The 57,162-nt window shown below is 32.3% G+C and carries 57 protein-coding genes and 1 riboswitch (1 of these 58 cut by a window edge); of the genes, 35 read left to right on the top strand and 22 right to left on the bottom strand.

The features are described from left to right. Positions 1–69: 69 nt before the first annotated feature. Together XJ44_RS01190 and dnaA are read right to left on the bottom strand one after the other, a co-directional pair. The gene (locus XJ44_RS01190; protein ID WP_075665260.1) at positions 70–252 is read right to left on the bottom strand and encodes a ferredoxin; all 183 of its coding nucleotides are present in this window, start codon (positions 250–252) and stop codon (positions 70–72) included. Positions 253–293: 41 nt separating this feature from the next. After that, on the bottom strand, positions 294–1,604 hold the full coding sequence (gene dnaA / locus XJ44_RS01185; protein ID WP_077197798.1) for a chromosomal replication initiator protein DnaA: 1,311 nt from the start codon (positions 1,602–1,604) through the stop codon (positions 294–296). A 281-nt stretch (positions 1,605–1,885) separates the two neighbouring features. Here dnaA and XJ44_RS01180 point away from each other — a divergent pair, with 281 nt between their 5' ends. From XJ44_RS01180 to XJ44_RS01015, 35 genes are all read left to right on the top strand, one after another. Next, on the top strand, positions 1,886–2,704 hold the full coding sequence (locus XJ44_RS01180; protein ID WP_077197797.1) for a M55 family metallopeptidase: 819 nt from the start codon (positions 1,886–1,888) through the stop codon (positions 2,702–2,704). A 4-nt stretch (positions 2,705–2,708) separates the two neighbouring features. Next, on the top strand, positions 2,709–3,608 hold the full coding sequence (locus XJ44_RS01175; RefSeq protein WP_077197796.1) for a bifunctional enoyl-CoA hydratase/phosphate acetyltransferase: 900 nt from the start codon (positions 2,709–2,711) through the stop codon (positions 3,606–3,608). Continuing rightward, the gene (arcC, locus tag XJ44_RS01170) at positions 3,608–4,546 is read left to right on the top strand and encodes a carbamate kinase (RefSeq protein WP_077197795.1); all 939 of its coding nucleotides are present in this window, start codon (positions 3,608–3,610) and stop codon (positions 4,544–4,546) included. The genes XJ44_RS01175 and arcC overlap by 1 nt, the downstream gene beginning before the upstream one ends. A gap of 1 nt (position 4,547) precedes the next feature. Next, on the top strand, positions 4,548–5,411 hold the full coding sequence (locus XJ44_RS01165) for a helix-turn-helix domain-containing protein (protein WP_369799918.1): 864 nt from the start codon (positions 4,548–4,550) through the stop codon (positions 5,409–5,411). Between the two features lie 5 nt (positions 5,412–5,416). Further along, complete coding sequence (gene ispD, locus XJ44_RS01160; protein ID WP_077197794.1) at positions 5,417–6,097, top strand: 2-C-methyl-D-erythritol 4-phosphate cytidylyltransferase; 681 nt, start codon at positions 5,417–5,419, stop codon at positions 6,095–6,097. Next, positions 6,081–7,052, top strand: a complete 972-nt coding sequence (locus tag XJ44_RS01155) for a lysylphosphatidylglycerol synthase transmembrane domain-containing protein (protein ID WP_077197793.1) — start codon at positions 6,081–6,083, stop codon at positions 7,050–7,052. Before ispD ends, XJ44_RS01155 begins: the two co-directional genes overlap by 17 nt. 1 nt (position 7,053) lies before the next feature. After that, positions 7,054–7,725: a DUF47 domain-containing protein gene (locus XJ44_RS01150; RefSeq protein ID WP_075665253.1), complete on the top strand. Its 672-nt coding sequence runs from the start codon at positions 7,054–7,056 to the stop codon at positions 7,723–7,725. Positions 7,726–7,773: 48 nt separating this feature from the next. Then, entirely contained in the window at positions 7,774–8,928 is a 1,155-nt protein-coding gene (locus tag XJ44_RS01145; RefSeq protein ID WP_077197802.1) for an inorganic phosphate transporter, read from the top strand. A 35-nt stretch (positions 8,929–8,963) separates the two neighbouring features. Beyond that, the gene (locus XJ44_RS01140; RefSeq protein ID WP_077197792.1) at positions 8,964–9,602 is read left to right on the top strand and encodes a hypothetical protein; all 639 of its coding nucleotides are present in this window, start codon (positions 8,964–8,966) and stop codon (positions 9,600–9,602) included. A gap of 11 nt (positions 9,603–9,613) precedes the next feature. After that, positions 9,614–11,896, top strand: a complete 2,283-nt coding sequence (locus XJ44_RS01135) for an endonuclease MutS2 (RefSeq protein ID WP_077197791.1) — start codon at positions 9,614–9,616, stop codon at positions 11,894–11,896. Positions 11,897–11,899: 3 nt separating this feature from the next. Then, positions 11,900–13,990 carry a cell division FtsA domain-containing protein gene (locus tag XJ44_RS01130; RefSeq protein WP_077197790.1) on the top strand — a complete coding sequence of 697 codons (2,091 nt, stop codon included), beginning with the start codon at positions 11,900–11,902 and terminating at the stop codon, positions 13,988–13,990. A gap of 1 nt (position 13,991) precedes the next feature. Continuing rightward, entirely contained in the window at positions 13,992–14,357 is a 366-nt protein-coding gene (locus tag XJ44_RS01125) for a carboxymuconolactone decarboxylase family protein (RefSeq protein WP_075665249.1), read from the top strand. Beyond that, on the top strand, positions 14,335–17,001 hold the full coding sequence (polA, locus tag XJ44_RS01120) for a DNA polymerase I (protein WP_077197789.1): 2,667 nt from the start codon (positions 14,335–14,337) through the stop codon (positions 16,999–17,001). Before XJ44_RS01125 ends, polA begins: the two co-directional genes overlap by 23 nt. Next, positions 16,992–18,437 carry an exodeoxyribonuclease VII large subunit gene (gene xseA / locus XJ44_RS01115; protein WP_088368829.1) on the top strand — a complete coding sequence of 482 codons (1,446 nt, stop codon included), beginning with the start codon at positions 16,992–16,994 and terminating at the stop codon, positions 18,435–18,437. Before polA ends, xseA begins: the two co-directional genes overlap by 10 nt. After that, the gene (locus XJ44_RS01110; protein WP_075665247.1) at positions 18,409–18,678 is read left to right on the top strand and encodes an exodeoxyribonuclease VII; all 270 of its coding nucleotides are present in this window, start codon (positions 18,409–18,411) and stop codon (positions 18,676–18,678) included. The genes xseA and XJ44_RS01110 overlap by 29 nt, the downstream gene beginning before the upstream one ends. Then, positions 18,653–19,183 carry a chromate transporter gene (locus XJ44_RS01105; RefSeq protein WP_332881307.1) on the top strand — a complete coding sequence of 177 codons (531 nt, stop codon included), beginning with the start codon at positions 18,653–18,655 and terminating at the stop codon, positions 19,181–19,183. Before XJ44_RS01110 ends, XJ44_RS01105 begins: the two co-directional genes overlap by 26 nt. Further along, the gene (locus tag XJ44_RS09350; RefSeq protein WP_233119492.1) at positions 19,164–19,442 is read left to right on the top strand and encodes an SIR2 family NAD-dependent protein deacylase; all 279 of its coding nucleotides are present in this window, start codon (positions 19,164–19,166) and stop codon (positions 19,440–19,442) included. Before XJ44_RS01105 ends, XJ44_RS09350 begins: the two co-directional genes overlap by 20 nt. A 5-nt stretch (positions 19,443–19,447) precedes the next feature. Then, the gene (locus tag XJ44_RS09345) at positions 19,448–19,888 is read left to right on the top strand and encodes a Sir2 family NAD-dependent protein deacetylase (RefSeq protein WP_233119491.1); all 441 of its coding nucleotides are present in this window, start codon (positions 19,448–19,450) and stop codon (positions 19,886–19,888) included. A gap of 1 nt (position 19,889) precedes the next feature. Beyond that, the gene (locus tag XJ44_RS01095) at positions 19,890–20,876 is read left to right on the top strand and encodes a lipase family alpha/beta hydrolase (RefSeq protein WP_077197788.1); all 987 of its coding nucleotides are present in this window, start codon (positions 19,890–19,892) and stop codon (positions 20,874–20,876) included. A 3-nt stretch (positions 20,877–20,879) separates the two neighbouring features. Further along, positions 20,880–21,356, top strand: coding sequence for a DUF3242 domain-containing protein (locus XJ44_RS01090; protein ID WP_077197787.1), 477 nt, complete (start codon positions 20,880–20,882; stop codon positions 21,354–21,356). After that, the gene (locus XJ44_RS01085; RefSeq protein WP_075665242.1) at positions 21,353–22,003 is read left to right on the top strand and encodes a ribonuclease HII; all 651 of its coding nucleotides are present in this window, start codon (positions 21,353–21,355) and stop codon (positions 22,001–22,003) included. Before XJ44_RS01090 ends, XJ44_RS01085 begins: the two co-directional genes overlap by 4 nt. After that, positions 21,993–22,682, top strand: coding sequence for an FAD-dependent thymidylate synthase (thyX, locus tag XJ44_RS01080; protein WP_075665241.1), 690 nt, complete (start codon positions 21,993–21,995; stop codon positions 22,680–22,682). Before XJ44_RS01085 ends, thyX begins: the two co-directional genes overlap by 11 nt. Further along, positions 22,679–23,026 carry a hypothetical protein gene (locus XJ44_RS01075; RefSeq protein ID WP_077197786.1) on the top strand — a complete coding sequence of 116 codons (348 nt, stop codon included), beginning with the start codon at positions 22,679–22,681 and terminating at the stop codon, positions 23,024–23,026. Before thyX ends, XJ44_RS01075 begins: the two co-directional genes overlap by 4 nt. A 13-nt stretch (positions 23,027–23,039) precedes the next feature. Next, on the top strand, positions 23,040–23,855 hold the full coding sequence (locus XJ44_RS01070) for a bifunctional 5,10-methylenetetrahydrofolate dehydrogenase/5,10-methenyltetrahydrofolate cyclohydrolase (RefSeq protein WP_075665239.1): 816 nt from the start codon (positions 23,040–23,042) through the stop codon (positions 23,853–23,855). A gap of 18 nt (positions 23,856–23,873) precedes the next feature. Beyond that, positions 23,874–24,227 carry a preprotein translocase subunit YajC gene (gene yajC, locus XJ44_RS01065; RefSeq protein WP_075665238.1) on the top strand — a complete coding sequence of 118 codons (354 nt, stop codon included), beginning with the start codon at positions 23,874–23,876 and terminating at the stop codon, positions 24,225–24,227. Between the two features lie 22 nt (positions 24,228–24,249). Continuing rightward, positions 24,250–25,683, top strand: coding sequence for a protein translocase subunit SecD (secD, locus tag XJ44_RS01060; protein ID WP_075665237.1), 1,434 nt, complete (start codon positions 24,250–24,252; stop codon positions 25,681–25,683). Continuing rightward, a complete protein-coding gene (gene secF / locus XJ44_RS01055; protein ID WP_075665236.1) occupies positions 25,680–26,588 on the top strand; it encodes a protein translocase subunit SecF in 909 nt (302 codons plus the stop codon). The genes secD and secF overlap by 4 nt, the downstream gene beginning before the upstream one ends. Positions 26,589–26,633: 45 nt before the next feature. Continuing rightward, on the top strand, positions 26,634–28,583 hold the full coding sequence (locus XJ44_RS01050; protein WP_077197785.1) for a sodium-translocating pyrophosphatase: 1,950 nt from the start codon (positions 26,634–26,636) through the stop codon (positions 28,581–28,583). 1 nt (position 28,584) lies between these two features. Then, complete coding sequence (locus tag XJ44_RS01045) at positions 28,585–29,592, top strand: 6-phosphofructokinase (RefSeq protein ID WP_075665234.1); 1,008 nt, start codon at positions 28,585–28,587, stop codon at positions 29,590–29,592. Between the two features lie 10 nt (positions 29,593–29,602). Continuing rightward, positions 29,603–30,361, top strand: coding sequence for an SAM hydrolase/SAM-dependent halogenase family protein (locus XJ44_RS01040; protein WP_077197784.1), 759 nt, complete (start codon positions 29,603–29,605; stop codon positions 30,359–30,361). A 41-nt stretch (positions 30,362–30,402) separates the two neighbouring features. Beyond that, positions 30,403–31,029, top strand: coding sequence for an energy-coupling factor ABC transporter ATP-binding protein (locus XJ44_RS01035; RefSeq protein WP_088368824.1), 627 nt, complete (start codon positions 30,403–30,405; stop codon positions 31,027–31,029). Beyond that, positions 31,026–31,823, top strand: coding sequence for a DNA polymerase III subunit delta' (locus tag XJ44_RS01030; RefSeq protein ID WP_077197783.1), 798 nt, complete (start codon positions 31,026–31,028; stop codon positions 31,821–31,823). Before XJ44_RS01035 ends, XJ44_RS01030 begins: the two co-directional genes overlap by 4 nt. A gap of 89 nt (positions 31,824–31,912) precedes the next feature. After that, positions 31,913–33,049 (top strand): sodium ion-translocating decarboxylase subunit beta, encoded by a 1,137-nt coding sequence (locus XJ44_RS01025; protein ID WP_075665230.1) that lies wholly within the window; start codon positions 31,913–31,915, stop codon positions 33,047–33,049. A 9-nt stretch (positions 33,050–33,058) separates the two neighbouring features. Then, complete coding sequence (locus XJ44_RS01020; protein WP_075665229.1) at positions 33,059–33,286, top strand: 4Fe-4S dicluster domain-containing protein; 228 nt, start codon at positions 33,059–33,061, stop codon at positions 33,284–33,286. Then, complete coding sequence (locus tag XJ44_RS01015) at positions 33,279–34,439, top strand: 2-oxoacid:acceptor oxidoreductase subunit alpha (protein WP_077197782.1); 1,161 nt, start codon at positions 33,279–33,281, stop codon at positions 34,437–34,439. The genes XJ44_RS01020 and XJ44_RS01015 overlap by 8 nt, the downstream gene beginning before the upstream one ends. Before the next feature lie 238 nt (positions 34,440–34,677). Here XJ44_RS01015 and hutU read toward each other — a convergent pair whose 3' ends face one another. The 20 genes from hutU to XJ44_RS00910 form a co-directional block, all read right to left on the bottom strand. Continuing rightward, entirely contained in the window at positions 34,678–36,330 is a 1,653-nt protein-coding gene (gene hutU / locus XJ44_RS01010; RefSeq protein ID WP_075665227.1) for a urocanate hydratase, read from the bottom strand. Between the two features lie 18 nt (positions 36,331–36,348). Continuing rightward, entirely contained in the window at positions 36,349–37,572 is a 1,224-nt protein-coding gene (locus tag XJ44_RS01005; protein WP_077197781.1) for a M20 family metallo-hydrolase, read from the bottom strand. Further along, complete coding sequence (locus tag XJ44_RS01000; RefSeq protein ID WP_077197780.1) at positions 37,569–38,111, bottom strand: NUDIX hydrolase; 543 nt, start codon at positions 38,109–38,111, stop codon at positions 37,569–37,571. The genes XJ44_RS01005 and XJ44_RS01000 overlap by 4 nt, the downstream gene beginning before the upstream one ends. Position 38,112: 1 nt before the next feature. After that, complete coding sequence (locus tag XJ44_RS00995; RefSeq protein ID WP_077197779.1) at positions 38,113–39,768, bottom strand: outer membrane protein assembly factor BamB family protein; 1,656 nt, start codon at positions 39,766–39,768, stop codon at positions 38,113–38,115. Positions 39,769–39,772: 4 nt separating this feature from the next. Continuing rightward, positions 39,773–40,939: a class I SAM-dependent rRNA methyltransferase gene (locus tag XJ44_RS00990; RefSeq protein ID WP_077197778.1), complete on the bottom strand. Its 1,167-nt coding sequence runs from the start codon at positions 40,937–40,939 to the stop codon at positions 39,773–39,775. Continuing rightward, complete coding sequence (locus XJ44_RS00985; protein WP_075665222.1) at positions 40,936–42,015, bottom strand: iron-containing alcohol dehydrogenase family protein; 1,080 nt, start codon at positions 42,013–42,015, stop codon at positions 40,936–40,938. The genes XJ44_RS00990 and XJ44_RS00985 overlap by 4 nt, the downstream gene beginning before the upstream one ends. A gap of 1 nt (position 42,016) precedes the next feature. Next, positions 42,017–43,465, bottom strand: a complete 1,449-nt coding sequence (gene gcvPB, locus XJ44_RS00980) for an aminomethyl-transferring glycine dehydrogenase subunit GcvPB (protein ID WP_077197777.1) — start codon at positions 43,463–43,465, stop codon at positions 42,017–42,019. A gap of 15 nt (positions 43,466–43,480) precedes the next feature. Continuing rightward, complete coding sequence (gene gcvPA / locus XJ44_RS00975; protein WP_075665220.1) at positions 43,481–44,800, bottom strand: aminomethyl-transferring glycine dehydrogenase subunit GcvPA; 1,320 nt, start codon at positions 44,798–44,800, stop codon at positions 43,481–43,483. 6 nt (positions 44,801–44,806) lie between these two features. Then, positions 44,807–46,117: a glycine cleavage system aminomethyltransferase GcvT gene (gene gcvT / locus XJ44_RS00970; RefSeq protein ID WP_077197776.1), complete on the bottom strand. Its 1,311-nt coding sequence runs from the start codon at positions 46,115–46,117 to the stop codon at positions 44,807–44,809. A 101-nt stretch (positions 46,118–46,218) separates the two neighbouring features. Then, entirely contained in the window at positions 46,219–47,517 is a 1,299-nt protein-coding gene (locus XJ44_RS00965; RefSeq protein ID WP_075665218.1) for a nicotinate phosphoribosyltransferase, read from the bottom strand. After that, positions 47,514–48,971, bottom strand: a complete 1,458-nt coding sequence (lnt, locus tag XJ44_RS00960) for an apolipoprotein N-acyltransferase (RefSeq protein ID WP_077197775.1) — start codon at positions 48,969–48,971, stop codon at positions 47,514–47,516. The genes XJ44_RS00965 and lnt overlap by 4 nt, the downstream gene beginning before the upstream one ends. 13 nt (positions 48,972–48,984) lie before the next feature. After that, positions 48,985–50,103, bottom strand: coding sequence for a DegT/DnrJ/EryC1/StrS family aminotransferase (locus tag XJ44_RS00955; protein ID WP_077197774.1), 1,119 nt, complete (start codon positions 50,101–50,103; stop codon positions 48,985–48,987). Positions 50,104–50,200: 97 nt separating this feature from the next. Beyond that, entirely contained in the window at positions 50,201–51,325 is a 1,125-nt protein-coding gene (locus XJ44_RS00950) for an aspartate aminotransferase family protein (RefSeq protein ID WP_077197773.1), read from the bottom strand. Between the two features lie 4 nt (positions 51,326–51,329). Beyond that, the gene (locus XJ44_RS00945) at positions 51,330–52,529 is read right to left on the bottom strand and encodes an aspartate kinase (protein ID WP_075665214.1); all 1,200 of its coding nucleotides are present in this window, start codon (positions 52,527–52,529) and stop codon (positions 51,330–51,332) included. 4 nt (positions 52,530–52,533) lie between these two features. After that, positions 52,534–53,229 (bottom strand): 2,3,4,5-tetrahydropyridine-2,6-dicarboxylate N-acetyltransferase, encoded by a 696-nt coding sequence (dapD, locus tag XJ44_RS00940; RefSeq protein WP_077197772.1) that lies wholly within the window; start codon positions 53,227–53,229, stop codon positions 52,534–52,536. Then, the gene (locus XJ44_RS00935) at positions 53,226–53,879 is read right to left on the bottom strand and encodes a 4-hydroxy-tetrahydrodipicolinate reductase (RefSeq protein ID WP_077197771.1); all 654 of its coding nucleotides are present in this window, start codon (positions 53,877–53,879) and stop codon (positions 53,226–53,228) included. Before XJ44_RS00935 ends, dapD begins: the two co-directional genes overlap by 4 nt. After that, a complete protein-coding gene (gene dapA / locus XJ44_RS00930; protein ID WP_077197770.1) occupies positions 53,876–54,742 on the bottom strand; it encodes a 4-hydroxy-tetrahydrodipicolinate synthase in 867 nt (288 codons plus the stop codon). The genes XJ44_RS00935 and dapA overlap by 4 nt, the downstream gene beginning before the upstream one ends. After that, on the bottom strand, positions 54,735–55,427 hold the full coding sequence (gene dapF / locus XJ44_RS00925; RefSeq protein WP_075665210.1) for a diaminopimelate epimerase: 693 nt from the start codon (positions 55,425–55,427) through the stop codon (positions 54,735–54,737). Before dapF ends, dapA begins: the two co-directional genes overlap by 8 nt. Continuing rightward, positions 55,424–56,383 carry an aspartate-semialdehyde dehydrogenase gene (locus tag XJ44_RS00920; RefSeq protein ID WP_077197769.1) on the bottom strand — a complete coding sequence of 320 codons (960 nt, stop codon included), beginning with the start codon at positions 56,381–56,383 and terminating at the stop codon, positions 55,424–55,426. Before XJ44_RS00920 ends, dapF begins: the two co-directional genes overlap by 4 nt. Positions 56,384–56,449: 66 nt before the next feature. Continuing rightward, a riboswitch (Lysine riboswitch) is annotated at positions 56,450–56,627 on the bottom strand. Positions 56,628–56,666: 39 nt separating this feature from the next. Beyond that, on the bottom strand, positions 56,667–57,162 hold the end of the coding sequence (locus XJ44_RS00910) for an aspartate-alanine antiporter-like transporter (RefSeq protein WP_077197768.1). 626 nt of this gene lie beyond the right edge of the window; the window shows 496 of its 1,122 coding nt (coding positions 627–1,122); its start codon lies beyond the right edge, outside the window — the gene reads right to left on this strand; its stop codon occupies positions 56,667–56,669.

Genomic DNA, 57,162 nt, shown 5'->3' with positions numbered 1-57,162 from the left:
TGATTTTTTTATTTGTCCCACTTTCGGGGGTAAGTCCAAGTTGAGGGTGTTTTTTCTTTGTTTTTCTAATTACTCTTCAACTGTAATTGCAGATGTTGGACAGCTATCTGCTGCATCTTTTGCGCATTCGAGATCTGTTTCTGGTTGAAGAACTTTTGCTTTCATATCGTCGCCTATTTTGAAAACATCTGGACAAAGATTTTCACATACACCACAACCGATACATGTTGCTTCGTCTACTCTAACTTTCATCCTAGACACCTCCTGATATTAAAGTTACTATTAAGATTATATCACATGCTTTCACCATGTGCAAAGGTTTTTGATGTTTTATCTATTTGTTTTAAGTAATTTTTTACTATAATATTTCCATCATTTATCAATTTTTCCACTTGTTTTACGTTTTGTACTACAGATGAATGTGACTTTTTAAAGATAGTTCCAACATCTCTAGTTGAAAGATTTAATTTTTTGACGGCGTAGTACATTCCTACTTTTCTTGCGTATGAAATATTTTTTGTCCTTTTAGATGATATTATATCCTCTGGTGAACAATCAAAAATATCTGCTAAGATTTCAAGGAGTCTTTGTTCAAATGATTTTGGAGGTTTGGAGACATTTGTTAGTATACTTTCGGCAATAGAAAGGTTTAGTTTTCCGTATAGATTTTTATATGCGATTAATTTTAGAATTGCCCCGTGTATGAGTCTGGGATTATCGTATACATTACTGATATAATCAATAATTTTGTCTTCAATTTCTATGTGTTTCATTTGACAGATTTTTTTGCCGATTTTAAATAAATCCTCTTTGTTTGGTTTTTCGATCTTTACTAGCAACCCCATTTGAAATCTAGAAATCATTCTTGAATGAAAATCTTTTAATTCTTGAGGGGTTCTATCTGAACAGATTATAATTTGTTTTCCAGCTTCGTGTATAGTATTGAATGTATGAAAGAGTTCTGTTTGAGCCGATTTTATTCCTATTAAAAATTGGATATCGTCTATTATTAGGATATCCGCTTTTTTTCTGTATTTTTCCCTAAAATCTTCAATATTTCCGTTTTTTATGGCCGAAAACATTTCGTTCATAAATTCTTCGCTTGTAAGATAAGCAACTTTCATATCTGGGTTACTTTCAAGTAGATAATTTCCAAGTGCTTGAGCAAGGTGTGTTTTACCAAGCCCAACACCACTGTATAGAAATATTGGGTTGTAAAAGCCTGGTTTTTTGCTTGCTTCAATAAATACGTTGTATGCAAACTTATTAAATTCACCTACAACTAAATTTTCGAAAGTATATTTTGGGTTAAGTGGTGTGATTAAAAGAGGTCTTTTTTTGATTAATGGACCAGCTTCGCTTTTAACGTTTTTGACCTCTTTGTATGTGATTTCAAATGTACTATCTTTTCCCAAAATATCTTTGACTACTTTTGAAATAATTTTATTAAACTTTTTTTCTAGCCTATCTTTTATAAAAATATTTCCAACTTCGAAAATGACATGTTTATCTTTAATTTCCCTAATATCAAAATCCAAGAACCAACTTTCCCAATTTTGGCGGCTAATTTTTTCTTTTAGTGCAACTATTATCTCTTTTTTCATAGGAAACACCTCAAGGATTATTTTTGAATATTTTTTGGTGGGGCAGAATCTATTATCTCATACCTCAATGTAAAAATTCAAGGGAAAAATGTGTCAATGTTCTGAATAAATTCCCAATAATGTGAAACAATGTGGCAGGGTTATTAAATTTCTTTTTTAAGAACAAAGAAAATTAAGTATTGATGAGAATTTTTGATTTTCTAATTTTTACACAAGTATGCGAAGCTTAGATTTTTTGGGGATTTAAGATAAAATAAATTTGTAACATGGAGGTGAAAAATATGAAAATTTATGTCTCATTAGATTTTGAAGGATTAGGTGGGATAACGCAGTGGTCTGATGTGGAATATGGTATTAAATTCAAACAACATCTGCTTATGGAACAACTAGAAAAATTTTTGGAAGCTGTTGGAAATAATTATGTGTTAATTTCCGATTCTCACGCCATGGGAGATAACGTGTTGTGGGAAATTACAAAGAAATTTGATAATGTGGAAATAATATCCGGTGGGTTGAGAAAGGATTACATGATGACAGGTCTTGATGAAACTTTTGATAGAGTTGTGTTTTTTGGTTATCATGCTGGAATTGGCACAAGATATGCAGTAATGGATCATACATATTCTTCATCTTCTATACATAATATTTGGATAAATGGAAAGATAATGAATGAAGCAATCATTAACGCTGCTTATGCGGGACTTTACAATGTACCTGTTGCAATGATTATAGGGGATGATAAACTAAAAACACAGGTTAATTTTAAAAATTTGTTTTATGTGGAGACAAAAACTTCTTTGGGAAGATTTTCTGCAAAGCACAAATCTATGAAAAAAGTTCTTTTGGATATTGAGAATAAGACAAAGCAAATGATAGAGGTACCAAGAGAGGAATTTGAAATTGTAAAATTTGAGAAACCTATAGAATTAGTCGTTGAACTTTCAGATACAGCTCGTGCTGATTTGGTGGAAATGTTGCCACTTGTTAAAAGAATTGATGGAAGGAAAGTTAAATTAGTGCATGATGACTATAGGGTGGTTTTTGATACAATACTCAGTATGACATTTATGGCATCAATTGTCAAATATCTTGGGAGGTGAAGGAATGCTAAAGAGTTTTGAAGAAATTGTAGATATTGCAAAGACCAAAGATGCGGTTGTTTCATTAGCCGGTGCAGAGGATATAGAGGCTTTAAAAGCTATAAAAGATGTCAAAGATTATGGAATAAAAGCTATTTTGGTTGGAAATGAGGAAATTGTGAGAAGAAATTTAAATGAATTAGGCATGGATTTGCCAGTTGTTGATGCAAAATCTGAAAATGAGATAGCGGAAAAAGCAGTGAAATTAGTTTCATCTGGTGATGCCAATATTCTAATGAAAGGCCTTATTAAAACTTCCACTTTATTAAAAGCAGTTTTAAACAAAGAATGGGGATTGAGAGGAAATGGTTTGTTATCTCACGTTGCATTATTAGAGACACCGGGCATGGATAGGATTGTGTTTGTTACAGATGGCGGAATGGTAATAAAGCCAACATTGGAACAAAAGGTTCAAATTATTAAAAATGCCGTTGAACTTGCACATAAATTGGGATATAAAGAACCGAAGGTAGGCCTTATTGCAGCAGTTGAGGTTGTAAATCCAGATATGCCTGAAACTATGGAAGCGGCAATTATTGCAAAGATGGCGCAGAGAGGTCAAATAAAAGGTTGTGTAGTAGATGGACCGTTGGGATTGGATAATGCTTTAAGTGAATTTGCGGCTAAAATAAAAAAAGTTTCAGGTGATGTAGCGGGAAAGGCAGATATATTGGTTGTGCCAGATATACATAGCGGAAATTTTTTAGGAAAATCTGCAATTTATCTTGCCAATGGTAAGATTGCCGGTATAGTGATGGGGGCAAAGGCACCTATTGTTATAGTTTCACGTGCTGATACAAGTGAATCAAAGAAAAATTCACTTGCTATTGCAGCGGCTATTAGTGTACAAAAGGAGGGAAAATAATGAAAAAATTAGCTGTTGTTGCAATTGGTGGGAATGCAGTTAATAGGCCAGGAGAAAAACCCACTGCACAAAATATGATAAAAAATCTTTCTGAAACTGCAAGTTATATAGTTAATATGCTTGATGAGTATGATATTGCGATTACTCACGGAAATGGACCACAAGTTGGAAATTTGCTAATCCAACAGGAAATTGCAAAAAATAAAGTTCCACCTTTTCCTATTGATGTTAATGATGCACAAACTCAAGGTAGTTTAGGATATATGATTGCTCAAACCTTGAATAATTGTTTGAAAGAGAAAGGAAGGAAGAGGGAAATTTCCGCTTTGATTACACAAATAATAGTGGATAAAAATGATCCCGCTTTTGAAAACCCAACTAAACCTGTCGGACCTTTTTATACAAAAGAAGAGGCAGAAGAATTGGAACGTGAAAAAGGTTGGAAAATAGTTGAAGATGCGGGTAGAGGTTGGAGGAGAGTTGTTCCATCTCCAAAACCTCTGGACATTATTGAAAAAGATGTGATAAAATTGCTTATGAAAAATGATGTGATTGTTATAGCAGCAGGTGGTGGGGGAATTCCTGTAGTCCTTGAAGATGGAAGATTAAAGGGCGTGGAAGCCGTAATTGATAAAGATAGGGCAAGTGCGTTACTTGCCAAGGAAATTGGTGCGGATGTTTTAATTATTTTAACAGGTGTTGAGAAAGTTTACTTAAATTATGGAAAAGAAGATCAAAAAGCGTTGGATAGATTAACTGTTTCTGATGCAAAAAAATACCTAAAAGAAGGTCATTTTCCAAAAGGAAGTATGGGACCTAAAATAGAAGCTGCAATAGATTTTGTTGAAGCGACTGGTAAAGAATGTTTGATAACAGATATGAGTGTATTGGATAAAGCCTTGAGGGGTGAAACTGGAACACGAATTATTAAGGGGTGAAATGTTGATTAGAATTCTTATCCCTCAGGCTCTCGTGGAGGACCTGAGGGGATTTTTATATAACCATCAGAATGTTGTTTTTGATATTTATGATTTAAACTTAGAAGAAAAATTAAAAGAAAATTATTGGGATGTTGTATATTTAACTGAAAAAAAGAATGTTCCGGGTAAGTTTGTGGTGTATTCCATAAGGGAATTGGAGCTTGCAGTTTTGTATCTTGAAGAAAGACAGAGATATGATGATTTGAAAAGAGAATTTGATATGTTGTATTCTTTTCCAGAACTCCAAGGTCCTGTAATACATGAGTTTTTAAACAAATTAATATCAATGTATAAGGATAAAGAAAAAGCGACTTTAAAATACGAAGATGGCATGTATTTAAATGAATATGTATCATATATTCGCTTAAAACTCCCAGGAGTAAAGGTTACTTTTTCAAAAACAAAGGGGGAAAAGATACCACCACTTCGGGATAGAAAGGAAGACATTGTTTTTATGTTTGATAAAGTTTTATCTTCTATCTATTTTAAATACAATAATATCGAAAAGAGAATACCGGATGATGAAGAATATGAATTATTAAAACTTTATAATTGGCCTGGAAATACAAAAGAACTTGTGAAAGTTGCAAGTGAATATGCGACAAATGGTATGTTAAATATACCAAAATTTAAAAAGTCTACATTTTCCGGTATTGATTTAATTAATTTTACGAGTAAATTGGTGAAACATGTGGAGAAAAGATATATTTCACTTGCATTAAAGAAATCAGGGAATAGGATGAAAGCTGCAAAAATGTTGAATATTAATTATAAAACACTTTCTTATAAGATTAAAATATATAAGTTGGATAAGAATAGGTGATTTTTATGAATGTTGGAGTAATACTCTTTGGAGGTAGTGGAAAAAGGTTTTCACAAGAAATTCCAAAGCAATTTTTAAAATTTAACGGTAAGACTTTAATGGAGCATACTCTGGAAAAATTTTTTGAAGATTTTATACATTTAATTGTTGTAGTTGTAAATAAGGATTACTTAGAGAAATCAAGGAAAATTTTGAAAAAATACGGTCAAAAAGTAAAAATAATAACAGGAGGTTTTGCGAGGGAGTATTCTACGTTAAGTGCTATAAATTATTTAAAAGATAAAATTTCAAAAGAAGATAATGTTATTATACACGATGGTGCAAGACCATTTGTAAATAAAGAAATTTTGTTGAAAAATATTGAATTTGTTGATAATTATGGTGCAGTAGTAACAGCTTTACCTGTTGAAAATACCATTGCTTTTGTTGAAAATGATAGAGTGAAGACCGTCCCACCTAGAAAGAAATTATTTTCCATTCAAACCCCACAAACTTTTAAATTTTCTGTCCTTTTAGAAGCATTCGAGAAAGTAAAAGATTTAGAAAATTACACAGATGATTCGTCTGTAGTTTTAAAAGCAGGTTTTGATGTATATGTTGTTATGGGTGAAAAATCAAATATAAAGATAACTACCAAAGAAGATTTGTTTTTGGCAGGGGTTGAGAACTTTGAATGGGATATATAAAAAGGTATTTATATCGATAGCTATTAGTTTTTCGGTTATTATCCTCTTTCAATTTTTTTATTCATTTAGTGTTGGGATAGATGTATTTTTATCAAAGAAATTCATATTGGGAATTTTTATTCTAATATTGATATATTTGATTGATTCTTTGAGATTAAAGCTATTATTATGCTTTTTTGGTTATAAAATACCATTTTTTGAAACAGTAAGGAACGTATTTTTCGGTAAATTTTTTTCGTTTATTACACCTATGTCCATAGGTGGTCAACCGTATCAAATTTATCATCTTTCAAAAATTGGGGTGAAAACAGAAGATGCAACAAATATAATAATTTCTAGAACTTTAGAAATTTCAATAGTAATTCTTGCACTTGATTTAATTTTTGTAAAACCAATATTAAATGCATATCCAAAAAGTATTGGGTTTACATTAATAGTTGTGGGATTTTTGGTAAGTTTGGGGGTTTCTATACTTATATTTTTAGGATTTGTCAACAGGAAATTTTTGGAAAAGATATTGTTGTTTTTTGGAAGAATATTTAAGAAAAGGATGGAAAAGGATAAGATTTTAAAGTGGATAGATTCGTTGCATGAAAGTATAAATATACTTTGGGTGAAAAACCCGTGGATGTTATTTTTTGATATAATTCTTTATTTTTTAACTATATGTATGTATGGGTTTATACTTTATATGTTTGTTGTTAATATAAATTTTTGGTACATAATTGGGGTATTGGCTTTGTTAAATTCGGTGGCATATTATATACCTACCCCTGGATCAAGTGGTGGTATTGAAGGAACATACCAATTAGTGTTTTCACAAATATTTGGTGGAAATAAAGCTATTGAGTTAATAACTATATATAGAATTATAACTTTTTATTTTCCGTTGATATTGGGAACTTTGTTATTTCCAAAGTTTGGGTTTAATTATCAAAATAAAGAGGAGGGTTAACATGAAAAGATTTATTGATAGACTTTTTCCTGAAATTTCCCCAACTAAACTTTTGAGTGAACATGCGCAATATTGTCTAAATGCAGGAGAATTAGTTCCTAAAATATTAAAAGATTATTTTAATGCAAAAGAAATTTTGGAATATTCAAAAAAAATTGATGAATATGAATCAAAAGCTGATGAAATTAAGACAAAATTGAGAGAAGTTTACACAAAATTAAGGTGGAGTTATTTTGATAGAATAGATGCATTGGAAATAGTGCATAATCAAGATTCAATTATTGACGCAGTAGATGATTTTGTGAAAGTAATGACGATGAATAGAGTGGAAAATTGTCCTAATGAGATAATTGAAGAGATAGAGAAGATGGGAAACTACGTATATGAAGTGATAAAGTACATGAAACTTACTGTTGATGAATTAAGAACGGTAGTTGAATCTGATTTTTCCCCAAACGAAGTTGAAAAAGAAGATAATTTAACATTTGATGTGGAAAAAGATGAAAGTTCAACTGATAAATTAGGAATAGAAATCGGGAAACTGTTATATGCTCAAAAAAGTATTATGAATCCCGTAGATGTGATTTTTCTAAATAGTATAGTGGTTTTAATGATGAAAATAGCAGATAGAGCTGAAAATGTTGTGGAAAGAATAAGAATGATAATTAGGTAGGAGGTGTTAGTTTTGTTAGTTTTTGCTGCATTTTTAGTTGGGTTTGGAATGGCATTTTCTATTGGAGCAAATGATGTTGCAAATAGTATGGCAACAGCTGTTGGAGCGCGTGCAATTACTCCTAAACAAGCAGTTTTTATAGCAGCTATTTTGGAATTTTTAGGCGCGCTTTTATTTGGTGCACATGTTACTAAAACCATTGCAAAAGGTATAGTTGATTTAAATATAATATCTGATCCAAATAAAATTTTAGTGGGAGCTTTTTCCGCACTTATTGCGGCTACAATTTGGGTTTTAATTGCAACTTACTGGGGAATGCCCGTTTCAACTACCCACTCAATTGTTGGGGGAATGATTGGTTTTGGACTTGCTGCCGGAGGGGTAGGTTATGTTAATTGGATTACCTTACTAAAAATAGTAACAACCTGGGTGATTTCACCACTTATTGGTGGTGCTTTAGCATTTGTGATATTTAAATTTATATCATGGAGCATTTTACACAGAAAAAATCCATTAAAGGCCGCTAAAATTGTTGCACCAGTACTTTTAGGTGGAGCGTTTTATACAATAGCTTTTCTTTTTGTAGTGAAAACTTTGAAAAAAGATGCTATATTTGGAAATTACGTGGGTATTTTTATTGGAATGTTGGTGTTTTTTGTTTCTTTTCTATATATAAGAAAATTTGGTGGGGAAGGCAGAGAATATGATTTAGTTGAAAAAGTCTTTAAAAAAGCACAGGTTGTAACTTCTTGCTATGTGAGTTTTGCACATGGTGCAAATGATGTTGCAAATGCTGTAGGACCTTTGGCATTGATTTATATAATTTTGACAACGGGAAATGCAACTGGAGTTATAGAAATTCCAAAGTATATACTCGCATTAGGTGGTATTGGTATATCATTTGGTGTAGCAATTTTGGGTTATAAAGTTATGAAGACAGTGGGTAAAGATATAACAGAGTTGAATAATACACGTGGTTTTTCCATTGATTTTGCAACTGCTACTACAGTTTTACTTGCGTCCACATTTGGTATGCCTATATCCACCACTCATACAGTGGTAGGTGCAGTTTCAGGAGTTGGATTTGCAAGAGGAATTGAAGTTGTTAATGTTGGAATATTGAAAAATATTATAATTTCTTGGTTTGTTACTGTTCCATTTGCAGCAGCTGTTAGTGCGCTTTTGTACGTTATTATAGTTTAGTTTTTGTGATATAATATTAATTGGAGGTGAGTTGCATGAAAAGAGTGGTTATGATATTTGCATTGTTATTGTCTTTAAGTATTTTTTCTTTTACATTAAATCAATCGACTTGGTTAGGATTGAGATATTTAAAGCCAGCTGATACTAATTTAATGAATAATTATTCTTTATTACAAAATTTTGTTATGTTTTTTGGATATGAAAAAAATGTTGATCCTCAACACAATTCTCCAGTGGCATATGGTTTTAGCCTGTTTGCAAATTTTGATCCAGATAAAGAATATTTGGTTAGAGGATTGGGATTTGACTTTAATGTAAAGATATTTGGTGTTACTTTGTTTAATGTTGGGGAAAAATTACAGCTTGGTTTTCAGGGAGAAGTTTTATTGCAAAAAGAGATATTCCAAAAAATTTCTGGGAGTAGTACATCTTTAAGTGATTTTGAAAGTGTGAACTTTGAGCATTACAATAAAATTGTGATATCTTCGATTGCTTTAAAACCTGGAATTAGATGTGATTTTGTTTTAAGTAAGAATATATATTTAAGCGGAAGGTTATATTATAGTATCCAATTCTATACAGGGTCGAAAACTGAAACGGGGAAGGACGTTTCAATTGAGCTTGAACCTGAAAATTCTTTGAATTTAGACTTTGCACTCAGTATACCATTTTAAAGGAGTTTGATATGGAGCGGTTTTTGGATTGGGAAGATGTTTTTAAGCAGTTTTTGGAATATACTTTTTCTGTGTATGGTAGAGAACACTTGGAAAAAATTTCAAAAGAATGTGTGAATGGTGAAGAGTATGAGTATCTTCAAGAAGTGTTTGATATACAGGTAACCCAAGGGTTACCTGTTTTTCAAAAAATTGAAGATATTAGACCTTTGTTGCAAAAAACAAAAAATTATCCCATTCTTGAGCCGTATGAAATATTTAAGATAAAGGAATTTATGTTACTTGTGCATAGCTTGAAAGAAGCTATAAGTAGTACAAGGTATAAAGTTAGTTTCTATATATCAAAGTTAGGAAATTATGATGCATTGATTAATGAAATTGAATCTGTGTTTGAACCTGATGGAAATGTTAAGGATAAGGCATCTAAAAACTTGTCCGTTATTAGAAAAGAGCAAAAAAGGTTATCTTTAGAAATAAAAGAAAAGATTGAAAAATTTATTTCAAAAAATAGTAGATATTTACAGGAGCAGTTGTATACGATTAGGAATGGAAGATATGTGTTTATAATTAAATCAGGAGCACGTGGACATTTGAAAGGAATTGTTCATGGAGTTTCAAATACTGGAGTTTCATTGTTTTTTGAACCTCAGGAGTTCATACATTTAAATGATAAAATTGAAATATTAAGAAGTGAAGAAAAGATAGAAATCAATAAAATATTGAGAGGAATAACTAGTAAAATTCACGATAGATATGCACATTTAATTAACGATATAAAGATAGTTGGGCATATTGATTCACTTTTCGCTCGTGCAAAGTATGCGTATAAAAATAATGGGATTGTGGTAAAGCCAGAAGGTACGTATTTAAAGTTAGTAAACGCAAGGCATCCATTAATTTCAAGGGATAAAGTTGTTCCAATTTCTATAGATATTCCTAAAGATAAAAAAGGATTGATAATTACAGGTCCAAACACCGGTGGTAAAACTGTTACTTTGAAGACTATTTCTCTGTTTATATTCATGTCCCAACATGGTTTTCCCGTTCTTTCAGATGTAGGTACAAGAATTCCAAATTTCAAGTTGTTTGTAGATATAGGTGATTCTCAAAATGTTGTGGAAAATCTCAGCACTTTTTCTTCTCATATGGTAAGAATAATAGAAGCCTTGAAAGATGCCGATGAAAATTCTTTGGTGGTTATAGATGAATTAGGTTCGGGAACTGATCCATTTGAAGGTAGTGCTCTTGCAATTGCAATTATAGAGCATTTGCTTGAAAAAAATATTAAATTTATTGTTACTACTCACCTTACGAATGTAAAGTTATTTGCGATGGAACGTGATGATATTATGACTGCGTCAATGGAATTTGATATAAATACTTTATCTCCGACTTACAGGTTACTTTTAAATACTCCAGGTGCATCACATGCGTTTGAAATTTCAGAAAGGTTGGGATTGAATAAAAATATTATTGATAGAGCAAAGAGATATATATCTGAGGATCATTTAAAAATTGAAAATATAATTAAACATTTGAATTTAAAAGTGAGTGAACTAGAAGAAAAGAAGAAGCTTCTTGAAAAGACGTTAAAAGAATATGAGAGATTAAAATCGGAGTATGAAAAAAAATATAGTATTTTGAAGTTAAAGAAAATAGAGGAACTTGATAAAGAATTGAGGAATATTTATAGGGAATTTAGAACGGCAAAAAGAGAGATCCAGTCTGCATTGTTTTCTACCAAAACAAATAGCGAAGAATTAATAAAGAAAAAATTAAAAAGGCTTGAACAAAGGGAAAAGGATATTACCCAGGTGGATAAAACTTTGGAAAGTTTAAAGTATCCAAATATAGCCCAGGAAATAAACAAAGGGGATTACGTTAAATTGGTAGATGGAACGGCTGTTGGTAGGATAATTGAAAAAAGGCAAAACGGGAAAATTCTTGTAGATTTTAATGGATTAAAAATAGAGATAAAAAAGTCAAAATTGAGAAAGGTTGAGCCACCTAAAAAAGATGAAGAACCTGTTTTATATCAAAGTGTTTCTGTGCTTTCTTCAAATGAAATTGATTTAAGGGGAAAGACTGTGGAAGAAGCTATTGAACTTGTGGATAAGTTTATTGATGATCTTATATACTCTGATTATTCGACTGGATATATAGTGCATGGAAAAGGTACTGGAAGCTTGGCTTCGAATATATGGAATTTTTTAAGAGAAGACAAGAGGATAAAAAGTTATCGTTTTGGAAGGCCAAGTGAAGGTGGAGTTGGAGTTACCGTTGTGGAGGTGTGAGGCTTGGTTTTTGCTCTGGACGTAGGCACAAGAAAAATTGCAGGTGTGTTAGCTTCATTGGAAGATGAGAAAGTTATAGTCCATGATATAGTATTAAAAGAACACGAACATCGTGCAATGTTGGATGGACAAATTCACGATGTGGAAAAAGTTGCAAGGGTGGTTAAGAAGGTAAAGGAAGAGCTTGAAAGTAGAAACAATGTGACTTTGGATAAAGTAGCTGTTGCACTTGCAGGAAGATTTTTGACCACGGCTATTGGTGAATATGAAGAGGATATTTCACACGTTAATGAGATAGATGATGAGCTTATAACGCGATTAGAACTTTCTGCGGTTGATAGCGCGGTGCAAAAGATTGATGCGGAAAATATGTATTGTGTGGGTTATTCCGTAATAAAATATGAATTAGACGGAAATTGGTTGAAAAAAATAAAGGGGTTAAAAGGCAAGAATGCAAAAGTAGAAGTTGTAACGGCCTTTTTGCCGATACAAGTAGTGGATGCAATGGTGTCAGTTTTAAGAAAAGTAGATCTTACAATGACGCACATGACTTTGGAGCCAATTGCTGCGATAAATATAACTGTACCGGAAGATTTAAGAATTTTAAATATAGCTTTGGTTGATGTTGGAGCGGGTACTAGTGATATTGCCATATCCAAGGAAGGAACCATTATAGCATATGGAATGGTGCCACTTGCTGGAGATGAAATGACAGAATCAATAACAAAGGCTTTACTTGTAGATTTTTCCACAGCGGAAAATTTAAAGCGTTGGTTAAATACTCCAGAAGAAAATAAAAAAGTTTATAGAAATATCTTAGATAAAGAAAAAGAAATTACAAAAGAAAAACTTAACGAAATAATTGGACCGGTAGTTGATAATATTACAACAAAGATTACTGAAGAGATTTTAACCTTAAATGGTGACAAGCCGCAAGTGGTAATGGTTGTTGGTGGTGGGGCAAAAGTTCCAGGATTCGTGGAAAGACTTGCAGAAAAGTTGGATATAGAAATTGATAATATATCTTTAAAAGATGCAAAAAACTTGAATATTTTAGATAATACGGGAATTGTTGTTGGTAGTGAATTTGTAACTCCGCTAGGAATTGCGTATACTGCACTTACAAAGAGTGGTACTATTTTTGAACAGGTATTTGTAAATGATGAACCGATACAATTAGTTGGTTTTTCTGGTGGGCATATGTTAAGCGAAGTACTTCTACAATGTGGATATTCGATGATTGATCTTTTGGGAAAACCAAGTGAATCTATTGTTCTTGAAATTAATGGAAAGATGAAAATATTAAAAGGTGAATTACCAAAACCCGCACCCATTTATATTAATGGGAAACGTGCTACATTAAGAGATAAAGTAAAACATGGTGATAGAATAGTTATTGGTAAACCATCACAAACAGGTGAAAAATCCTATAGTCTTTATGATGTAGTTTTACCTATAATTTTGGATTTTGGTGATAAAAAAAGGAAATACTTTCCATCTGTTTCATTAAATGGCGAAATTATAAAGGAGAATGTTATTTTAAAAGATGGAGATAAGATTGAGTATAATCCAGTTTTTGTCAAGGATATAAGGGCTGAACTTGAAAGGGAACTTGCAACAGTAGAGTTTTTTTATAATGATATTTATCAAGAGAAAAAAGTTGGTAAAGTGAAGATTTTTAAAAACGAATTGGAATTATCGGACAAAAATCAGGTAGATCCTGGGGAAACACTTAAAGTTGTTTTTGAAATAACTCCTTTGAAGATAAAGGATGTTGCCCAGAGTGAAACGAAGAGTGTAAAGATAGTTTTGAATGGAAAAGAGGAGGTAATTGAAAAGGATACGCTTTTGTATGAAGTAAATGGTGTTTTGGTAAGTAAAGAATATGAGATAAAAAATGGTGATAAAATATATACAACTTATTCTGAAGATGGCGGGGGGATAATTTTAGCCGATATATTTAGCAAGTTTAAGATTGATTTAAAGAAAATAAAAAATTATAAATTGTTAAAAAATGGAAAAAGCGCTTATTTTACAGAACCACTTTCCAATGGAGATGAAGTTATTTTCACTTATGAATTAAAGGAGGAATAATATGAATCTTGAAGAATTTAAAAAATTCAGAGAGAAGATGAATGAGAAAATACTTGAAAATGGTACTTTGAATACAAAAAGGTTTTTTAATCTGGATACAAATGTTTACAAAAAAGGTGTGTTAGATGAAAAAACTAAGGAGTTATTGGGATTAGTTGCTTCTATGGTGTTAAGATGTGATGATTGTATAACATATCATATGATTAGGTGTGTAGAGCATGGAGTGAGCGATGAGGAATTTTTTGAGGTGTTTGATGTGGCTTTAATTGTAGGTGGATCAATCGTTATACCACATTTGAGACGTGCTGTAAATACGTTGCATGAGATCAGGGAGATGCAAAAAGATGGCAAATCTGTTTCTCTTTGATGGTACAGGTTTAGTTTATAGGGCGTTTTATGCAATAGATCAATCTTTAAAGACTTCTACAGGAAAGCATACAAATGCAGTATACGGAATTGCAAAGATGTTAATAAAGTTTTTTAAAGAGCATATCAATATTAATAAAGATGCTTGTGCTTTTGTTTTAGATTCAAAAGGAGGAAGTCAGAAAAGAAAAGAACTTTTGATTGAATACAAAGCAAATAGGCCTGAAACCCCCAAGCTTATAATTGAACAACTTCCGTATATAGAGGAATTTGTGGAAAGTTTTGGGTTAAGAGTGTTAAAATTAATGGGATACGAAGCGGATGATATTATCGCAACACTTGCAAAAAAATTTTACGATGATTTTGAACAGATAAATATAATAACAGGTGACAAAGATTTATTGCAGCTTGTTGATGATAAGATCTTTGTTTGGCGGATAGAAAGGGGAATTACAGATTTAGTTTTATACGATAAAAGCAAAGTGTATGAAAAGTACGGGATTTATCCGTATCAATTTGCAGATTATCTTTCTCTTGTTGGAGATCAAATTGATAATATTCCAGGTGTTAAGGGAATAGGAAAAAAGACTGCCACATCTTTGTTGAAAAAATATGGTTCTTTGGACAATGTTATAAAAAATAAAAAGTTACTTACCAATAAGCTACAAAAATTACTTGAAAACTCAAAGGAAAATTTAACATTAAGTAGAGAATTGGTTGAACTAATATACGACGTGCCCTTGAATTTAAAAGCAGAGGATTTGATATATAAGGGGTATAATCAAAAAAAACTTTTACAAGTTTTGAAAAATTTTGAATTTTCTTCGATAATTAAAGAACTTAATTTGCAAGAGGAATTTGAAAAGGAATATATTGTAGTGGATAATTTAAAAAAACTTGAAAAACTACAAGATGAGATAAAGAAAATGAAAGTTTTTTCCATTGATACAGAAACAACTTCACTTGAACCATATAGTGCAAAACTTGTAGGGATATCTGTTGCTACAAAGGAAGGTAAAGCATACTATATCCCCGTTTCACATGTCAATGGAAAAAATTTTGAAAAAAAGTATGTATTAAAGTTTTTAAAGGAAATTTTGGAAAGTGGAGAGTTTAATATAGTGGGTCAGAATTTAAAGTTTGATTATAAGATTTTTAAACTTTTTGGAATTGATCCCCATCCCCCATATTTTGATACAATGGTTGCTGCGTATCTTTTAAATCCTGATGAAAGAAAGTACAATCTTGAAGAGTTATCTTTAAAGTTTTTGGGGTATAAAATGATAAGCTTTGACGAATTAGTGGATGGTAGTGTTCCCTTATTTGGGAATGATTTTTCATTTGTTCCAATTGAAAAAGCTGCAGAGTATTCTTGCGAAGATGCAGATATTACATTTAGATTGTTTCATATATTGAGTAAACATATATCAGAAGTAAAAGATTTGTTCTACAACATAGAAATGCCACTTATAAATGTACTTGCTCAAATGGAATTAAATGGAGTGTATTTTGATTTGGATTATTTGAAAATATTATCCGAAAAATATGAACAGAGGATGAGAAGATTAGAAGAAAAAATCTATGAGATTTCCGGTGAGCGTTTTAATATTAATTCTTCTAAGCAAGTTGCAGAAGTGTTGTTTAATAAACTTAAACTTCCATCTATTAAAAAGACCTCAACGGGTAGAGATTCAACAAATGCAGAGGTTTTAGAAGAACTTGCCAAGGAATATGAAATTGCGCAATTGTTATTGGAACATAGAAAATATCAAAAGCTTAAGAGTACCTATATTGATTCAATACCAAATTCTGTTAATGATATTACAAAGAGAGTACATAGTAGCTTTCATCAAACGGGAACTGCAACAGGTAGATTGAGCAGTTCGGAGCCTAATCTTCAAAATTTACCCACAAGGACTGAAGAAGGCAGAGAAATTAGGAAAGCTGTTAAGCCTCAATTTGAAGACTGGTATATAGTCGGAGCGGATTATTCACAAATTGAATTGAGAATTTTAGCCCACATGAGTGGGGATGAAAAATTACTTGAAGCATTTAAAAATAATTATGATATCCATACCATTACCGCTGCAAATATCTTTAATATATCTGAATTAATGGTTACAGAAGATATGAGAAGAATTGGAAAAATGGTAAATTTTGCGATAATATACGGTATTTCACCGTATGGTTTGTCAAAGAGAATAGGATTGAATGTAAATGAGACAAAAAAGATAATAGATAGTTATTTTAAATATTACAATGGTGTTTTTGATTTTATTAAACAGACAGTGGAATTTGCAAAAAAGAATGGGTTTGTAAAGACTTTGTTTGGAAGAAAAAGATATATTCCACAGCTAAGGTCAAAAAATGTTCGCCAAGAAGGTGAAAGAATAGCGATAAATACACCGATTCAAGGCACAGCAGCAGATATCATAAAGATTGCAATGATTAATATACATAATGAACTTTTGAGGAGAAAATTAAAAACAAAGATGATTTTGCAAGTTCACGACGAATTAGTTTTTGAAGTTCCAAAGGAGGAATTGGAAATAGTAAAAGAAATAATAGTAGACAAAATGGAGAATTCTGTTAAGTTAAAAGTCCCATTAAAAGTAGACTTATACGAAGGAAAAGAGTGGGAATAGTGAAAGAATTTAAAGATTTGATAGAATTAAACGAGTACGTTGTAAATAAGATAGAATCTACTGGTATTACACAGGAAACATTTAGGTTCTATGCGGATGTTGTAAGGGCAAATGTACATAACACGGGATTGTACATTGATGTTTCTCAGACCTATCCCGGAAAAAAAGGAACGAGAAACATTGAGATTACGGTTTTTGTTTTAAAATTTTTGTATCCGCGTATGTTAAAAGTTTTGGGGATAGAAAGTGAAAAAGATCTAGTGGGGAAAAAGTGGATTTTTCAAGGTAAATTATCTTTTTATAGAGATAGAATGAGTTTTACATTTTTTGCAGATACTATTGCACCTGTTGGAGAATCTGAAATAGAGAAAAGAAGGAAAGAAATATTAAAAGAACTTAAAATGAGAAATTTACTTATGCTCGAAAAACACGATTTATCAGAACTTCCGCCTATAAAGAAAATAGCAATTATTTCTTCAAGTACTGCCGCAGGCTATGAGGATTTTTTGAAAAATTTAAAAGTTAGCTATCTTTATCAACCAATCGTTCATTTGTATGAATCACCAATGCAAGGTGCGCGAACAGCAACGGGAATAATTTTAGCTTTAAATAGAATAAAAAGATCTAATATTGATTATGATGTAGTTGTAATTGCAAGGGGTGGAGGGGCAAAGAGTGACTTAATGTATTTTGATGATTTAATATTAGGCGTTGAGATTGCAAAGTTTAATGAATATTGCCCCGTGTTATCTGGAATAGGACATGAAAGGGATTTTACTATTCCAGATTATGTTGCATGGAAAAGGTTTGCAACGCCTACAGAAGTTGCAAGGGCAATTTCTAAGCAGATAGATGATAATATTAAGAAAGTTGATAATAATTGGAATGATTTGAGATTGTTGGTAATGAGTTTATTCAAAAATGTTAATAACATATTGAACTTCCAACTTATAGATTACATAAATAAAACAATTACAGTTAGATTTGAAAACATTAATTATTTGTTGGATAATTATTATGAAAATTTAGAAAATCATCTAGAGTATAAAATAGATTTTTCAAAGCGTAGGATTTCAGAGGATGTTCTCAATTTTATTTCTGAGAAAATGAATGGTAAGTTTAAAAATGAAGAAAGTAATATGCTCAATTATGCAAAATTACTTGAAAAAGATTTTGAATTAAAGATTTCCCGTGCAGAATCTAGCATAAATGTAATTTTTCAAGAATTGTTAAAAAAAGAAGAACTTGCCCCGCTACTTTTTGGTGGAGCAGTCATTTTGAAAAACGGAAAGAAAGTAAGTAGTATAAGGCAAATAAAGATAGGTGAAAAATTGGGACTTTATCTTAAGGATGGAAAAATCAATGTAAAGGTGTTTAATGAGAGAAAGAATAAAAAGGAGGAATTGTATGGAGGACATACTCTCTTTAAAAATTGAAGATATGGAACGATTGGAATTCAATGATCTTATCGAAAAAATAGAAAGAATAAAAGATTATTTTCATCAAAATGATGTTGATATAGAGCTTGCTTTAAAGTTATATGGTAAGGCCGTTGATTTACTTTCCATAGCTAGAAAAAAGCTTATTAATTTTAAACATGAAAAAGAACAGATAGACAAAAAATATAGAGAGTTTTTAGAAAGTTTGGAGAATGAAAATGAAGAAGGATTATTCTAAACTTTGGGAAATCTTTACAAAATTTTTTGTTACTTCCGCTTTAACATTGGGCGGAGGTTATGCTATGGTTCCAATTTTTAAGAGAAAATTTTCAAATTATATGGATGATGAAAAATTTGGGAAAATTTTATCTCTTGCACAATCTATGCCAGGCCCTATAGCAATTAATATGGCAATTTTAATAGGTGAAGAAGTTTTTGGGATTTGGGGAATCGTATTTGCAGTATTTGGTGTTTTGATTCCACCGGTTTTGGTTATAGTATTAGCCGGTACGTTAGTAGGAAAATATTCAAATGAACTTTCTCCCCTTTTTAACGGGATTTATGCTTCAATTTTAGGGCTTGTTTTAGGAGTTTTGTATTCTATAGTAAGATTACAAAAATGGGATAAACAAAAGATTATTGTTTTAGGGTTAGCCTTGTTAGTGGTTTTTTTCTTTAAATCAATGGTTATACCTGTTTTTATTTTGATTGTGTGGTGGGAATATGCTCGAAGAATTAGTTGAAATTATAAAAGCGGGGAATGTGCTTGCGTTAACTGGAGCTGGAATAAGTACAAATAGTGGTATTCCGGATTTTAGGGGAAAAAATGGATTGTACGAAAGATACGGTCATGAAATTTTTGATTATGGATTTTTTAAAAGATATCCTGAAAAGTTCTATGACTTCGTAAAGAAAGAATTTAGTAAAATGTATAAAGCAAAGTGTAATATTTCACACAGATTACTTGCAAGGTTAGAAGATTTGGGATATTTAAAAGGTTAGAAGATTTGGGATATTTAATAGGTATTATTACTCAAAATATAGATAATTTACATTTTAAGGCAGGATCAAAAAATGTAGTTGAAATCCATGGAAATGCAAGCAGATTTTATTGTGAAAGGTGTGGAAGAAAATATTCTTTTCCTGAAAAGTATTACTGTAAATGTGGTGGAATAATAAGACCTGATATTGTATTTTTTGGAGAAAACGTAAAAAACCTCGATTATGCGTATAGTCTTTTAAAAGAAGCAAATACATTACTTGTAATGGGAAGTTCTTTGCAGGTATATCCTGCTGCTTCTTTTCCTTTATTGATAAAAGAAAATCAAGGGAATTTGGTTATAATTAATATGGATAGTACCTCATATGATGAGTTTGCTGATCTTGTATATCACATGGATTTAAATGAATTTTCAAAGATACTTTTTAGATATTTTGAGGAGGAATAAATTGAAAAGATTATCTGTTTTATTAGTTTTAATTTCGTGTTTTTTGTTTTCGTCTACTTTGTATGAGTATAAGTTTAAAGGTGTAGTTGTTTTTAGAAGTTTGGATATAAAAATAAAACCATTTTTTGAATACGATAAAGTTGAGGAAAAAGATTGGAATCCTTTTAAACCTGAGTTGTTGAAGATAAAAGATGGAAAAAAGAAAATAATTCTTATCCATGGAATTTCACCAAGAGAAGTAGATGAAAAAATTGATTATTATAAAGAAAATATGATAAGTACTTTTAAAAAAGAAGTACCGGAAAACGTTGGACTTTACCTTTTTTTATATCCCAGTTTGGATGTGCCACTTGAGAATATTTCAAAAGAATTAGTAGACTTAACGGATGGCTTTGACAGTTTTTTTATCTATGCACATAGTATGGGTGGAATTTTATTAAAATATGCTTTGCAAGATGAACACTTTGCAAAAAAGATAAAATGTGTGATTTTTGCTGGGACACCACATTTGGGTTCACCACTTGCACAAATTGCAACTTTTGATCAATCTTTTTTTGATTTATATATTGGGCAAAGGTTCGAATTAATAAAATATGCACTGTTTCTAGCTAACTTATTTAAAGGATATATTGTGGCACCTAATTATAAGTATTTGGTTTTTGGAAGAGATTATCCAAAAATTCCTAAAAATATTAGAGTAATAAATTTTGTTGGAAAGTTAGATTTTACCGTAACAGATCTAGACAAAATCCTTGAAACACACTTACCAAGTTTTGTCGGACTTTATTTTCTAAAATATGTTATTGATAACATATATCCGAAAAATTCGGTTTTTTTGGAGAATGATGGAATGGTACCAACAATAAGTGCAAGTGCGTACGGGGACTTAAATGTATTTTTCAAGGCATCTCACGCTGACCTTGCAATGCGACGTGATATAATAAAGAAAGCATTGGAATTATTTGGACTTTTAGGGGAGGGTATATAAACTATGAAAAAATTTTGGATTTTAATCATTTCATTAGTGCTTTTAATTTCAAGTTGTGGTATTTTATTTAAAACCCCTTCTTTGCCTGGAAGTTTTTCGGAAAAAAGCGCGATTTTGCTTTTAGATAGTTTTGAATATCCACTTGTTTCAATTGGTGAAATTGAAGAGATTTATGGTGTAGAACTTGGAAGGGGATTATATGGAATATTTGATGGATTTAATGGTACATTTTATGTATTTAAGTATAATGATAAGTTGCGTGCAAAGGAAAATTGGAAAAGATTTAAAAATCAGTTTGGTAGCCCCTTAAAGTTGAATTATTTAACATATAGTTTATTTGATCGAGGATATTTTCAAATGAGGTATAAGGCGATTGATATAGTTGCTTGGTGGAAAGACAATTGGCTGTTTATAATCACCGGCAAAGATGTAAAAGATTTTTTAGGCTATATAGATAAAGTTTACGGAGCGATAATATGATAGTTGCAGGTGTAGATGAAGCAGGTAGAGGCCCATTATTTGGACCTGTTGTTGCAGGTGCCGTTGTTCTAACTAACGATGTTGAAGGGATAAACGATTCAAAGAAATTAACCGCTAAAAGTAGAGAAAAATTATTTTTTGAGATATTGAAAAATTCATTTTTTGGTATCGGAATTGCAACACCTGCTGAGATTGATAAATTGAATATATTGCATGCAACTGAGCTTGCAATGAACAGGGCACTTGATATGTTAAGAAGGAAAGTAGATTTCGATTTAGTATTAGTAGACGGAAAAAACTTAAAATTGAAATATCTGTATAAATGTATTATTAAAGGTGATCTTCTTGTAAAAGAAATTTCTGCCGCTTCAATTGTTGCAAAGGTCATTAGAGATAGAATACTTAATTTCTATTCTAAGAGGTTTTCAAATTATTTATTTGAAAGACATAAAGGTTATCCTACAAAATTGCACATAGATTTAATAGAAAAATATGGACTTACTCCAGAACATAGGTTGACTTTTAAACCTGTTGTGAATTTAATAAAGATTAATGAACTTGAAGAATGGTATAAAAGTGGTATTATAGATGAAGAAAGATATAGAATAATAGTTAAGAAAATGGGGGTGCCTCTTTTTGGAATATAAGGTGCTAGATAAAGGATTTTTAAGATTAGTTGATATTTTGGGTGATGATTATTCTGCTGTAAAGGCTGCACGTGTTTCATATGGTAAGGGGATTAAGACACCTGATAAGGATAAAAAATTGATTTTTTATCTAATGGAGCATAAACATGAGACTCCTTTTGAGCATATTGTTTTCACATTTCATGTAAAAACTCCTATTTTTGTTGCAAGACAGTGGTTTAGACATAGAATAGGGTCTTTTAACGAAGCAAGTTTAAGATATACAGAGCTAAAAGATGAATTTTATATACCAAATCACATAAGAAAAAATGTAAAAGAAGATAAACAAAAAGCGGTAAAGGTTGAAGATGAGGATTTAAAAAATATGGCGCTTGAATTGATAAATAAAGCGATAGAAGATTCTTATAGAGCGTATAAAGAGCTATTAAAAATAGGAGTTGCAAGGGAAATGGCTAGGATAGTTCTTCCAATGTCATCTTATACGCAATTTTATTGGACTGTTAATGCAAGGAGCTTGATGAATTTTTTAAATTTGCGTGCAGATTCTCATGCGCAATTTGAAATACAGCAATATGCAATAAAGATTGCAGAGATATTTAAGGAAAAATGTCCATGGACATTTGAGGCGTTTTTGAAATTTAATTACAGAGGAGATATTTTAAAAGGGGTGGAATTGTGAAATTATCAGAAATTGCTCAACTTTTAAATGCAGAAGTGCTAGTAAATGGTGATTTGGAAATTGAAATCGAGAAAGTTGCTGCATCTGACTTGATGAGCGATGTATTAGCCTTTGGTGAGGAAGGATCGCTTTTAATTACAGGGCTTGCCACTCCACAATGTGTTAGAACTGCCGGCGTGGTTGGAATTCCGGCTGTTATAATAGTTAGAAATAGAGAAATAATGCCCGAAACGATAAGAGTTGCTCAATTAAATGGTGTTAGACTTTTGAGAACCAAAATGGGGATGTTCGAAGCTTGTGGGATATTATATTCAAAGGGGGTAAAGCCAATTAAAAAATTTTAAAAGGGGGATTTTGATGTATATTGACGTAAAACCTTTGTATACACAAATTAGAAGTGAGCTTTTAAAAAGGATTGAAAAGTTAAGAAGAGAGCCAAAACTTGTTGTAGTTACATACAAACCTGATTCATCTACAATAAGTTATTTGAGAAGTCAAGAGAAATCTGCTAAGCGGTTTGGATTGGATTATGAGATTATAGAGGGAAAAACACCACAGCACGTTATTAAATTGCTAAGAAGTTTTTCAGATGATGAAGAAATAGATGGTATATTTGTAACGCATCCACTGCCTGATGTTGATGAAATGGAAGTTTTTGAAAATTTGGACCCGAGAAAAGATATAGAAGGTAGACATCCGTATAATTTGGGGATGCTTGCATATGGAGAAGAGTTTTTTGCACCATGTACAGCCGAAGCAGTGATAAAGATTTTGGAAAGTTATACGGAAATTATTGGGAAAAATGTAGTAATTGTGGGAAGAAGTAATACGGTTGGAAAACCACTGTCTTTAATGTTGTTGAGGCGTGATAGAAGTGCTACGGTGACTGTCTGTCATACAAAAACGAAAAATCTTTCAGAATTTACAAAGAAGGCAGATATTGTAGTTGCTGCTGCGGGAAGGCCTGAACTCATAACCAAAGAAATGGTTAAGGAAAATGCCGTGGTTATAGATGTGGGAATAAATGTTACGGAGAATGGTATTGTGGGGGATGTTGCTAAGGAAGTTTCCGATATTGCAAAAGTTACACCTGTACCTGGAGGTGTGGGAAAAATTACAACTGTATTATTAATGGAGCATCTTGTTAAAGCTGCAGAAAGAATAAATTTTTAAAATATAGGAGGTGTTTTTATGTCAAATTTTGTTTATTCAGGTGTACCTGATCCATCTGCTGGAGTGTCCAATCCGGGAGCAGCGGCTGCTCCAAGTGCTGCGAGTGGACTTTTTCAAATGTTATTCCTTTTACTCATTTTCTTTGTAATGATGTATTTTTTGGTGATTTTACCTCAAAAAAAGAGGGAAAAACAATTTAAACAAATGATTTCTGAAATTAAGAGGGGAGATACTGTTATTACCTCTGGCGGTATTGTAGGAAAGGTTATAGATGTAAAAAAAGATACACTAAAAATAAAAAGTAACAATACAACTGAACTTGAAATTGCAAAGGTTTATGTAGCAAAAGTAATAAAAAACAAGGAGGAATAATAAACCAAGGGGAGGTATTTAGATGAAAGAAAATAAAGTCAGAGGCGTAATAACATTGATAGTTATTGCACTTGCTTTTGTATCCTTACTTTGGCCTACTTCAAATGGATATAGAGGATTTGCAAGTTTATTTAACAGAATAAGATTAGGACTTGATATTAGTGGAGGAGCAAGAATTGAATACAAAGTTGATATCGACAAATCTGTAGAAAATCCATCACAGATTGCGGAAGATGTCTGGACTGTTTTAAGAAATAGACTTGATATGGCAAATTATACCGAAGCTGTGGTTAAACAGACGTTTAGAGAAGAAAACACATTTATTATTGTTGAAATTCCAGGGGCTACAGATACCGCTAGAGCAGAACAACTAATCGGTTCTACAGGTATACTTTGGTTTGGTCAAGTAGTTGATGAGACAAGCACAAATCCAAAAATAGATCCAGAATTAACAAACGAAGCCAAAAGAGAGAAAGCAGAGTGGTTGCTTGATAGGGAAGGTAAGAAGTGGTACCTTGTCAAAAAAGAGATTGCTAATATTTCCAGTTTAAAACTTGTTTCACCAAAGATTGTTGAGGCAATACCACAAGTTGACAGAAATAATGTAGCTGGTTATGTTGTAACCTTTAAGATGGATAAAGCTTATGTGGATGTATTTAAGAGAATAACGGAAAAACTTTATGTACCAGAAGAATTACTTAATCAAGGAGGAATTGCATATAAACAAGCATTAAAAAAGAGATTAGCAATTGTTTTGGATAATAGAGTGCAATTTGCGGGATTTGTTACTGCAAAGATAACAGATGGTAGTGCGTTAATTAAGGGAAACTTTACATTGGATGAAGCAAAACAATTGGCTGCAATTTTAAAGAGTGGAGCGCTTCCTGCAAGGTTAGAGAAAGTTTCATCTGGATGGGTTGCACCTTTGCTTGGAAAAGATATAATTGAGGCGTCAATAAAAGCGGGTATAGTTGGTGTTGTTATTGTTCTTGTGTATATGATAGTATTTTATGGAGTTATGGGAATCGTTGCAGATATTGCATTGTTGTATAATACATTCTTATTGCTTGGAATTTTGGCGGTAACTGGTTCAATTTTAACGTTACCTGGTATAGCAGGTATTATTTTGACTATTGGTACAACTGTTGATGGAAATATAATAATTTATGAAAGAATAAAGGAAGAATTAAGAAAGGGAAGTTCAGTAAAAGCTGCAATTTCGACAGCCTTTTCAAAATCATTTATTACACTCTTTGATGCAAATCTTACAACGATAATTGCTGGACTTTTCCTTTATTATTTTGGCACAGGTACTGTAAAAGGTTTTGCCATTACTTTAATTATAGGTGTTTTGGGTAGTTTGTTTGTTAATTTGATAGTCTCGAGATTTTTCTTAGAACTATTTTCCGGTGGGATTAAGGTTAAAAGTGTTGGCAAAGGAGGTGCCAAGGCATGATAGATTTTGTTGGAAAAAAGAATGTTTTTATAATACTTTCTATAATTTTGGTTGCGGCATCTCTTGTGAGTATATTTACTAAAGGATTTTACCTTGGTGTAGAATTTCTGGGTGGTTCAGAGATTATCTTGAGTGTTAACGATGTTGTAGATGAGGCATATGTGAGAAATGTAATAAAAAACTTGGCACCAGAGTTTGAAAATGCAAGGGTAACTCAAATAAGGAGTATTGATGATCCAAAAGATATAACGAAATTTTCCATAGTTGTTTCCCCACTTGATGAAAAAGGAAAGTTGAGAGTTTATTCTGGAGAAGAAAAAGATATGGTTAGTAAAAAAATTGTTGAAGCATTTAAAGAAAAAGGGAAGGTTGCAAATGTAATTGGATTTAACGAAACCAGTGGTTATGCAGCTAAAGAAATTAAAAATCTAACCTGGAAGGCAGTTGTATTTACTTTACTTGCAATCTTATTGTACATAACTTTGAGGTTCCAATTTGTATTTGGAGTAGGTGCGATTGTTGCACTTATCCACGATGTTATAATCACATTGGGATTCTTCTCATTTTTTAATTACGAACTTAATGTTGCGGCAATTGCAGCTGTTTTAACACTTATAGGTTATTCACTTAACGATACAATTGTTGTGTATGATAGGATAAGAGAGAATTTAAAGAGAGCTAGAGGAAAAAGTATAGAAAATATAGTTAATGATAGTATAAATCAGGTTATTAAAAGGACTATAAATACATCACTCACCACGTTTATAGTTATATTTGTTTTATTGCTATTCTCTGGAAATAGCATTAAACCTTTTGCATTTGGAATGACTATAGGCACGGTAGTTGGAACTTATTCATCGCTTTATATAGCAAGTCCTGTAGTTATAAAGTGGATAAAAAGATAAAATGAGGGCGAAAAGGCCCTCAATTTTCTCTAAAGGGGTGATATTTTGGCCTACTTTTTGTATTTGGGGTTTATTTCTCTTGGATTTATTATTTTTCTATCTTTTAGAATATTAGAGTATTCATCTGGTAATGAAAAAACCACTCAATTATCTAGTATTATCCAGAAAGGTGCAAAATCTTTTTTGCTCCAAGAGTATAAGGTGTTTTTCCCGGTAATTTTTGCCCTTTCAATTTTGTTTTTGTTTCTTATGGGGTATAAGGCGAGCATTTCTTTGCTTGTTGGTGCTCTTTTTTCAGTAGCTGCTGGATATTTTGGGATGTCTATAGCTACTAGGGCAAATGCAAGAACTGCATGGGCTGCAACAGAAGGTTTAGGAAAAGCTTTGAAAATATCGTTCTCAGGTGGTGCAGTTATGGGGCTAACTGTATCCACTTTGGGAATTTTAGGTCTTGCTATAACCTATTATGTTACTAGGGATATAGAGTTAATAAGTTACTATTCACTTGGCGCATCTTTTGTTGCGTTATTTGCAAGGGTTGGAGGAGGAATTTATACAAAAGCTGCGGATGTTGGAGCAGATATTGTAGGAAAAACAGAAGCCAATCTTCCAGAAGATGATCCGAGAAACCCCGCTGTAATCGCGGATAATGTTGGAGATAATGTAGGTGACGTTGCAGGAATGGGTGCAGACTTGTACGAATCGTATGTAGGTTCAATTTTCTCTGCGATTGTATTGGGAAATATCTTCTTTAAAGAAAAAGGATTTTTATCAGTGGTATTTGTTGTGATTTTTGGATTAATTTCTTCAATTATTGGAATAATCTATACATTATTGAAGGCTGAAAAGTCAGATAATCCTGCAAAAACTTTGAGAGTTGGTACGATTTTTTCTGGAATTTTAACTTTATCGATGACTTTTGTTTACAGCGTATATATTGAATGGCTAAAATTATTTTTTGTGGTGTTTTTTGGTGTAATAGTGGGATTGTTAATTGGAATTATAACAGAATGGTATACTTCTGGTAAGAAGGTACAAAAACTTGCAAAGACTGGTATGATGGGACCTGCTAACGTTATAATAAGTGGTACAGCTTTGGGAATGGAATCAACTTTTATAATCACATTATTGATTGCCGTTGCAGTTATTCTGGCTTATAAAATTTTAGGATTATTTGGTGTAGCACTTGCAGGAGTTGGTATGCTTTCAACTTTGGGAATTAGTTTATCAGTTGATGCATATGGTCCAATTGCTGATAATGCAGGTGGTATTGCGCAAATGGCGGGATTAGATCCAAGCGTAAGAGAAATTACCGACTCATTGGATGCAGTGGGAAATACTACAGCTGCTATGGGAAAGGGTTTTGCAATAGGCTCTGCCGCGTTAACTGCTTTGGCTTTATTTGCTAATTTTAGTGAATTATCTGAAATTTCCTCTGTAAATTTGAGTAATACGTATTTATTTTTAGGGGCACTTATTGGTGGTATGCTTCCGTTTTTCTTCTCTGCATTGACCATGCATGCAGTTGGTGATGCGGCAGATGATATGGTTAAAGAAATAAGAAGGCAAATTAAAGAAATTCCGGGTATTTTGACGGGAACGCAAGATCCAGATTATCAAAGATGTATTCAAATTGCCACAAAAGGTGCTTTGAAAAGAATGGTTTTACCAGCTGTGCTTGCGGTGTTATCACCTGTTTTGATTTATATTTCTTTTGGAGCGATTGGAGTTGGTGGTCTTTTGATCGGTGCAACTGTGTCTGGTGTAATGCTTGCAATATTTATGGCAAATTCAGGTGGAGCTTGGGATAATGCAAAAAAATTTGTTGAAGAGGGAAATTTTGGAGGAAAGGGTTCTTTTGCGCATAAAGCAACAGTCGTTGGTGATACAGTAGGAGATCCATACAAAGATACTTCTGGCCCTTCTATCAATATTTTGATTAAATTGATGGCAATTACCTCTATAGTCTTAATGACAATTGTAAGGGGGTTATAATATGAAAAGAGTGGGAGTATTATGTGTCGGAAATGATTCTCCTGGGATTAATGCGGCTATACGTGCAGCTGTTGTAAAAGGATTGGATTTAAATGTTGAAGTAATGGGTATAAAAGATGGTTTTGAGGGGTTTTTAAGGGATGATCTGGATGTTTTATTAAGGGGCAATGTTTCCAATGTTTTGCATCAAGGTGGAACAATGTTAGGTACTTCTTTGTATGTACCAGAGAATAACGAAATTGGAAAAATTAAGAGTAAGGTAGAACAATACGGTATTTCTGCATTGATAATTATTGGTGGTAGACTTGCAGCAAAATCAGCTATAAATTTGATGAATGTAGGTGTACCATCTATTGTAATTCCGGCTACTATTGATAATGATCTTTCTTTTACAGACTTTTCTATAGGCTTTTTTACCGCAGTTGAAAATGTAAAAAACGCGCTTGATGTTTTGCATTCAACTGCTGAATCGCATCACAGGGTTATGATTGTTGAAACAATGGGAAAACCAAGTGGTTGGATAGCAGTTATTGGTGGATTGGCAGGTGGGGCTGATTATATTATTTCTTCTGCTGAAAAGACCAATTTCAATGAAATGATTGATATTATAAAGAGGAGATATGAGGGAAGAAAGAGATTTTCATTAATAGTTATCGAATCTGGCGTGGAAATTCCTGAAGATATTAAGAAGGAATGTAGATTTTCACCTGAAGAGGGGTCGTCTATTGTTATTGGAAGGTATATAGAAAAACAGTTAAAAGATTTTGGAATTGAATGGAGATATACAAATTTGGGATATTTACAACGAGGTGGTTCTCCAAGTGCAATGGATAGAATTATTGCAACACAAATGGCTGCGCATGCCATAGAGATGATAAAGATTGGAAAAGTATATCATGCAGTTGGTGTGAAGGGATTTTCTATTACAGAAATACCGTATTCTGAAACGATTATAAATTATAGACCTGTGGATTTTTATCTAAGAGAATTAACAAAATTGTTTTATTAAGGTGATAATTATGATAGTATTTATGACTGATTGGGGAAGTTCACATTATGTTGGAATTTGTAAAGGAGTAATTAAGCAAATAGTAGACGAAGAAATTGTGGATTTAACCCATCAGATAACTGCGTTTAATGTGCGGGAGGCAATGTATGTCCTCTCGCGTTCTTTTATGCATTTTCCAAAAGGAGCGGTTTTTTTGTGTGTAGTGGATTATGGTGTAGGGAGTGCAAGAAAGGCAATAGCCGTTAAAACGGAAAATTATTATTTTGTTGGACCAGATAATGGATTGTTTACTTTAGTTTTTGAAAGAGAAAAACCTTTAGAGATAAGGGAATTAAATAACCAAAGATATCATTATAGCAAATCAAGTACTTTTCATGGTAGGGATATTTTTTCACCCGTTGCAGCGTATATTACAAAGGGTTTTTTTAAAGAGCTTGGTAATCAATTATTTAACTACGCAACCTTGCCATATTTAAAGGCAAAGAAAATCGAAAATAAAATATCAGGAGAAGTTGCGTATATTGATAAGTTTGGTAATATAGAGACTAATATACCATTTGAATGGATAAAAGAAAAGGAAAAGATCAAGTTATTTTTTAGAAGAAAATGGATAGAATTACCCATTTTGAGGTATTATGCAGAAGTTGATATTGGAGGGTTATTAGTACATAATGATAGCACAGGTTTTGTTGAAATTGCGGCAAATCAATCTAGAGCAGCAGACATACTAAAGTTTAATGCAGGAGATAAATTGGAGATGATAATATAATTGTAAAGAATCTTGAAGTTTTTTATGGAAATAAAAGAGTCTTGGGAAAGATAGATACAAAATTTAGTAAAGATGAGTTTGTATTGCTTTTGGGCTATAACGGTAGTGGAAAATCCACTTTTCTTAAAGCACTTTCAGGATTGGTGAATTACTCTGGAGAGATAATTGTTGAAGGAAATCATCCGCATTATTTTGTTACGGGATATGTTTTTCAAAATCCTGAAACTCAAATTATTGGTAGTACAGTTTGGGAAGATGTTATTTTTGGACTTGAGAACCTCGGACTTGATAGGGAAGAAATAAGAAAAAGGGCACAAAAGGTTTTAAAAATTACGGGGTTATACGATTTTAAACATATGGAACCTCACAATTTATCAGGAGGACAAAAACAAAAACTTGCGATTTCATCAATACTTGTTATGGAACCTGAATATCTGCTATTAGATGAACCACTTTCAATGTTGGATAAAAACGATAGGCAAGTTTTAAAAGAACTTATATTTGATTTAAAAAAAATGGGTATGGGTATAATAGTTGCCACTCATAATCCGGAAGTGTTTTTAGAATTTTCTAATAGGGCAATTTTTATGGATAAAGGAACTATTGTCAAAGATAGTAATGATGTTTTAGAAGTTGTAGATATGTATATTAACGAGGTGGAAACGTGAACATAGATAAAGTATTGGAGGAATATTCTGGGGTTTCAATTGCTATTGTTGGAGACAATAAAAATTATTTAAAAAGTTATGTAGAGAATTTGGTATACAAAATCACAAATAATGATATGCAAAGATATTATATTATAGATCAGGAAAATATTAAGATAGATGATATAAGGCAAATACAGGATTTTTTATCGTTTTCCGTTGAAAGTGGCAAGAAAATAGTTGTGTTATTTGATGCGGAGAAAATGCTTCCTGAAGCAGAAAATTCTATTTTAAAAACGTTGGAAGAACCGCCAAAATATGCGTTAATAATATTAGTTACTACAAGTTGGAATTCACTTTATCCTACTATTAGAAGTAGGCTTCAAAAATTTGTTTTAAATTTTCCAAAAAATAAAATAAAAGAGCTTAAAGATTTCATACAAAAAAAGTTATACTTAGAATTTCCAGAGGAATTTGAAAAAATAAAAAATAAGGATTTTGTAGAAGAAAAGATTACAGAACAACTGGGTGTTAATACATATTATACATTTTACATTAAGATGAAAGAGGCATTAGAAGATAGCAAAGCTTTAAATATGTTAGTAATGGAATTGTTGGAAGTAAAAAATTTTAAAATTTTAAAGGCTATTGCAAAGGTTGCACTGTGGATTTGCGAAGAATATAATTTGAATTATACGATTGCAAGGGAGTTTTCGAAAATAGCGTCTTCAAAAGTTTCCAATTATAACTATGAATTAACGTATTACTATATATTATTAAGTTTAAAAGATGCTATTAAAAAAAATAAGGTTTAATTGCTTGAAATACGTAGTAATTTTTCTTTTCATATTATAAATAGTGATATATAATTAGAATAGATCTGCTAATAAAGGAGGAGTTTGAGTTGCTGGAATCATTATTATCTTTTTTTCAAAGTACAGCTTTTATGCATATTAGTTATGGAAATTTGATAATGTTCGGGATTGCCGGACTGCTGATTTATATTGCTATAGAGAAAGACGCAGAACCACTTCTTTTGATACCTATAGCTTTTGGAATTATTTTAGCAAATATACCTCCAGATATTACTGGCATATTAAATCCTCCTTCTCAATCTTCACCAGGTGGTGTTTTGTGGTATATACAACAGGGATTAGTGCTTGGAATCTATCCTCCACTGATTTTTCTTGGAATTGGGGCATTGACTGATTTTTCCTTTATGCTTTCATATCCTATTACAATTTTTCTTGGTGGAGCGGCTCAGATGGGAATATTTATCACCTTTCTTTTGGCAAGGGTGTTTGGTTTTACTTTAAAACAAGCGGCATCGATAGGTATTATTGGTGGAGCAGATGGTCCTACTTCAATTTTTATAACCTCAAAATTTGCACCTGAATTGTTATCTATAATTGCAATTTCTGCATATTCATACATTGCGTTAATTCCCGTACTTCAACCGTTGGTTTCAAAATTGATGACAACAAAAGAAGAAAGAAGAATAAAAATGAAACCACCTAGAAAGGTAACCAAGGTAGAGAGGGTACTATTCCCAATTTTAACAACTATAATTGTAGCACTGATAGTCCCTAAGGCATTACCATTAATTGGTATGTTGATGTTTGGAAATCTTTTAAAAGAAGCAGGTGTTGTAAAGAGACTTGTTGAAGCGGCAAGTAGATATATCCTTGATACAGTTACAATTCTACTTTGTGTTTCAGTTGGTGCATCTGCAAGGGCTGACGTGTTTTTAAAACCTCAATCTTTGCTTATTTTCGGTATGGGTGCTATTGCATTTATAACGTCTATAGTTTCTGGAATTTTATTTGCAAAATTAATGAACTTATTTTTAAAAGATAAAATAAATCCATTAATTGGTGCTGCTGGCGTATCAGCTGTACCTGATTCTTCAAGGGTAGCTCAAAGAATTGCCCAGGAAGAAGATCCAACTAATTTCATATTAATGCATGCAATGGGGCCAAATGTTGCCGGAGTAATAGGTTCTGCTGTTGCAGCTGGTATATTCTTATCATTAATTAAGTGAGGTGAGGTAATGGCGAAGAAACAGTTTAAGGTGAAGATAAATTATAATTGGTGTAAAAGTTGCGGGATATGCTATAACACTTGTCCTACAAAAACTATTATTAAGGGGGAAATGAATAGACCAAAAGTAGAAGATCATACAACGTGTATAGGATGTTTGATGTGTGAAAATTTATGTCCAGATTTTGCCATTGACATAGTTGAGATTACAGAAGAAGTAGGTGAAAAAAATGGGTAAATTAGTTTTTTGGCAGGGAAACGAAGCAGTTGCATATGGAGCACTGAGAGCTGGTTGTAGATTTTATGCAGGTTATCCCATTACCCCTTCTTCAGAAATTGCCGAGACCATGGCAAGAGAGTTGCCAAAACATAATGGGGTTTTTATTCAAATGGAAGATGAAATTGCAAGTGCCGCGGCTATGATTGGTGCATCACTTGCGGGGGTAAAATCAATGACAGCTACTAGCGGCCCGGGCTTTAGTTTGATGCAAGAGGCTTTAGGATATGCTGTTATGACTGAGACTCCGTGTGTTTTTGTTAATGTTATGCGTGGAGGCCCTTCAACTGGTCTTCCAACCAAGCCCGCTCAAGGTGATATTATGCAAGCGAGGTGGGGAACTCACGGAGATCATGCCATAATTGCGATGTACCCTTCAACTGTCCAAGAAGCGTATAGGTATATAATTGAGGCTTTTAACCTTGCCGAAGTATATAGAACACCTGTTGTGTTTTTAATGGATGAGACTTTGGGCCATATGAGAGAAACATTTGAATTACCGAATGGTAGAGATATAGAAATTGTGGATAGAATTTCTGAAAAAGAATTGGAAGATGAAGAGATATTTGTGCCATATGCAGAAAGTGAATATGCTGAACCAAAACCTAATGCGTTGATAGAGATGGGTAAAACAAGATTCCATGTTTCGGGCCTTGTGCACGACGAATCTGGTTTCCCAAATGCAGCGTATGAAACTGCAGAAAAATTAATCAAGAGATTGTCAAATAAAATAAGGCTCCATATTGATGAGATTTCAATTTACGATGAGTATATGACAGAAGATGCAGAAGTGCTGGTTATAGCGTATGGGGTAGTGGCAAGGAGCGCACTTGAGGCTGTGAAAATAGCAAGAAACGATAAAATGAAAGTAGGTTTGTTCAAGCCAATTACAATTTGGCCATTACAAGTTCACGAGCTTAGAAAAAGACTCTCAAAAGTTGAAGCAGTTGTTATACCAGAAATGAATTTAGGGCAATACGGAAGGGAAATTTTGAGATTGGTAAAACCTGGAACAAAAGTTAAATTTATCAATAAAGTAGGAGGAGAATTAATTACCCCAGAGGAGATTTTAGCAGGAATAAACGATATTTTAACTGAAGGATATGACTTTTAAAAGTTCTAAGGATTATGGGTTTATCTTCAAAGATGTGACAAATAAAAAATTTCAAAAATAGATGGCTTCGGCACTCCACCGAGGCCATCTAATTTATTTTTATACCTTCTCTTGTATTCTTCACATCTTTTTAGTTCAACTGTTTAAAAAAAAGCACCCCCTTTTTAGTTTTATTTAACCATTTTGGGGGTGCTTTTTTTATCGTTTTTTAGTTCAGTGCACAGTTACCTAAGATTTTTTATTGATCAAGCATAGGTATTTTCAAGTTATGTTTTTTTGCAGTATTTATTGCTATTTCATAGCCTGCATCAGCATGTCTTACTACACCAAGTCCAACATCATTTGTTAAAACTCTTTCTAGTTTCTTATGTGCCAAATCTGTACCGTCAGCTACTATAACCATTCCTGCGTGCAATGAGTAACCAATACCTACTCCGCCACCATGATGGAAAGATACCCAAGTTGCCCCACTTGCAACATTTAACATCGCATTTAGAATTGGCCAATCTGCTATTGCATCACTGCCATCTTTCATAGCTTCAGTTTCCCTATATGGACTTGCCACTGACCCTGTATCGTGATGATCTCTTCCAATTACAATAGGTGCTTCGATTTCGCCTTTTTGTACCATTTTGTTTATGGCAAGTCCTAATTCTGCTCTTTCTCCTTGACCTAACCAACATATTCTTGCAGGTAACCCTTGCCATTTAATCTTTTTTTGTGCAAGTTCTATCCATTTTTTTAAGTGATTATCGTAAGAGAATAATTCCAATACTTTTTTATCAGTTTTGTAAATATCTTCAGGATTACCGGATAAAGCGGCCCACCTAAATGGACCTTTTCCTTCGGAGAATAAGTCCCTTATGTATTCTGGAACGTATCCTGGAATATTAAATGCATTTTTTACTCCGTGATCGTATGCAAGTCTTCTTATATTATTTCCATATTCAAATACTTTTGCGCCTTGCTTTTGCATTTCCAATATTGCTTCTATATGTTTTACAACGCTTTCGTATACTAACTCAAGATACTTTTGTGGATTTTCTTTCCTTAATTTTAATGCTTCATCAAATGACATGCCATGTGGTATGTAACCTGTTAATGGATCATGCGCAGCTGTTTGATCAGTTACTATATCTGGAATAATTCCACGTTTTACAAGTTCTGGGTGCACATCTGCAGCATTTGCTAAAAGACCGACTGACAGTGGTTTTCCTTCTTTTACGGCGTCTTGTACTAATTTTAATGCTTCATCTAAGTTGTCAGTCCAAGTATCGAGATAACCTGTTTTAATACGTCTTTCAATCATTCTTTTATCTATTTCAACGGCAAGTACTACACCATCGTTTAAAGTTACAGCTAAAGGTTGTGCTCCTCCCATTTCTCCTAAACCTGCAGTTAATACCCATTTTCCTTTTAGTGATCCATTGAAATACTTTTTGGCTACTGCGTAAAATGTTTCATATGTGCCTTGAAGTATACCTTGAGTTCCTATGTAAATCCAACTTCCAGCGGTCATTTGACCGTACATAATTAAACCACGTTTTTCTAATTCTCTAAAATATTCCCAATTTGCCCATTTGGGAACAAGGTTGGAATTTGCGATTAATACTCTTGGTGCCCATTCACTTGTTTTAAAAACTGCAACTGGTTTTCCACTTTGAATTAAAAGTGTTTCATCCATTTCTAGATTTTGCAGTGTTTCAACTATTTTGTCAAAACATTCCCAATTCCTTGCGGCTCTTCCTGTACCACCGTATACTATAAGGTTTGCAGGATCTCTTGCAACTTCTGGATCTAGGTTGTTCATTAACATTCTCATAGGTGCTTCAGTTTGCCAACTTTTACAAGAAAGTTTTGTTCCTCTTGGTGCTTTTACAATTCTTGACATAATATTCCCCCCTTAATTTTAAGAATTTGCCATTAAATAAGTATAGACCTTTGTATCTTCAATTAAATTATTTATAACCACGTATTCATTTGGTTGGTGTGCCGTTTCATCTAATGTGGCCCAGACAACCGCGGGGAAGCCTGCACGTCTAACTATAGCGGCACAAGTTCCTCCACCTATTCCTCCAACTTTTGGTTCTAAATTTCTCAATTCTTTTATTGCACTTTTTAACTTTATTACTATCTCTGAATCTTTATTAGTGGGTGGTGCGGCTTGCTCAAATTGCAGTTTTTCTACGTGAATTTCCACATTGTATTCTTTTGAAAACTTATTTGCAAAATTGGTTATATCCTCGAAGATTTCTTCAATGTTATATTCTGGTAATATTCTACAATCAAAGTAGACGACATCTGTTCCCGGTATAGTGTTTACATTATCCACATTATTTTCTTTTTTTGTGGGTTCAAAGGAACTTTTCGGATAATCAAATAATTTATTTTCTAAGTTATATTTTTTATTTAAATGTTCATCCAACTGTGAAGCGAATTTCAAAGCGAACCTATGGGCATTTTTAGCTATATCTGGTCTTGATGCATGTGCTTGTTTTCCAAAAGTAGTTATTTTTAACCATGCAATGGATTTTTCGGCAATTTCAATAAATGAACCGTCGGGTTCGCCGGCATCGGGTACTATAAACAAATCGCCTTTATTGAATAAACCAAGCTCTAAAAGGTGTTTTATACCATAGTCGGATCCTGTTTCTTCATCTGAAACAAAGGCAAGTGCGATATTGTCTTTGGGTTTTATTTTGAGTTCTAATATCGCTTTTGCAGCATATAATGAGGCAATTAAAGATGCACCGTTATCTTCTGCACCTCTTCCAAATATTTTCCCGTCTTTTTCTAGTGGATCAAATGGATCATTTTCCCATAATGATAGATCACCTGCGGGAACTTTGTCCATGTGGGTTATAATCCAAATAGTTCTTTTTCCTTCACTTCCTTTTATTCTCGCCACAATATTTGGTCTAAATCCATATGGCACTATGTCATCTTTTGCATCGTATCTTTCCACAGAATCAAAGCTCCAATCTTTAATTAAGTCTTCTAACCATTCAGCCATTTCTTTTTCACCTGGGCCACCTGATCTAGGATTTACAGAGTTAATGGATACAAATTTTTTCATTGAGGTAATGATTTCGGGTTTTAATTTTTCAACAATTTGAATGATTTTTTCTTTCATATAGATTCCTCCTTTAATATTTTGTAAGCCTCATGTGCAATTAAAGCTGTTATTCCCCAAATTATATATTCTTTGTGTTTGAAAAATAAGATTCTATATTTCCCTTGTCTCCAATTGTAATTTTTTTCATTTGGTATTAAATGAAATGGAAAACTAGTAGGTGGATATACCTTTACATCTATGTAATATTCGTACAAAGGTTTTTCAAATAATTTAATTGGTGCCAAAAAAATTGCGTCAACTTCTGATTTATTACGCATAATTTTGCTATTGATGGTACCTAAAAATGGGTATATTACTATATTAAAAGGTGTAACAACCATTGGAAGATCTTTGATTATTTTTGGGACTGTACCTATTTCTTCAATTGTTTCACGTATTGCACAGTCTTTAGGTGATTCGTTTTCTTCTAATTTCCCACCCGGGAATGCCACTTCTCCTGGTTGAGTATTTAATTTTTTTGAACGTACTTCGAATAAAAAATATTTTTTGTTTACTATGGGTATTACCACAGCGTATTCATTTGCACCGATTATCATATCAATAATTAACCGCCGATGAGTTTAGGTTATTTTTAAAGATACTGTTCCATGGCGTTGATGGCGAATCATTCGTAGAAATTACAGTTATTGTTTTTCCAACTATGTATAAATTTCCTATGTCGTCTAATATTATAAATTTTGAATTTTCATATGTTTTTTTATAGAGAATTTTAAAGCTATTTTTTTCTAAAATGTATAAGTTGTTATTTTCGGTTAGTATATATATGAATTTTTGACCTATAACACTATCTATTATGTCATATTCAAAGTCTAGAATTTTTACATCATTTTTTGTGAAAAAGTTTTTGGAAAATACATATTTATTTGATTTGTCTATTAAGATTACAGAATTTTCAGAGGGAATTTGTGGATTTTCCAACGAAAAAGCCAAGTTTTTTATGTTACCTATAAACTTTTCCTTTTTTTCATTTTTCCATAAATATCCCATCCCATCTACGGTATAGATTTGACCAGATAGTGATACAAAAGGTCCACTTATCGGCCATTTTCCAACTTTCATAGTTGAAATTATTTTTCCATCTTTGATTTCATACAAAAGTCCATCATCGGTTACGGTGTATATTATTTGTCCATCGTATGCAGCACCTAGTGTGATATCTGAATCCAATTGTGTTTTCCAAATAAGATTCCCATTTAAATCAAAAGAATAAAGAAAATCATCCCAACAAGGAACTACTAGCGCATTTTCGGTAATGGTTAAATGTCCAGTAACTATAAACGGCAAATGATAATTCCACAGTATTTTTCCATTACTTAATTTGAACAATTTTCCACTTGTGGTTGCTAAAAACAAAGTACCGTTTATTGCAACTGGTCTCCCAGTTATGTCTGCATTAAGATCTATACTCCACAATTTGGTAAATTTTGTTTGGGTTTCCTCTATATTTTCGTTTAAGTTTACAAATGCCTTTATTTTAAAAGGATATGTTGTGATGTTAAAATCTTTTGTTATTAAGTAATTCCCGACAATTATATTTTCACTGTCTGTAATAATTTTATTTCCATTTACTTTTTTTGAAAATACTAATTTATTTGTTTCATCGTAGAATGAAATAGTCATATTTTTTAATAACACGTGGTAACCATTGTATGTGTAATCATTAACTGGGTTGAATTTTTTCAAAAATTTTGGGTACCTTGGATTGGAAATATCGAAAAGAGAAAGATTATACGTGGAAAATACGGCAAGGATGTTTTTTGAAATTCTTATTTTGTTTATTTTTCCTTTATCATATGAAAGGGTCCATATTATTTTTCCATTGTTGTAAGCTACAACTCTTCCCATATTTATGGCGAATAAAATATCTTTGTAAACTTGTGGGTTTGAAATATTTGATATTATCCTTATTAAAGACAATTTATCATTTTTTAAATGATAAAGTCTATCTTTTGAAACAATATATCCTTCACCAATGTAAGTGGGTGATTCTACATAGATTTTTTTGTTTGTTTGAATATTCAATATTTCGTCTTTTCCGACGAGATAGATGTTATTGTCATAACGAAAGAGATCTGAAAATGTACCTGGCAGTACTTTTTCAAAAGATTTATATAGACCGTCATTGGTTAAAATATAAGTTTGCGAGAACAAAATTGTTATAGTCAAAAGAAAAAAAAGTATTATTTTTTTCATTGTATTACTCCTTAATCTTTTCAATTTCAAGTAATCTGAATTTTAAATATTTTGTTTCTAAGATGTTTAATACATATGGGTGATCGTAAGGTTGAGCACCCCTATGCATAACTCTTGTTATTCTGCTTGTATCTATACCTGCCGAAAATATTATATTATCAAATTCTTCCTCTGAGATTATTTGTGTGCATGAAGAAGTAGCCAAAATACCGTGATTTTTTAGGATGCGCATTGCCCTGAGATTTATTTCTTTATATCCTTTAAGCGCACTTTTTTTATTACTCCCTTTTTTGGCAAATGAAGGCGGATCAATCGAAACAACGTCAAAGTACTTTGATGTTTTGTCAAACTGTTTTAAAATATCAAAAGCATTTCCTACTATAGTTTCATAGTTTTTAAATCCATTTTCTTTTGCAATTAAATTTACAATGTCAATTGCGCGTTGTGAATAATCAAGAAAAGTTACATATTTTGCACCGTACAATAACATATGCATACCAAAGTTTCCAGTATAGCAAAATGCATCGAGACATACTTTATCTTTGGAATATCTTTCTAGTGATTTTACATTTAGTCTTTGGTCAAGAAAAGCACCAGTTTTTTGTCCTTGGGTATCTGCAAAAAACTTTAAATCATTTAGTTCAAATGGTATTAATTCGGGACCAGATTTATATATCCAACCGGAATATTTCTTCAACCCCTCTTTTTCCCTGGAATTGCTATCGGATTTTTCAAAAATACCTTTTGGATTAAAAAGTTCTATTATTACATCTAATATATGATTTTTTAGTTTTTCAATACCCAAAGTATTGATTTCAAGTACTATATAATCTTGAAATTTGTCTACTATTAAACCAGATAAATTATCCGCTTCTGAGAAAATAACCCGAAAACTTTTTTCTTTTGTATGCCTTCTCTCTAAAGCTTCTAAAAATCTTTTTTTGATAAAGTTTTTTCCTATTGTTTCTGCCTTTCTTGTTAAAATTCTAACTCTAATTTTAGAGTTAAAATTAATGTATCCTTTTCCTAGAAACGATTTTTCATGGTTAAATACATCGACAATACCGCCATTTTCCGGGATTCCTTCTATTCTTTCAATTTCATTTTCATAAATCCAGGGATGCCCATTTTTTATTCTATTTTTTATATCCTTCTTCAAGAATACCTTCATTTACTACCTCCATATAGTCCAGATTTTTCAATTACCCATTTGTAGGCTTCTCTGATTTTATTGAGGTTATAGTTTCCAGGGGTAACCTTTACATGTGAAGAATTAAGTACTCTATTTGACCACCTTTCAATTTCTTCGTCTTCTATTGAAAATTCAATGGAAACGTTGAGAGATTTAAGAAATTCAAGTGGGTCGCCTAGAATTTCTTTAATTTCTTCTTCTTTACCAGAGTTTTTAACTTCAAATGGTAGAAAGACAGCTGTTGCAAGACCGTGTTTTATTCCTTTTTCAGAGGTTAGTGAGTATCCCAATGAGTGTGCAATAGTGGTACCTGTCAAACTTATTGCAATACCTGCATAAAATGATGCAAGCATTATTTTCTTTCTCAACTCGTAGTTCTGCAAGTCTTCAACTAACTTATTTAGGTTTTGCTTTATTAGCTTTATTGCTTCTAGCGCGTATAATTTTGAAAATTCACTGGCTCTTAGTGATAGAAAAGATTCAACTGCGTGCGATAAGGCGTCTAATGCCGTTGATATTGTGAGTTCTTTTGATAGTGTAAGTGTGTACTTTGGTTCTAGTATAGAAACATTTGGGAATATAACATCATGTTTAAATCCTTTTTTTACGTTGTTAATAGTTAGAACGGAGTATTGTGTTACTTCACTTCCTGTACCGGAAGTTGTTGGAATACAAAGAATTTTAGATGCGCTGTTATATTTAAGGTTATCGTATAAATCTTCAACTTTTATGTCATTTTTACACAAAACAGCAATAGCCTTGGCGGCATCCATTGGACTGCCGCCACCAAGGCCAACAATTACATCCCAATTTTTTCCAAATTTATCTATGATCTTATAAAGCATCTCTTTAGGAGGGTTTTCCAAAGTTTCATCAAATATTTCAAATTTTTTATTTAATTTTTTTAAAACATCTACTAATTCATCTAGACTTTTGTTTTTTTTCGAACTTTTTCCAGTAATTATTAAAAAGGTATTTCCCAATTTTTCGATTTCAATTATAGAGTCTTTATAACCATCTTCAAAAAATACCTTTGTGGGAAGGTAAAATTTCATTTTATTCCCCCTCAAAATTGAATTTTACTATAGGTTTTCTTGAAGCAGTAGCCTCATCTAGTCTTCTAATTGGTGTTGTGTAAGGTGCATTTTTTACTAATTCTGGATTTTGCTTCGCTTCTTCAAAGATTTTTCCAAGTATTTTTGCAAATTCATCTAATGTATCTTTACTTTCAGTTTCCGTTGGCTCAATCATAAAGTCTTCGTGTACAATTAATGGGAAGTACATCGTTGGTGCGTGGATTCCATAATCTAGAAGTCTTTTGGCTATATCTAACGCTTTGACTCCTGTTTCTTTTGTTAATTTTTCACATGTGGATACAAACTCATGCATACAAAGACCTGGATATGCAATATCCATGATTTTTGATACCTTTTTTCTTAGATAATTTGCATTCAACACTGCCATTTGCCCGACCTTTTTTAAACCTTCTTTTCCCATAGTTTTTATATATGTATATGTCCTTACCAAAACGGAAAAATTCCCGAAAAAGCTTCTTATAAATCCTATACTTTCTGGTTTGGAGTAATTTAGCTTATATGTGTTATTTTCTTTTATTATTTCAGGTACTGGTAAAAATTTCGAAAGGTGTTTTTTTACTCCCACCGGGCCACTACCTGGTCCACCCATACCATGTGGTGTACTAAATGTTTTATGAAGATTTAAGTGGACAATATCAAAACCCATATCACCTGGTCTTGTTCGTCCCAAGATTGCATTTAAGTTTGCACCATCGTAGTATAAAAGTGCACCCTTTTCGTGTACCATTTCAGCAATTTTTATGATATCTTTTTCAAATAAACCAAGTGTATTTGGATTGGTCAATAACAAAACTGCAACTTCTTCGTCTAGGTGTTTTTTAAGCTCGTTTAGATCTACCCTTCCATCAGGACCGGATTTTATTTCTATAACTTCAAATCCAGCCATTCTTGCCGATGCAGGGTTTGTTCCATGAGCGCTGTCTGGTACAATTGCTTTTTTTCTCTTTGTGTCACCTCTACTTAAATGATATGCCCTTGCTATTAACATACCAGTTAATTCTCCATGTGCTCCTGCAGATGGAACAAGTGTCATATCATCCATTCCTGATATTTCGCAAAGCATTTCTTTTAGTTCATACATTAATTGAAGAGCGCCTTGTGCTGTTTCCATTGGTTGAAATGGATGTATCATTGAAAAGTGTTCGTCATTTGCAATTTTCTCATTAATTTTGGGATTGTATTTCATAGTACATGAACCTAATGGGTAAAATCCTACATCAACTGAGTAGTTTTTTGCGGCAAGATTGGTATAGTGTCTAACCACATCTAATTCGCTTACTTGTGGAAGTCTAGGCGATGTTTTTCTAAGTAAGTGTTCTGGGAAGTCAAATTCATAATCTTTTATATTATTATTTGGTATTTTAAACGCAATTCTACCTTTTTTTGACATTTCAAAAATAGTAGTCATTTGAGTCCCTCCATTCTAAAAATGTTTTAGTAAATTATCTATGCTTTCATTTGTGTTTACTTCTGTACAACATGCAAGTGCACAATTTTTAAAATTGGGAAGTACCTTTACCAATGGTAGAGGGCCTAAGAAACCTTCTTCTGCTAATTTTTTCCATTTTTCGTAATAATTTTCACCTGCGTCGAATGCAAATTCATTAAAGAAAGGACCGTTAAATATGAGGGAATATCCTTTTTCTTTTAATTTTTCTGCAAAGTAATGTGCTGCGTTGTACGACATTTTTGCGACTTTTCTTAATCCTTCAGGTCCCATAGTTGATAAATATATAGCATTTATGAGTGCTATTAATGCATGATTTGAACAAATGTTTGATGTAGCTTTTTCACGACGAATGTGTTGTTCCCTTGTTTGAAGTACCATCACATATCCTGTTTTTCCATCTACATCTTTTGTTTGACCTATAATCCTTCCGGGCATTTTTCTGACGTATTTTTCAAGAGTAGTAAAAAATCCAATTCCAGGTCCTCCGAAATTTGGAGTTACGCCAAGCGATTGTCCCTCACCTACTACTATATCCGCGCCAAGCTTTCCGGGAGATTCTAATATAGTTAAAGATACTGGTTCACTAACGACGATTAACAGTGTTTTTTCCGGAATAGATTCTTTTATTAATTTTAAATCTTCAATAATTCCAAAGAAGTTTGGATATCCAACTACAACCGCAGAAGTTTCATCACTTATCTTAGATTTTAGATCTTCAATATCCAAAGTGCCGTTATCATTCCATTTTACTTCTTCAATTTCTATGTTTTGCGGAGTACAATATGTTTTGCTTGTTTGTAAATACTCTGGATTAATAGAACTGGCGGCTAATATCTTATTTTTTCTACTAACCCTTACAGCCATTAACATAGCTTCGGCAAGAGCAGTTGCTCCATCATACATAGAAGAATTTGCCACTTGCATACCTGTTAATTCACACATCATTGTTTGATATTCAAACAGTGCTTGTAATGTGCCCTGTGAAACTTCTGCTTGATATGGTGTATATGCTGTTACAAATCTTTGATCATTTGCAAGATGTTCAACTACGGTCGGAATGTAGTGCGCATAAATACCCGCACCGGCAAAGATGTTTTCTATTTTAAATACTTTATTTTTCTTTGCAAGTGATAATATTTCACTTTTTACGGTAAATTCGTCTTTTTCACTTTCTAGATTGTAATCATCGACAGTTTTTGGGACATCTATATACAAATCTTCTATAGATTTTACGCCGATTTCATTTAACATTTCCTTTATTTCTTCATCAGTGTGTGGTATGTATCTGTGCATACACAATCATCCTTTCTTTTTATTTTTTACACTGCCTCTATAAAATGGCATTTTAACTATTTCTGCTTTTACTAATTTATTTCTAATCTCAATTTCAATTACTTCACCAGATTTATGACCTTTTTCAATTAAGGCCATGCCAATTGCTTGATTTAGCGTTGGAGAGAAAGTTCCGCTTGTAACGTATCCAATTTCCTTTCCTTCTTTGAAAATTTTGTAACCATGTCTTGCAACACCTTTATCAATAAGTTTAAAACCCTTAAGGCGCCTACTTAGCCCTTCTTCTAATTGTTTTTGCAGCACTTCTTTTCCCATAAAATCTTTGTTAAATTTTACGGCCCATTTTATTCCAGCTTCGAGTGGAGTAATCGTTTCGTCCATATCATTTCCGTATAGTAATAATGAGGCTTCGAGCCTTAAACAGTCTCTTGCACCAAGACCTGCTGGTGTTACTTTCATATCCAAAAGTTTTTGCCATATTTTTACAATCCCGTCTTTATTTGTTGTGTATATTTCAAATCCGTCTTCTCCTGTATAACCGGTTCTTGATATGATAGCATCTGTACCTAGTATGTTTCCAAAAGAGAAAGTATAGTATCCAATATCATCTAGATTTAGATCTACAATTTCTTGTAAAGTTTCCTGTGCTTTTGGTCCCTGAACAGCAATTAATGCGTAATCATCTGATTTGTTTTCTAGTGTTACATCAAATTTTTCTGCAATTTTTTTCATCCAGTTAAAATCTTTTTCTATATTTGCTGCGTTTATAACCAACATTGCTTTATTTTCTGAAATTTTATATGCAAGTAGATCATCTACGAATCCGCCTTTCTCATTACACATTGCTGTATAAACTATTTCACCGGGTTTTAAATTTTCAAAGTCGTTTGTGATGAGAAAATTCACAAAATCTGTTGATTGTGGACCTTCCACTATTACCTCCCCCATGTGTGATACGTCAAACATCCCCACATTGTTTCTTACCGCAAGAACTTCATCCTTTATACCAGAGTATTGGATGGGCATTTGAAAATTTGCAAATTCGACCATTTTAGCACCTAATTTTAAATGTTCATTGTGTAATGGTGTGCGTTTCATGCTCTTTTCCCCCTTTATATTGAGATTGATTATTCCTTTTGCTTTTTTTAATTCACTTTCTGGTACAAAGATTGCGAAAAATGCCGATGAGCCGAATAAAGCTTTTGGAAATGGTTCTGCTTCTGCTTTGATTATACAGGGAATACCGTTACTTTTTAACCATCCTTCAACTAGTTTTGCGTTAATTTCACTATCTATCTCAATTATTTTTTTCCACATAATCTCATCTCCGAGTTTATTGTAACACCAATTTTTTAGGTGTAAAAATTCAAATAATATTATTCAATACCAATTATTGAAATTATTTTATGTTATTTGAATTAATGTTCGTTTTCCCAAAATTTTTTGGATACTGTTTGTAAATGAGAATTATCCATTTTATACCTACCAACTTTTGCGCATGGTTTTCCGTTTACCTCTACTATATCTGCCGTTATATCTATTTTTTTCTTCAAAAGCTTTGAACCTACACCGTAGACATCGGCTGGAACGTCTAATTTTTCAAACAACTCTATTTTATTTTCGTCAAATCCACCTGAAACTACGATTTTTAAATTGTTAAGACCAACTTTGTCAAATTCTTTTCTTGCCCTCCAAACAAGTTCAGGACAAACCCCAAATGAATTTTCATCTTTTGGAACAACAGATTTGTCCCTTAAATTACCAGAAGTGTCAAATCTTACACCCCAGATTTTATTTTTTCCTTCCCCTATAATCGGTGCAGGGTCTGTTTTTCCCAAAATAAATTCTTTGCCTGTTACGTATTCATAGAAGCTTTTTACCACTTCAAAGGTAGTATTAATAACATCATTATCCCAATCAACTAGAAAAATTCTGTTTACGTGTTCGGGCATGTATTTGTCAAATGCAATAGATGCAATGTCTGTTTTACCGTTATATGCAGCAATGAGGGCGTGGGGTATTGTTCCCATGGATTCGATTCCCCAATAATCGGCGTTTGCATCGGTTGAGACTCCAAAAGCACCTGCTTTTAGCGCAGCATATCCATCTGTTGCTTGAACCCAATAATGATCAAACCTTGCACTAAAAAAGAGTATGGGTTTTCCATTTGCTGCTTTGACAACTTTTTTTACGGCAGTTGTTGTACTTGAAGCCCTTGCAATTACCCCTAATAATATAGTTTCAAGATAACCAAAGTAGGTAGGATCACCTTCTATGGTTAAGATAGGCATTCCTTCTTTTACATCATCTCCGTCATATACAGCTTTCACTTCTATTTCATCCCATTTATCTATCCACAGTTCATTTAATTTAAGCCTCAAATTCCATTTCTTTTCTGTAAGCTTTATTATTTCTTTTACATTTCCTTCAATTGTTAGATTTTGCATTTGTTTGTCCAATTGGAGCATTTCTGAGAATATTTTTCTTGCTTTTTCTTCATCTTTATAATAGCCTGTGCAGAATTTAAGTATTGCAAGTGCTTCGTCAATTCCACAAATAGTCGCATTTTGCCTTGGAAAGAATTGGTAATATACAGTTGGATGATGGTTATCTTTTTTTAAAATTTCAACATACCTTGTAAAATACTTATCAGAATAGTATCCCATACGAATTTTATCTATTGGAATTTTAAACACCTTTGGATGTAACCTTTTCATATTTTTCCTCCTTTTATACTAGTTTTTCTTTTTTTGTATGCGATTGGAATTACTATTGAATTTATTAAAAACATGATAACACACCAATCGCCGAATTTTTGATAAATAGTTGTTGTATTACTTTTTTTTACGTTAAAGATTCCTACTTTTTCAGTCATGGTAGGAAATACCTTAGTTATTCTTCCGTATTTATCGATGCTTCCAGTTATACCAGTGTTTGACACCTGGATAACGTATCTTCTATTTTCTATAGCCCTAAATACGGATTTTGAGAAATGTTGTATATGTGCGGTGGTAAATTTATACCACCCGTCGTTTGTGATAACAATTAAAAATTGTGCGCCATTTTTTGATAATTTTCTTGATATTTCTGGAAAATAACTTTCAAAGCAGATTTGAATTCCAAATTCTGGATAATTTTCTATTTTGAAGGTTGTATATCTATCTCCCTTTGAAAAGTAAGATATTCCTCTTAAAAATTGGAATTTTTTGAATATTTTTTCGTATGGTAAAAACTCTACGAATGGAAAAAGCTTAATTTTATCGTATTTTCCAACAATTTTTCCTTTGTAATAAACCACAGCACTATTTTTGGGAGTGTTTTCCATTGTTGGAAATCCTAAGATTATAGGTTTTTCCATACTGATATTTTTTAATTTGCTTTCAATATAGGTATTTCTAATGTCTTTTTCTGGAAATACTGCTTCTGGAAAGATATGTAAATAATTTGGAGTTTTAAATTTTGTTATTTCTTTTAAAATTTCTCTTTCGTTTTTTAGATATTTTACCTTTTGTTCCACGTTAGTTTGTAATGCAACTAATGGGATATTAGCTTTATTTTCGGGAAGAGATGTGAAAATCAACCAGTTTATAAAGTATATAATGGATAAGGTTATAATTATCTTAGAAGGTGAAAATTTTTTGTAATATAGAAAAAAATTAACGAGTACAATTAGAAAGGTAAGACCTATTGTTCCTACAACGGATGTGATTTGGATTATTCCAATATCTTTAAATAGTGCATCGGAAAGCCTTATTCCTGTAAATCCCAAGTCACCAATTCCCCTTAAAAATTCCATTATAGAGTATACTGAAGAAACAAATATAGCTTTTGGAACAATTCCTTTAATTCTGTCGATAAAATATCCATAGAAGATTCCAAATATTAGAAATGGAAAAGCTTCAATTGTACAGAGTAAGATAAATACTAAAAAACCCGTAAATGAAGAAAACCTACCAAAAAATTCTGGAAGATTTTTGGTAAGTACGGGGATTACCCAATATAAAGATATGAAGTAAAGTATGAAATGGAAAAGGAAAGAATATAAGAAAGCCATCTTTCTGCTTTCAAGTCCTTTGAAAAAGAGTATAAGTGAAAACCAAATCAATCCTCCCCACAAAAATCCAGGCATTGCAAGAGATGTTAGGATAGAAGATATGAGTATGTAAATCACATTTTATCCTCCTTTAGGTGAATAATTCTATAGCTTTTTTTAGATAAAATGCAACTTTTTCTTGTTTTTCAAAGGTTAATTCACTGTAAAAGGGAATAGCAAGCGTTCTTTTTGATACACTTTCCGTTATTGGGAGCATTCCTTCTTTCCAACCTAAATCTTTGTAGAGTGGTTGAAGATGTACAGGTGCAAAATAATTTTTCGTTTCGATACCATTTTCTTTCATAAATGTAATAACTTTGTTTAAATCTATTTCTTTTGGAAGCTTTACAACATATACGAACCATGACATCTTTGTGGTGTATTCTTTTGTTGTTGGAGTTTCAACGAAATTAAGAAGTTTTTTATAATTTTGTGCAACTTTGTTGCGCATTTCTATGATTTTATCTATTTTTTTCATTTGTGAATATCCCAATGCGGAGGACATTTCGTCTAATCTGTAATTGTACCCCAATAACTCATGTGAAAGCCATTTTTTGGAAGTCCTTCCTTGGTTTCTCATGGCTTTCGCGAGTCTTGCTATTTTTTCATCATTTGTTACAATAATTCCACCTTCGCCAGTTGTAATTTGCTTATTTGGGTAAAAAGCAAAAGTACCTGCTATTCCAAAGGTACCGCATTTTTTTCCTTTGTACTCACTTCCCAAGGCTTCACAAGAATCCTCTATTATTGTTACATCGTGTTTTTCACATATTTTGATGATTTTATCCCAGTCAAGTGGATGTCCAAAAATGTCGACTCCCATGAAAAACAATTTGCCATTATTTGTTTTTTTTAATTTTACAATTTCCTCTTCTAGAGCATTTGGCGAGATATTTAATGTATCGCCTTCTATATCAACAAAATGGACCTTTCCTTTTTCGTATAACGCTACATTTGCAGAAGAGATAAAAGTGAAGGAAGGAACTAAAAGTGTATCCTTTTCTTTAAAATTTAGAGATTTTAAAATTAAATGCAAGGCGGCTGTTCCACTACTTACTGCGACGGCAAATTTGCTTTTAACGTAGCTTTTAGTGATGTTTTCAAACTTTTCCATATATGGCCCCAGTGCAAGTCTTTTGCTTTTTAAAACGTTTAAAACTTCTTCTATATCGTCTTTTTCAATGTATGCATTTGAGAGTGGTATTTTCATTTTATCCCTCCACGTTTTCTTTGTAATTAGTATAACATAGTTTTTTTGTTTTGAATAAAAGTTTTAAATACAAAGGAAGAATTCGGTTTGTAAAAAATCATCTTGATGTTAAAACCTTTTTTAGCTTTGAAACCATTAAGTCTATTTCTTTATATGTAATGTTTAAAGGTGGGAGTAATCTAATTGTATCGTTTTTCACTACATTTAACAATAGATTTTCTTTTAATGCTAATTTTAATATATCTCCTTTTACATCTACTTTAACCCCTAACATTAACCCCAAACCTTTTACTTTATTTACATTTTTAATATTTAGAAGTTGTTTTTTTAAATACAATCCTTTTTCTTTTACGCTAAGTAATAAATTTTGGTTTATTTTTTTTAAAACAACCTTACTTGCAGCAAGTGCAAGTGGATTTGGTGCAAAGGTTGAACCATGCTCTCCTGGTGAGAAGATGTCTGAAAAATTACCTGTAAAAATGGTTGCACCTAAAGGGAGTCCCCCTCCAAGAGACTTGGCAACTGTAATTATATCTGGTTCTAAGTTAAAGTGTTTGTACGAAAAAAATTCACCAGTTTTGCCAAGGCCACTCTGTACTTCATCTGTGACCAAGATAAAATCAAATTTTTCTTTGTATTCCATAATTGTGTTTGCAAATTCTTTTGTTAATGTATCAAGTCCCCCACTTCCCCTAATACTTTCCACAAAAACAGCAGATACTTCTTGTTTTTTAAAAACATCTTTAAATGATTTTATATCGTTGAATGGTAGAAAGATAACATTGTTAAGTAATGGTAAAAATTTACTTCTTATATTTGGAAAACCGGTTATTGATAGAGAGCCTATTGTTCTACCGTGAAAATTTCCAAAAAATGAGATTATAGCTCCCTTTTTTGTTTTTTTAATAGCTTTTAGTGCTGCTTCATTTGCTTCTGTTCCTGAGTTTGAAAAATATACTTTTCCGTTTTTACCGGTTTCTTTTACCAATCTTTCTGAAACTTCTATTGCATCTTCATCTAGGAAAAAATTTGATATATGACTATATTTTTGTAATTTTTCTATTATTGCATTAGAAATTTCTTCATTACAGTGTCCAAAAGATGTTACACCTATACCGGAAAAAGTATCAAGATATTTGTTTCCTTTATCATCAAAAATCCATATCCCATCTGCCTTTTTAATTTTTATAGGAAATCTATTGTATGTATTTGAAATAAACATAATTTCACTCCTTTAGTGAAAATTCATCTGCTAATGCATTTAACAGAATTTGCGAAAATTCCTTTAGAACTAGAACGGATATTTTAATTTCCGAAGTAGTTACCAATTCAGGTTTTGCATTTATCTTTGAAATTGTTTTGAAAAATCTTGCTGCAACACCTGGACTGGATTTCATGCCTACGCCTACTACTGAAACTTTGTCAAAGGGTCCTTGATAGGTTATATTTAGAGAACTATCAATTTCTTTTATGGCGTCTATTATAATTTTTTTTAAATCATCTAATATGGAGAATGAGAGATGGTAATATTTTTCATCTGAATACATGGATATCATATCTATGTTAATATTTTTTTCACTTAAGACTTTAAAAACTCTTTCTATGAGAGTCTCATTTTTTGGCAAATTACTTAGTGTAATTTTTATTTGATTTTTCTCAATTGTTGCACCTGTTACTACGGGTTGTTCAAGCCATTCTGGAATTTTGTTAACCACCCATGTTCCCTCCTTGTTTGAAAATGAAGAGGCACAGTATAATTTAACATTGTATTTTTTTGCAAGTTCTACTGCCCTTGAATGGAGAACTTTTGCCCCTAGAGAAGATAGTTCTAGAATATCGTCGTAGGTTATGTAAGAAATCTTTTTTGCATTTGGTATGATTCTTGGATCACATGTATAAATTCCATCAACGTCGCTGTATATTTCACAAGGGACATTTAATTTCCCCGCAACTGCAACTGCGGTTGTGTCTGAACCCCCTCTGCCGAGAGTTGTCAAATCACCACTTTCTGTGATACCTTGAAAACCTGCTATTATAATAGCGGCATTTTTTTTAAGTTCTTTTAGTATTTTGCTAGAGTTTATATCTTTAATTCTTGCTTTAGTGTGCTCATGTGTTGTTAAGATGTTAAGTTGAAAAGCGTTGAAAGATTTTGCTTTTACTCCAAGTTCATTCAAAGCAATTGAAAGTAGAGCAATTGAAACTTGTTCCCCTGTAGTTAAAAGCATGTCCATCTCTCTAGGATGCGGTTTATTGCTTATAGATTTTGCTAGGTTGATTAAATTATCAGTGGTCTTCCCCATTGCAGAAACTATTACTATAACTTTATCACCTTTTTCAATTCGTGCTTTAATTTTTTTTGCAACGTTTAGTATTTTATCTTTATCTGCAACAGATGATCCTCCATACTTTTGAACAACAACCATCTAATCACCTCATATTTCTTAAACCTTCAACAATTTGTGTTTTTGCCTTTGTTTTTTCATCAACTTTTTTAATTATTTTTCCTGGAATTCCAGCGACAACTGAGTTTGGAGGAACATCATCTATTACAACAGCACCAGCTGCAACAACGCTATTTTCACCTATTTCTACACCTTCTAAAACTACTGCATTTGCGCCTATCATAACGTTATCTTTTATAACTACAGGTTTTGCACTTGGCGGTTCTATTACACCGGCAATTACAGCGCAGGCACCTATGTGACAATTTTTCCCAATTATTGCCCTACCTCCTATAACGGCATTCATATCTATCATTGTTTTCTCTCCGATTTGGGCACCTATATTGACTACAGCTCCCATCATAATTACTGCACCGTCACCTATTTCTACCATGTCTCTTATTATTGCTCCTGGTTCAATTCTTGCATTGTATTTCGTTAAATTTGCAAGAGGAATGGCTGAGTTTCTTGAGAAGATTTCTGTTTTGAATTTTTTTATTGCAGGATTTTTTACAATTTTTTCTATTTCCTCGTAGTCTCCAAATATTATCCCAAATGATTCGGTGCCTACAAATTCAACACTTTTAAAATTTATGTCTTTTAAGTTACCAGATATATATGCTTTTGTAATGGTCCTTTTCTTTGAATTAGAGATAAGATCTATTATTTCCTGTGTATTCACTTTAATCCCTCCTTTATTACGTCTTTAAAGGTATAATAACCTTTCTTTTTACTTAATAACCATTCAGAAGCTTTGAGTGCACCAAGGGCAAATACTTCTCTGGAAATTGCCCTATGTGATATTGAAATTAATTCTCCTTGATTTGCAAATAAAATCGTATGATCTCCAGGTATTCCTCCTATTCTTGCGGAAGTTATATTTATTTTTCTGTTGATAGCTTTTTCAAGCATAAAGGCTGTACCAGAAGGTTTGTCTTTTTTCTCAGAATGGTGTATTTCAAAGATTTCACAATCCCAATCACTAAAAAGTGTTTTGAATTTTTCAAGAATTTCTACAATTATATTTATTCCAAATGAAAAGTTATATGATTGTAAGATTGCAACTTTTTTTGAAAGATCTTTTAAGGATGATATATCTTCATTTGAAAGACCAGTTGTTCCAATGACGAGGTTAGCGCTATTTTTAATACAGAGTTCTATAGTATGTGGCAACGCATCTTTTGAAGAGAAATCAATTATTATCTCAGGAATGTCTGTTTGTTTTATACTATTTTTGTCCACGTATAACACAGAGGTATGTCCTTTCTCGTTGAATAATTTGGTTATTAGTCTTCCCATTTTTCCTTTGTAACCTATAACGCCATATTTCATATTAAATTACACTCCCTTAATGTTTTTTCTAAAATTTTTCTGCTTTCTTCCTTTGCAGGATAAAGTGGAAGTCTTAGTTCATTCTTAATTAATCCCATTAGACTTAAGGTAAGTTTCACCGGTATAGGGTTTGTTTCTACAAATAGGGCTTTAAAAAGGGGATAGTATCTGTAGAACAATTCTCTTGCTTTTTTTATTTCTCCTGTTTTAATTAATTTAAACATTTCCACCATTTGATTTGGAATAATATTTGATGCAACAGATATGACACCATCACCACCACTTACTAGAAATTGGAATGATGTGTCATCATTACCGGAAAACACCTTAAAGTTTTCGTTTTTAAGAAGCATCACTTTGTTAATTTGATCAAAAGATGAATTTGCTTCTTTCAGTGCGACAATATTCTTACAATCATTTGCAAGATTGTATATTGTTTCAGGTAAAATATTTACACCTGTTCTACTGGGCACGTTGTATATTATTATTTCTAAATCTGTATGTTCTGAGATATATTTGTAATAGTGATATAATCCTTCTTGAGTGGGTTTGTTGTAGTAAGGTGTGACAATAAGTAATGCATCTGCACCATTTTTTTCGGCATTTTTAATCAATTTCAAGGTGTGAGTTAAACTGTTTGTCCCAGCTCCAACCACTAATGGTTTATTTGGATAAAAGTTTTTAACAAAGGAGATTAACTTATTTCTCTCTTCTATTGATATGTTTGGAGCTTCACCCGTTGTTCCCAGTAACACAATGGCATCAATGTTGCTTTGAGTTTTAAGAAGTTTTTCAAGTGCTTTAAAGTCTATTACACCATTTTCAAATGGTGTAATAATAGCAGTTCCGATTCCACTAAACATTTTCTACACCTCCCTCAAGGTAAAAACCATCATTTAAAATATGTACGTATAATATGCCTCCTTTTGTTATTACTTTAACTTTATTTTCATTTAATATAATCGCTGATGCCGTTGAGCCACTTCCACACGATAATGTTTCTCCTTCAACCCCTCTTTCAAATGTCCTAACTTTTATTGTATTTTTTGAAAGTTTTTGTACAAAATTAATGTTTGCGTTTAATTTTTTTCTTAGTTTTTTTCCAATATTGTTGATCATTATTTTGTCTACATTATCTACAAACGTAACAAAATGTGGTACTCCTACTTTTAGAAGATATCCGCTAAAGTTTTCAATTTTTATTTTTTGTGCAATAGAAGGCTTTGGCATTTTAATTAGTATTTTTCCGTTGTATATTTTTCCAAAAACTAATCCGGCATCGGTTAGAAATTTTGATACATTTTCTTTTTTTTCGTTTTGTAGATAATAAAAAAAAACCCTTGCTCCGTTCCCACAAAATGGTGCTCTACTTCCATCTTTGTTAAAATAATCCATATAATATATTCCATCTCTTTTCTCTACGAATAAAGCACCATCTCTATCTTTACAGTTTTCCAAAACCCATTTTTTCTTTTCATTATCTGAAATACTGGTTTTTGAAATATCAAATAGTACAAAAGAATTACCATTTGCAGTGTATTTTTTCATTTTCTCATCACCTCTAATATTCGAATCGCATTTGTGGCTGCGCCCACTCTTATGTTGTCTGCAACGTTCCATATTGAAAATGTATAGTCATCAAATTTTCTAAGTCGTGAAACGTATACTATATCTTTTCCTTCTACATCTAAAGGAGTTGTTGAATCTTCGGTATATATTACATTTTCCGATTTTGAAAGAAGTTCCTTTATTTGTGATATTTTAAACTTTTTTTCGGTTCTGATGATTATAGATTCAGAATGTCCGTATTTTACAGGAACCCGAACGGTTGTAGGATATATTTTTATAGAGTTGTCGTTTAATATTTTTTTGGTTTCATTTATCATTTTGTATTCTTCTTCAGAAAAATTGTCGTTTAATATGTTTCCGATAACGGGGATGACATTGTGAGCAATTTGTTTTGGAAATACATTTTTTTCGTTATTACCGCTAATTTGGTTTAAATATTCTTTTAATGCTTTATGTCCGGCACCTGATACAGCCTGATAAGTTGAAACATATATTTCCTTTATTTTTAAAAATTCATGAATTTTGTGTATTGAAAGAACCATTTGTATAGTTGAACAGTTTGGATTTGCAATAATACCTTTGTAGTTTTTTACCAGATGTCCATTTATTTCTGGGACGACAAGCGGAATGTTTGGAACCATTCTGAATGCTGAAGAATTATCAATTACTATATTTCCATGATTGGCTGCAATTTGTGCAAAATGTGTGGAGATATTTTTTCCTGCTGAAAAGAGAAGAAAGTCATATTTTTCTTTCATTGATTTTTCTGTTAATTCTTCTACTTTTATTTTTTTGCCGTTAAATTCAAGAAACTTCCCCTTGGATTTATTAGAAGCAAATAATTTTAGTTTTTTTACGGGTATTTTGAAGTCTTCCAATACTTTTATCATGGTTCTGCCTACTTCGCCGGTTGCACCCACAATACCTATTACCACATCAAACACCTCCATAAAAAAATTCGCCTCGTGAAGAGGCGTCGTTGAGAAAAATATATTTATTTCCCAACGATCGGCTCTCCACGGATATTTCCGTGACAGTGGCACAGGTATTCCCTGTACCCCCAGGCATGTAGAGTGGGAGAAACTCTACACCCTTCGGCGTCCTCGCCTTTCAGATTCTCCCAATATTCTCCCATTGATGGAGAATCCTACTCTTCTTGGACGCACCTCCGATCGTATTTAGCTAAATTATACCAAAAAAAAACAAATATAAAAATCACTAAAATGTTAATAATGTTAATATTTTGTTAAATACAACCATGCCCAATAAGGCGAAAGGATATGTTGCACCGTATCCTGCAACTGCTAGGTTACTTTTTGTAGATTCTAGAGCTGCTCCAAGTCCTGGAGTACTTGTCATACCACCAGTTATAGCACCGGCTAAAATTTCCCAATCCAATTTAAATACGTATTTTCCCAGGAAAAAGCCGATGAATATAGAAAATAATGCTATTATTAATGATATAACCATTAAGATCAAACTATATCCATTAAAATTTTCAATTACTTTGTATCCTGATTTAAGGCCTATTGATGATAGAAACATTACAAGCCCAAGATTCTGAATATTTTTCAGAAGATTGGTGTTGAAAGAAAAATTTATTTTTCCAATATTTCCTATAGAACCAAGTGTAAGTGAAGATATTAATAGGCCACCTGTAATTCCCAACTTTATAGTTGAAAAGCCAAGATTTAATGGGATATTACCTATAATA

The organism is Thermosipho affectus, from assembly GCF_001990485.1.
In the GTDB taxonomy this organism is placed as follows: Bacteria; Thermotogota; Thermotogae; order Thermotogales; family Fervidobacteriaceae; genus Thermosipho; species Thermosipho affectus.
This window is presented reverse-complemented; position numbering and strand designations above follow the sequence as displayed.

Coding starts and splice junctions, on each gene's coding strand:
- XJ44_RS01020 (WP_075665229.1), top strand. CDS start 33,059: ATGGCGAAGAAACAGTTTAAGGTGAAGATAAATTATAATTGGTGTAAA.
- XJ44_RS01105 (WP_332881307.1), top strand. CDS start 18,653: ATGAAAATGAAGAAGGATTATTCTAAACTTTGGGAAATCTTTACAAAA.
- hutU (WP_075665227.1), bottom strand. CDS start 36,330: ATGTCAAGAATTGTAAAAGCACCAAGAGGAACAAAACTTTCTTGTAAA.
- XJ44_RS01190 (WP_075665260.1), bottom strand. CDS start 252: ATGAAAGTTAGAGTAGACGAAGCAACATGTATCGGTTGTGGTGTATGT.
- secD (WP_075665237.1), top strand. CDS start 24,250: ATGAAAGAAAATAAAGTCAGAGGCGTAATAACATTGATAGTTATTGCA.
- XJ44_RS01070 (WP_075665239.1), top strand. CDS start 23,040: ATGTATATTGACGTAAAACCTTTGTATACACAAATTAGAAGTGAGCTT.
- XJ44_RS01015 (WP_077197782.1), top strand. CDS start 33,279: ATGGGTAAATTAGTTTTTTGGCAGGGAAACGAAGCAGTTGCATATGGA.
- XJ44_RS00955 (WP_077197774.1), bottom strand. CDS start 50,103: ATGAAAATACCACTCTCAAATGCATACATTGAAAAAGACGATATAGAA.
- XJ44_RS01145 (WP_077197802.1), top strand. CDS start 7,774: ATGGCATTTTCTATTGGAGCAAATGATGTTGCAAATAGTATGGCAACA.
- XJ44_RS01040 (WP_077197784.1), top strand. CDS start 29,603: ATGATAGTATTTATGACTGATTGGGGAAGTTCACATTATGTTGGAATT.
- dnaA (WP_077197798.1), bottom strand. CDS start 1,604: ATGAAAAAAGAGATAATAGTTGCACTAAAAGAAAAAATTAGCCGCCAA.
- XJ44_RS00945 (WP_075665214.1), bottom strand. CDS start 52,529: ATGGTTGTTGTTCAAAAGTATGGAGGATCATCTGTTGCAGATAAAGAT.
- dapF (WP_075665210.1), bottom strand. CDS start 55,427: ATGAAAAAATACACTGCAAATGGTAATTCTTTTGTACTATTTGATATT.
- gcvPA (WP_075665220.1), bottom strand. CDS start 44,800: ATGCACAGATACATACCACACACTGATGAAGAAATAAAGGAAATGTTA.
- XJ44_RS00995 (WP_077197779.1), bottom strand. CDS start 39,768: ATGAAAAAAATAATACTTTTTTTTCTTTTGACTATAACAATTTTGTTC.
- polA (WP_077197789.1), top strand. CDS start 14,335: ATGGCAAATCTGTTTCTCTTTGATGGTACAGGTTTAGTTTATAGGGCG.
- XJ44_RS00935 (WP_077197771.1), bottom strand. CDS start 53,879: ATGAAATATGGCGTTATAGGTTACAAAGGAAAAATGGGAAGACTAATA.
- ispD (WP_077197794.1), top strand. CDS start 5,417: ATGAATGTTGGAGTAATACTCTTTGGAGGTAGTGGAAAAAGGTTTTCA.
- XJ44_RS01140 (WP_077197792.1), top strand. CDS start 8,964: ATGAAAAGAGTGGTTATGATATTTGCATTGTTATTGTCTTTAAGTATT.
- XJ44_RS01000 (WP_077197780.1), bottom strand. CDS start 38,111: ATGATAATCGGTGCAAATGAATACGCTGTGGTAATACCCATAGTAAAC.
- gcvPB (WP_077197777.1), bottom strand. CDS start 43,465: ATGACTACTATTTTTGAAATGTCAAAAAAAGGTAGAATTGCGTTTAAA.
- arcC (WP_077197795.1), top strand. CDS start 3,608: ATGAAAAAATTAGCTGTTGTTGCAATTGGTGGGAATGCAGTTAATAGG.
- XJ44_RS01180 (WP_077197797.1), top strand. CDS start 1,886: ATGAAAATTTATGTCTCATTAGATTTTGAAGGATTAGGTGGGATAACG.
- XJ44_RS01045 (WP_075665234.1), top strand. CDS start 28,585: ATGAAAAGAGTGGGAGTATTATGTGTCGGAAATGATTCTCCTGGGATT.
- yajC (WP_075665238.1), top strand. CDS start 23,874: ATGTCAAATTTTGTTTATTCAGGTGTACCTGATCCATCTGCTGGAGTG.
- dapA (WP_077197770.1), bottom strand. CDS start 54,742: ATGTTTAGTGGAATCGGAACTGCTATTATTACACCATTTGAAAATGGT.
- XJ44_RS00990 (WP_077197778.1), bottom strand. CDS start 40,939: ATGAAGGTATTCTTGAAGAAGGATATAAAAAATAGAATAAAAAATGGG.
- XJ44_RS01175 (WP_077197796.1), top strand. CDS start 2,709: ATGCTAAAGAGTTTTGAAGAAATTGTAGATATTGCAAAGACCAAAGAT.
- XJ44_RS01150 (WP_075665253.1), top strand. CDS start 7,054: ATGAAAAGATTTATTGATAGACTTTTTCCTGAAATTTCCCCAACTAAA.
- XJ44_RS01135 (WP_077197791.1), top strand. CDS start 9,614: ATGGAGCGGTTTTTGGATTGGGAAGATGTTTTTAAGCAGTTTTTGGAA.
- XJ44_RS00950 (WP_077197773.1), bottom strand. CDS start 51,325: ATGTTTATTTCAAATACATACAATAGATTTCCTATAAAAATTAAAAAG.
- XJ44_RS01110 (WP_075665247.1), top strand. CDS start 18,409: ATGGAGGACATACTCTCTTTAAAAATTGAAGATATGGAACGATTGGAA.
- XJ44_RS09350 (WP_233119492.1), top strand. CDS start 19,164: ATGCTCGAAGAATTAGTTGAAATTATAAAAGCGGGGAATGTGCTTGCG.
- XJ44_RS01090 (WP_077197787.1), top strand. CDS start 20,880: ATGAAAAAATTTTGGATTTTAATCATTTCATTAGTGCTTTTAATTTCA.
- XJ44_RS01165 (WP_369799918.1), top strand. CDS start 4,548: ATGTTGATTAGAATTCTTATCCCTCAGGCTCTCGTGGAGGACCTGAGG.
- gcvT (WP_077197776.1), bottom strand. CDS start 46,117: ATGTGGAAAAAAATAATTGAGATAGATAGTGAAATTAACGCAAAACTA.
- XJ44_RS01085 (WP_075665242.1), top strand. CDS start 21,353: ATGATAGTTGCAGGTGTAGATGAAGCAGGTAGAGGCCCATTATTTGGA.
- XJ44_RS01005 (WP_077197781.1), bottom strand. CDS start 37,572: ATGAAAGAAAAAATCATTCAAATTGTTGAAAAATTAAAACCCGAAATC.
- XJ44_RS00965 (WP_075665218.1), bottom strand. CDS start 47,517: ATGAAAAGGTTACATCCAAAGGTGTTTAAAATTCCAATAGATAAAATT.
- XJ44_RS01125 (WP_075665249.1), top strand. CDS start 13,992: ATGAATCTTGAAGAATTTAAAAAATTCAGAGAGAAGATGAATGAGAAA.
- XJ44_RS00985 (WP_075665222.1), bottom strand. CDS start 42,015: ATGAAATTTTACCTTCCCACAAAGGTATTTTTTGAAGATGGTTATAAA.
- secF (WP_075665236.1), top strand. CDS start 25,680: ATGATAGATTTTGTTGGAAAAAAGAATGTTTTTATAATACTTTCTATA.